This is a genomic window from Sphingomonas caseinilytica (assembly GCF_023516455.1).
GTDB lineage: Bacteria > Pseudomonadota > Alphaproteobacteria > Sphingomonadales > Sphingomonadaceae > Sphingomicrobium > Sphingomicrobium caseinilyticum.
The window spans coordinates 57,672-110,970 of record NZ_JAMGBA010000004.1 but is presented as its reverse complement, the minus strand read 5'-3'; the positions used below and the strand labels follow the sequence as shown (position 1 = coordinate 110,970).

General features: G+C 62.3%; 66 protein-coding genes, 1 tRNA gene and 1 pseudogene (1 of these 68 running past the window's edge). 34 read left to right on the top strand and 34 right to left on the bottom strand.

The window, feature by feature from the left end; genetic code table 11:
* Together rpoB and LZ496_RS13475 are read right to left on the bottom strand one after the other, a co-directional pair.
* Positions 1–322, bottom strand: partial view of a DNA-directed RNA polymerase subunit beta gene (gene rpoB, locus LZ496_RS13480; RefSeq protein ID WP_249905245.1) — the 5' portion only. It extends 3,842 nt beyond the left edge of the window; the window shows 322 of its 4,164 coding nt (coding positions 1–322); the start codon lies at positions 320–322; its stop codon lies off the left edge, out of view.
* A gap of 292 nt (positions 323–614) precedes the next feature.
* Complete coding sequence (locus LZ496_RS13475) at positions 615–1,160, bottom strand: L,D-transpeptidase family protein (protein WP_249905244.1); 546 nt, start codon at positions 1,158–1,160, stop codon at positions 615–617.
* 132 nt (positions 1,161–1,292) lie between these two features.
* On the opposite strand from LZ496_RS13475, the gene LZ496_RS13470 reads away from it, so the two are divergent.
* Positions 1,293–1,628: a DOPA 4,5-dioxygenase family protein gene (locus tag LZ496_RS13470; protein ID WP_249905243.1), complete on the top strand. Its 336-nt coding sequence runs from the start codon at positions 1,293–1,295 to the stop codon at positions 1,626–1,628.
* Here LZ496_RS13470 and LZ496_RS13465 read toward each other — a convergent pair.
* Entirely contained in the window at positions 1,625–2,218 is a 594-nt protein-coding gene (locus LZ496_RS13465) for a TetR family transcriptional regulator (protein ID WP_249905242.1), read from the bottom strand. The genes LZ496_RS13470 and LZ496_RS13465 overlap by 4 nt on opposite strands.
* 60 nt (positions 2,219–2,278) lie before the next feature.
* Here LZ496_RS13465 and LZ496_RS13460 point away from each other — a divergent pair, with 60 nt between their 5' ends.
* Positions 2,279–2,740 carry an ester cyclase gene (locus tag LZ496_RS13460; protein ID WP_249905241.1) on the top strand — a complete coding sequence of 154 codons (462 nt, stop codon included), beginning with the start codon at positions 2,279–2,281 and terminating at the stop codon, positions 2,738–2,740.
* Positions 2,741–2,878: 138 nt separating this feature from the next.
* On the opposite strand, the gene rplL is transcribed toward LZ496_RS13460, so the two are convergent.
* The 3 genes from rplL to LZ496_RS13445 form a co-directional block, all read right to left on the bottom strand.
* Positions 2,879–3,253 (bottom strand): 50S ribosomal protein L7/L12, encoded by a 375-nt coding sequence (gene rplL, locus LZ496_RS13455; RefSeq protein ID WP_249905240.1) that lies wholly within the window; start codon positions 3,251–3,253, stop codon positions 2,879–2,881.
* 56 nt (positions 3,254–3,309) lie between these two features.
* On the bottom strand, positions 3,310–3,816 hold the full coding sequence (gene rplJ, locus LZ496_RS13450; RefSeq protein WP_249905239.1) for a 50S ribosomal protein L10: 507 nt from the start codon (positions 3,814–3,816) through the stop codon (positions 3,310–3,312).
* Positions 3,817–4,097: 281 nt separating this feature from the next.
* Complete coding sequence (locus tag LZ496_RS13445; RefSeq protein WP_249905238.1) at positions 4,098–4,487, bottom strand: cupredoxin domain-containing protein; 390 nt, start codon at positions 4,485–4,487, stop codon at positions 4,098–4,100.
* A gap of 104 nt (positions 4,488–4,591) precedes the next feature.
* Here LZ496_RS13445 and LZ496_RS13440 point away from each other — a divergent pair, with 104 nt between their 5' ends.
* Positions 4,592–5,656, top strand: coding sequence for a metallophosphoesterase (locus LZ496_RS13440; RefSeq protein WP_249905237.1), 1,065 nt, complete (start codon positions 4,592–4,594; stop codon positions 5,654–5,656).
* 266 nt (positions 5,657–5,922) lie between these two features.
* Positions 5,923–6,684, top strand: coding sequence for a hypothetical protein (locus LZ496_RS13435; protein ID WP_249905236.1), 762 nt, complete (start codon positions 5,923–5,925; stop codon positions 6,682–6,684).
* Here the strand turns inward: LZ496_RS13435 and LZ496_RS13430 are convergent.
* The 6 genes from LZ496_RS13430 to LZ496_RS13405 form a co-directional block, all read right to left on the bottom strand.
* Positions 6,681–7,379, bottom strand: a complete 699-nt coding sequence (locus tag LZ496_RS13430) for a hypothetical protein (RefSeq protein WP_249905235.1) — start codon at positions 7,377–7,379, stop codon at positions 6,681–6,683. The genes LZ496_RS13435 and LZ496_RS13430 overlap by 4 nt on opposite strands.
* A gap of 35 nt (positions 7,380–7,414) precedes the next feature.
* Positions 7,415–8,206, bottom strand: coding sequence for a polyphosphate kinase 2 (gene ppk2, locus LZ496_RS13425; protein ID WP_249905234.1), 792 nt, complete (start codon positions 8,204–8,206; stop codon positions 7,415–7,417).
* Between the two features lie 110 nt (positions 8,207–8,316).
* Positions 8,317–9,015, bottom strand: a complete 699-nt coding sequence (gene rplA / locus LZ496_RS13420; protein ID WP_249905233.1) for a 50S ribosomal protein L1 — start codon at positions 9,013–9,015, stop codon at positions 8,317–8,319.
* 4 nt (positions 9,016–9,019) lie between these two features.
* The gene (rplK, locus tag LZ496_RS13415) at positions 9,020–9,451 is read right to left on the bottom strand and encodes a 50S ribosomal protein L11 (RefSeq protein WP_249905232.1); all 432 of its coding nucleotides are present in this window, start codon (positions 9,449–9,451) and stop codon (positions 9,020–9,022) included.
* 1,096 nt (positions 9,452–10,547) lie between these two features.
* Positions 10,548–12,314 carry a TIR domain-containing protein gene (locus LZ496_RS13410; protein WP_249905231.1) on the bottom strand — a complete coding sequence of 589 codons (1,767 nt, stop codon included), beginning with the start codon at positions 12,312–12,314 and terminating at the stop codon, positions 10,548–10,550.
* Between the two features lie 225 nt (positions 12,315–12,539).
* Positions 12,540–13,877 carry a L,D-transpeptidase family protein gene (locus LZ496_RS13405; protein ID WP_249905230.1) on the bottom strand — a complete coding sequence of 446 codons (1,338 nt, stop codon included), beginning with the start codon at positions 13,875–13,877 and terminating at the stop codon, positions 12,540–12,542.
* Positions 13,878–14,271: 394 nt separating this feature from the next.
* Between LZ496_RS13405 and LZ496_RS13400 the strand changes: the two genes are divergently transcribed.
* Positions 14,272–14,466 carry a hypothetical protein gene (locus LZ496_RS13400; RefSeq protein WP_249905229.1) on the top strand — a complete coding sequence of 65 codons (195 nt, stop codon included), beginning with the start codon at positions 14,272–14,274 and terminating at the stop codon, positions 14,464–14,466.
* 53 nt (positions 14,467–14,519) lie between these two features.
* Here the strand turns inward: LZ496_RS13400 and LZ496_RS13395 are convergent, their stop codons facing one another.
* From LZ496_RS13395 to LZ496_RS14110, 5 genes are read right to left on the bottom strand one after another with little or no spacing between them, the layout of a single operon-like run.
* Positions 14,520–15,653: an ABC transporter permease gene (locus LZ496_RS13395; RefSeq protein ID WP_249905228.1), complete on the bottom strand. Its 1,134-nt coding sequence runs from the start codon at positions 15,651–15,653 to the stop codon at positions 14,520–14,522.
* Positions 15,650–16,576, bottom strand: coding sequence for an ABC transporter ATP-binding protein (locus LZ496_RS13390; RefSeq protein WP_249905227.1), 927 nt, complete (start codon positions 16,574–16,576; stop codon positions 15,650–15,652). The genes LZ496_RS13395 and LZ496_RS13390 overlap by 4 nt, the downstream gene beginning before the upstream one ends.
* A complete protein-coding gene (locus LZ496_RS13385; RefSeq protein ID WP_249905226.1) occupies positions 16,573–17,520 on the bottom strand; it encodes an HlyD family secretion protein in 948 nt (315 codons plus the stop codon). Before LZ496_RS13385 ends, LZ496_RS13390 begins: the two co-directional genes overlap by 4 nt.
* Positions 17,517–18,953, bottom strand: coding sequence for an efflux transporter outer membrane subunit (locus LZ496_RS13380; protein WP_249905225.1), 1,437 nt, complete (start codon positions 18,951–18,953; stop codon positions 17,517–17,519). Before LZ496_RS13380 ends, LZ496_RS13385 begins: the two co-directional genes overlap by 4 nt.
* Positions 18,950–19,579 carry a TetR family transcriptional regulator gene (locus tag LZ496_RS14110; RefSeq protein ID WP_249905224.1) on the bottom strand — a complete coding sequence of 210 codons (630 nt, stop codon included), beginning with the start codon at positions 19,577–19,579 and terminating at the stop codon, positions 18,950–18,952. Before LZ496_RS14110 ends, LZ496_RS13380 begins: the two co-directional genes overlap by 4 nt.
* 125 nt (positions 19,580–19,704) lie before the next feature.
* Here LZ496_RS14110 and LZ496_RS13370 point away from each other — a divergent pair, with 125 nt between their 5' ends.
* Together LZ496_RS13370 and LZ496_RS13365 are read left to right on the top strand one after the other, a co-directional pair.
* Positions 19,705–20,289, top strand: coding sequence for a TetR/AcrR family transcriptional regulator (locus LZ496_RS13370; protein ID WP_249905223.1), 585 nt, complete (start codon positions 19,705–19,707; stop codon positions 20,287–20,289).
* A 4-nt stretch (positions 20,290–20,293) separates the two neighbouring features.
* Complete coding sequence (locus LZ496_RS13365) at positions 20,294–20,779, top strand: hypothetical protein (RefSeq protein ID WP_249905222.1); 486 nt, start codon at positions 20,294–20,296, stop codon at positions 20,777–20,779.
* A 15-nt stretch (positions 20,780–20,794) separates the two neighbouring features.
* Here the strand turns inward: LZ496_RS13365 and nusG are convergent, their stop codons facing one another.
* The 4 genes from nusG to LZ496_RS13345 all read right to left on the bottom strand — a co-directional run bounded on the left by nusG (position 20,795) and on the right by LZ496_RS13345 (position 23,721).
* Positions 20,795–21,331 (bottom strand): transcription termination/antitermination protein NusG, encoded by a 537-nt coding sequence (gene nusG, locus LZ496_RS13360; RefSeq protein WP_249905221.1) that lies wholly within the window; start codon positions 21,329–21,331, stop codon positions 20,795–20,797.
* 18 nt (positions 21,332–21,349) lie between these two features.
* On the bottom strand, positions 21,350–21,547 hold the full coding sequence (gene secE / locus LZ496_RS13355) for a preprotein translocase subunit SecE (protein ID WP_249905220.1): 198 nt from the start codon (positions 21,545–21,547) through the stop codon (positions 21,350–21,352).
* 209 nt (positions 21,548–21,756) lie between these two features.
* Positions 21,757–21,832 (bottom strand) — tRNA-Trp (locus LZ496_RS13350).
* Between the two features lie 122 nt (positions 21,833–21,954).
* Positions 21,955–23,721 (bottom strand): fatty acyl-AMP ligase, encoded by a 1,767-nt coding sequence (locus LZ496_RS13345; protein ID WP_249905219.1) that lies wholly within the window; start codon positions 23,719–23,721, stop codon positions 21,955–21,957.
* 121 nt (positions 23,722–23,842) lie between these two features.
* On the opposite strand from LZ496_RS13345, the gene LZ496_RS13340 reads away from it, so the two are divergent.
* The 5 genes and pseudogenes from LZ496_RS13340 to LZ496_RS13315 form a co-directional block, all read left to right on the top strand.
* Positions 23,843–24,379, top strand: coding sequence for a regulatory protein RecX (locus tag LZ496_RS13340; RefSeq protein WP_249905218.1), 537 nt, complete (start codon positions 23,843–23,845; stop codon positions 24,377–24,379).
* Between the two features lie 100 nt (positions 24,380–24,479).
* Positions 24,480–25,022: a cold-shock protein gene (locus LZ496_RS13995; RefSeq protein ID WP_283938113.1), complete on the top strand. Its 543-nt coding sequence runs from the start codon at positions 24,480–24,482 to the stop codon at positions 25,020–25,022.
* A 74-nt stretch (positions 25,023–25,096) separates the two neighbouring features.
* Complete coding sequence (locus LZ496_RS13325; RefSeq protein WP_366516739.1) at positions 25,097–25,483, top strand: DUF192 domain-containing protein; 387 nt, start codon at positions 25,097–25,099, stop codon at positions 25,481–25,483.
* A gap of 47 nt (positions 25,484–25,530) precedes the next feature.
* Positions 25,531–25,914 carry an NADH:ubiquinone oxidoreductase subunit NDUFA12 gene (locus LZ496_RS13320; RefSeq protein ID WP_249905216.1) on the top strand — a complete coding sequence of 128 codons (384 nt, stop codon included), beginning with the start codon at positions 25,531–25,533 and terminating at the stop codon, positions 25,912–25,914.
* 149 nt (positions 25,915–26,063) lie between these two features.
* A pseudogene (locus tag LZ496_RS13315) lies at positions 26,064–26,297 on the top strand (DUF2155 domain-containing protein); the annotation flags it as partial.
* Between the two features lie 35 nt (positions 26,298–26,332).
* Here LZ496_RS13315 and aat read toward each other — a convergent pair.
* Both aat and arsC read right to left on the bottom strand, forming a co-directional pair.
* The gene (gene aat, locus LZ496_RS13310) at positions 26,333–27,097 is read right to left on the bottom strand and encodes a leucyl/phenylalanyl-tRNA--protein transferase (protein WP_249905215.1); all 765 of its coding nucleotides are present in this window, start codon (positions 27,095–27,097) and stop codon (positions 26,333–26,335) included.
* Positions 27,094–27,441 carry an arsenate reductase (glutaredoxin) gene (gene arsC / locus LZ496_RS13305; RefSeq protein WP_249905214.1) on the bottom strand — a complete coding sequence of 116 codons (348 nt, stop codon included), beginning with the start codon at positions 27,439–27,441 and terminating at the stop codon, positions 27,094–27,096. Before arsC ends, aat begins: the two co-directional genes overlap by 4 nt.
* Before the next feature lie 206 nt (positions 27,442–27,647).
* On the opposite strand from arsC, the gene LZ496_RS13300 reads away from it, so the two are divergent.
* Positions 27,648–28,199, top strand: a complete 552-nt coding sequence (locus tag LZ496_RS13300; RefSeq protein WP_249905213.1) for a hypothetical protein — start codon at positions 27,648–27,650, stop codon at positions 28,197–28,199.
* Complete coding sequence (locus tag LZ496_RS13295; RefSeq protein WP_249905212.1) at positions 28,199–29,527, top strand: L,D-transpeptidase family protein; 1,329 nt, start codon at positions 28,199–28,201, stop codon at positions 29,525–29,527. The genes LZ496_RS13300 and LZ496_RS13295 overlap by 1 nt, the downstream gene beginning before the upstream one ends.
* 4 nt (positions 29,528–29,531) lie before the next feature.
* Here the strand turns inward: LZ496_RS13295 and LZ496_RS13290 are convergent, their stop codons facing one another.
* From LZ496_RS13290 to LZ496_RS13275, 4 genes are read right to left on the bottom strand one after another with little or no spacing between them, the layout of a single operon-like run.
* On the bottom strand, positions 29,532–30,245 hold the full coding sequence (locus tag LZ496_RS13290) for an energy transducer TonB (protein ID WP_249905211.1): 714 nt from the start codon (positions 30,243–30,245) through the stop codon (positions 29,532–29,534).
* Between the two features lie 35 nt (positions 30,246–30,280).
* Positions 30,281–31,645 carry an acetyl-CoA carboxylase biotin carboxylase subunit gene (gene accC / locus LZ496_RS13285; RefSeq protein ID WP_249905210.1) on the bottom strand — a complete coding sequence of 455 codons (1,365 nt, stop codon included), beginning with the start codon at positions 31,643–31,645 and terminating at the stop codon, positions 30,281–30,283.
* A 6-nt stretch (positions 31,646–31,651) separates the two neighbouring features.
* Positions 31,652–32,131: an acetyl-CoA carboxylase biotin carboxyl carrier protein gene (gene accB / locus LZ496_RS13280; RefSeq protein WP_249905209.1), complete on the bottom strand. Its 480-nt coding sequence runs from the start codon at positions 32,129–32,131 to the stop codon at positions 31,652–31,654.
* A 36-nt stretch (positions 32,132–32,167) separates the two neighbouring features.
* A complete protein-coding gene (locus LZ496_RS13275; protein WP_249905208.1) occupies positions 32,168–32,608 on the bottom strand; it encodes a type II 3-dehydroquinate dehydratase in 441 nt (146 codons plus the stop codon).
* Positions 32,609–32,663: 55 nt separating this feature from the next.
* On the opposite strand from LZ496_RS13275, the gene thiS reads away from it, so the two are divergent.
* From thiS to LZ496_RS13260, 3 genes are read left to right on the top strand one after another with little or no spacing between them, the layout of a single operon-like run.
* Positions 32,664–32,882, top strand: coding sequence for a sulfur carrier protein ThiS (gene thiS, locus LZ496_RS14105; protein WP_249905207.1), 219 nt, complete (start codon positions 32,664–32,666; stop codon positions 32,880–32,882).
* A gap of 3 nt (positions 32,883–32,885) precedes the next feature.
* Positions 32,886–33,656, top strand: a complete 771-nt coding sequence (locus tag LZ496_RS13265) for a bifunctional sulfur carrier protein/thiazole synthase protein (RefSeq protein ID WP_249905206.1) — start codon at positions 32,886–32,888, stop codon at positions 33,654–33,656.
* A 39-nt stretch (positions 33,657–33,695) separates the two neighbouring features.
* Positions 33,696–34,478 (top strand): DUF3658 domain-containing protein, encoded by a 783-nt coding sequence (locus tag LZ496_RS13260; protein ID WP_249905205.1) that lies wholly within the window; start codon positions 33,696–33,698, stop codon positions 34,476–34,478.
* A 5-nt stretch (positions 34,479–34,483) separates the two neighbouring features.
* Here LZ496_RS13260 and LZ496_RS13255 read toward each other — a convergent pair whose 3' ends face one another.
* The gene (locus LZ496_RS13255) at positions 34,484–35,290 is read right to left on the bottom strand and encodes a class I SAM-dependent methyltransferase (RefSeq protein WP_249905204.1); all 807 of its coding nucleotides are present in this window, start codon (positions 35,288–35,290) and stop codon (positions 34,484–34,486) included.
* A gap of 80 nt (positions 35,291–35,370) precedes the next feature.
* Here LZ496_RS13255 and LZ496_RS13250 point away from each other — a divergent pair, with 80 nt between their 5' ends.
* Complete coding sequence (locus LZ496_RS13250; RefSeq protein WP_249905203.1) at positions 35,371–36,021, top strand: protein-L-isoaspartate(D-aspartate) O-methyltransferase; 651 nt, start codon at positions 35,371–35,373, stop codon at positions 36,019–36,021.
* 2 nt (positions 36,022–36,023) lie between these two features.
* On the opposite strand, the gene LZ496_RS13245 is transcribed toward LZ496_RS13250, so the two are convergent.
* Positions 36,024–37,685 carry a thiamine pyrophosphate-binding protein gene (locus tag LZ496_RS13245; protein WP_249905202.1) on the bottom strand — a complete coding sequence of 554 codons (1,662 nt, stop codon included), beginning with the start codon at positions 37,683–37,685 and terminating at the stop codon, positions 36,024–36,026.
* Between the two features lie 122 nt (positions 37,686–37,807).
* On the opposite strand from LZ496_RS13245, the gene LZ496_RS13240 reads away from it, so the two are divergent.
* Positions 37,808–39,586 (top strand): multicopper oxidase family protein, encoded by a 1,779-nt coding sequence (locus LZ496_RS13240; RefSeq protein WP_249905201.1) that lies wholly within the window; start codon positions 37,808–37,810, stop codon positions 39,584–39,586.
* 3 nt (positions 39,587–39,589) lie between these two features.
* Here LZ496_RS13240 and LZ496_RS13235 read toward each other — a convergent pair whose 3' ends face one another.
* Positions 39,590–39,946 carry an ArsR/SmtB family transcription factor gene (locus tag LZ496_RS13235; protein WP_249905200.1) on the bottom strand — a complete coding sequence of 119 codons (357 nt, stop codon included), beginning with the start codon at positions 39,944–39,946 and terminating at the stop codon, positions 39,590–39,592.
* 47 nt (positions 39,947–39,993) lie between these two features.
* Between LZ496_RS13235 and LZ496_RS13230 the strand changes: the two genes are divergently transcribed.
* Entirely contained in the window at positions 39,994–40,476 is a 483-nt protein-coding gene (locus LZ496_RS13230) for an SRPBCC family protein (RefSeq protein WP_249905199.1), read from the top strand.
* A gap of 84 nt (positions 40,477–40,560) precedes the next feature.
* Here LZ496_RS13230 and LZ496_RS13225 read toward each other — a convergent pair whose 3' ends face one another.
* Positions 40,561–41,256 carry a winged helix-turn-helix transcriptional regulator gene (locus LZ496_RS13225; protein ID WP_249905198.1) on the bottom strand — a complete coding sequence of 232 codons (696 nt, stop codon included), beginning with the start codon at positions 41,254–41,256 and terminating at the stop codon, positions 40,561–40,563.
* A gap of 152 nt (positions 41,257–41,408) precedes the next feature.
* On the opposite strand from LZ496_RS13225, the gene LZ496_RS13220 reads away from it, so the two are divergent.
* Positions 41,409–42,545, top strand: coding sequence for an acyl-CoA dehydrogenase family protein (locus tag LZ496_RS13220; protein ID WP_249905197.1), 1,137 nt, complete (start codon positions 41,409–41,411; stop codon positions 42,543–42,545).
* 139 nt (positions 42,546–42,684) lie between these two features.
* Complete coding sequence (locus LZ496_RS13215; protein WP_249905196.1) at positions 42,685–43,095, top strand: endonuclease domain-containing protein; 411 nt, start codon at positions 42,685–42,687, stop codon at positions 43,093–43,095.
* Positions 43,096–43,147: 52 nt separating this feature from the next.
* Here LZ496_RS13215 and LZ496_RS13210 read toward each other — a convergent pair whose 3' ends face one another.
* Complete coding sequence (locus tag LZ496_RS13210; RefSeq protein ID WP_249905195.1) at positions 43,148–44,575, bottom strand: NAD-dependent succinate-semialdehyde dehydrogenase; 1,428 nt, start codon at positions 44,573–44,575, stop codon at positions 43,148–43,150.
* A 169-nt stretch (positions 44,576–44,744) separates the two neighbouring features.
* On the opposite strand from LZ496_RS13210, the gene LZ496_RS13205 reads away from it, so the two are divergent.
* The 8 genes from LZ496_RS13205 (at position 44,745) to LZ496_RS13170 (ending at position 49,205) form a co-directional block, all read left to right on the top strand.
* On the top strand, positions 44,745–45,071 hold the full coding sequence (locus LZ496_RS13205) for an endonuclease domain-containing protein (RefSeq protein ID WP_249905194.1): 327 nt from the start codon (positions 44,745–44,747) through the stop codon (positions 45,069–45,071).
* 104 nt (positions 45,072–45,175) lie between these two features.
* Complete coding sequence (locus LZ496_RS13200; RefSeq protein WP_249905193.1) at positions 45,176–45,478, top strand: SCP2 sterol-binding domain-containing protein; 303 nt, start codon at positions 45,176–45,178, stop codon at positions 45,476–45,478.
* A gap of 5 nt (positions 45,479–45,483) precedes the next feature.
* A complete protein-coding gene (locus LZ496_RS13195) occupies positions 45,484–45,834 on the top strand; it encodes an ACT domain-containing protein (protein WP_249905192.1) in 351 nt (116 codons plus the stop codon).
* Positions 45,835–45,886: 52 nt separating this feature from the next.
* The gene (locus tag LZ496_RS13190; RefSeq protein ID WP_249905191.1) at positions 45,887–46,594 is read left to right on the top strand and encodes a CoA transferase subunit A; all 708 of its coding nucleotides are present in this window, start codon (positions 45,887–45,889) and stop codon (positions 46,592–46,594) included.
* 35 nt (positions 46,595–46,629) lie between these two features.
* Positions 46,630–47,181: a hypothetical protein gene (locus LZ496_RS13185; protein WP_249905190.1), complete on the top strand. Its 552-nt coding sequence runs from the start codon at positions 46,630–46,632 to the stop codon at positions 47,179–47,181.
* A complete protein-coding gene (locus tag LZ496_RS13180; RefSeq protein WP_249905189.1) occupies positions 47,181–47,816 on the top strand; it encodes a 3-oxoacid CoA-transferase subunit B in 636 nt (211 codons plus the stop codon). The genes LZ496_RS13185 and LZ496_RS13180 overlap by 1 nt, the downstream gene beginning before the upstream one ends.
* Positions 47,817–47,928: 112 nt before the next feature.
* Positions 47,929–48,198, top strand: a complete 270-nt coding sequence (locus tag LZ496_RS13175; RefSeq protein WP_249905188.1) for a hypothetical protein — start codon at positions 47,929–47,931, stop codon at positions 48,196–48,198.
* A gap of 8 nt (positions 48,199–48,206) precedes the next feature.
* Positions 48,207–49,205: an NADPH:quinone oxidoreductase family protein gene (locus LZ496_RS13170; protein ID WP_249905187.1), complete on the top strand. Its 999-nt coding sequence runs from the start codon at positions 48,207–48,209 to the stop codon at positions 49,203–49,205.
* On the opposite strand, the gene LZ496_RS13165 is transcribed toward LZ496_RS13170, so the two are convergent.
* The gene (locus LZ496_RS13165) at positions 49,202–50,554 is read right to left on the bottom strand and encodes a DUF418 domain-containing protein (protein ID WP_249905186.1); all 1,353 of its coding nucleotides are present in this window, start codon (positions 50,552–50,554) and stop codon (positions 49,202–49,204) included. The genes LZ496_RS13170 and LZ496_RS13165 overlap by 4 nt on opposite strands.
* 77 nt (positions 50,555–50,631) lie before the next feature.
* A complete protein-coding gene (locus tag LZ496_RS13160) occupies positions 50,632–51,171 on the bottom strand; it encodes a TetR/AcrR family transcriptional regulator (RefSeq protein WP_249905185.1) in 540 nt (179 codons plus the stop codon).
* Positions 51,172–51,301: 130 nt separating this feature from the next.
* On the opposite strand from LZ496_RS13160, the gene LZ496_RS13155 reads away from it, so the two are divergent.
* From LZ496_RS13155 to grxD, 4 genes are all read left to right on the top strand, one after another.
* Positions 51,302–52,003, top strand: a complete 702-nt coding sequence (locus tag LZ496_RS13155; RefSeq protein ID WP_249905184.1) for an SDR family NAD(P)-dependent oxidoreductase — start codon at positions 51,302–51,304, stop codon at positions 52,001–52,003.
* 77 nt (positions 52,004–52,080) lie between these two features.
* A complete protein-coding gene (locus LZ496_RS13150) occupies positions 52,081–52,398 on the top strand; it encodes a DUF1476 domain-containing protein (RefSeq protein WP_249905183.1) in 318 nt (105 codons plus the stop codon).
* A 4-nt stretch (positions 52,399–52,402) separates the two neighbouring features.
* Positions 52,403–52,648, top strand: coding sequence for a BolA family protein (locus tag LZ496_RS13145; protein ID WP_249905182.1), 246 nt, complete (start codon positions 52,403–52,405; stop codon positions 52,646–52,648).
* Entirely contained in the window at positions 52,645–52,959 is a 315-nt protein-coding gene (gene grxD, locus LZ496_RS13140) for a Grx4 family monothiol glutaredoxin (RefSeq protein WP_249905181.1), read from the top strand. The genes LZ496_RS13145 and grxD overlap by 4 nt, the downstream gene beginning before the upstream one ends.
* Positions 52,960–53,299 lie beyond the last annotated feature (340 nt).

Genomic DNA, 53,299 nt, shown 5'->3' with positions numbered 1-53,299 from the left:
GCATCGGCGCGGCATAGGTCAGCCCGCGCTGGCGGCACTCGTCGGTGTCGAACTTCGGCTCTTCGAGCACATAATGATCGAAATCGAGGTGCGCGGTGCCGGCGAAGTCCTGGATCGGGAATACCGACCGAAGGGTCTTTTCAAGGCCGGACACATATCCGACCGCCGGATCGGAACGAAGGAATTGCTCGTAGGATTCCCGCTGAACCTCGATGAGGTTCGGCATCTCGCTGATTTCGTGGATGTTTCCGAAAATCTTGCGGATACGGCGCGAGTTGAGGTTGCGGGCCATGGTGGGCACGTCTTTCGCTTTGGTCGCCATCTTATTCCCTGCGCTCAGGGCACGCGTCGAGGCACGCGGGCCCATTTGAAGTCCGGCGCGGCACCTGTGAATTCCTCACCATACGTGCGGACCGCTGCGCGGATCGGTCCGTGTCCCGGTGAGGACAGGTAAAGCTCCGGGCGCACGAATATGTGCGGCGGAGCCGGTATTTGTTGGATTGAGCCGATATACGCCTTCCCGGCGCTATTGCAAGGGGTGGCCAGGACAGAAAAATGCCGGCGAGGTAGGGGAAGACCTCGCCGGCTGGGAGTGACCTTTTGCGTTGGCCTGCCTAGGCGCCGATCATTACCGTCGCGCCAAGGTCCGTGACTCCATAGAGCCGCTTGGCGAACTCGGCCGGCAGGCGGATGCAGCCATGGCTGGCGGGACGGCCGGGCAGGTGCCCGGCGTGGAGCGCCACGCCATATTCGTCGATACGCTGCATGAACGGCATTGGCGCGTTGTCATATTTGATGCTGCGGTGCATCGGCTTCTTGGCGAGCACCGAGAAGATGCCCTTAGGTGTAGGGTTCGTCTCCTTTCCGGTCGACACGGTCGAAACCGCTACCAGCTGGTCGCCACGGTAGAGATAGGCAAGCTGGTCGGTGAGGCTGACTACCACCATCGGTTCTCCGGTGAAGCTGCCCTTGCGCCAGACATATTGCCCGGGCTTCAGCTCCTTGGGTCCGAACACTTCGTCCATATGCAGGCGCGCCATCATGGCAGCGTCCGCGGCTTCAGCCTTGGCCTCGGGGGTCTCCATCGAGGCCAATGCCGGGGCGGCCGGCGCTAGGGCAAACGCCCCCGCGGCCACCAGCGCAAGCGCTAGCTTCATCATTTTACATCTCACTAACTAATCTAGGTTTGTTGCGATAATGCTCTAGGCCGCCTCGCGGTTCCTCGACTTGGCGCAGGACCGGCATTGAATCCGGGCTTCGGGATGACGAGCTTAGTCGGCGAGGAGCTTCGAATGACCCAGACCGAAATCACTGATTTTCACGCACATATCTACTTCGACCCGGCGGAGCTGCCGCAGGCGCAGGCCCTTGCTGCCGCGGTCCAGCAGCGGTTCGGCGTTCCCGTCGGTCATTTCCATGTCCGCCCCGTCGGCCCGCACCCGCGCGGCTCGGTCCAGATGACGGTGCCAGTCGATCGGTTCGGCGAGGTCGCTACCTGGTTGTCGGTCAATCGCGCCAACCTCACCATTTTCGCGCACGCATCGACCGGCGATCATCTCGCCGACCATAGTCGCAACGTCGTCTGGTTCGGGCCGAGCGAGCCGCTCGACCTGTCGATCTTCGATTAGGCCTTGGCCAACGAGGCGAGGAGCAGGTCCAGCCCCTGCAGCAGATCGTCCCTGACTTGCGCGCCGTCGCTAAGCCTCGGATTGTCGGGATCCGTCGCCCACGCGGCTAGTGCCAGCCCGGCACCATTCAAATAGGCACCCAGCGCCCGGGCGCGCGCCACGGCTTCTTGCGTGCCAAATCCCAAGGCCCCGAAGTATCCGATCGACCGCATTGCCGTCGCCACCGCACGATCTCCCTTCCACCGCCGCGTCGCGATCAGCACGAAGATCCGCGCATGTGCCTCCGCAAGGTTGAGATAGGCGCGCGACTCCCGGGCTAGTGCTTCGGCAGGGTCGTTTCCTTCCGCTCGCGCAATCGATCCGAGCAGCCGATCGACAATCAGGTCCTTCAGCGCCTCCATGCTGCCCACATGGTGATAAAGCGACATTGCCTCGCACCTGAGGTCCTGGCCCAACTTGCGTGCGCTAAGCTCGTCCAGCCCTTCCGCCTCGGCCCGAGCGATCGCGGCGTCGACGATGGTCTCGCGATCCAGCTTCGCCCGCTGCTTCGCTGCTTTGGCCGTTCGCGAGGATGTCGATCTGGATTTCATATTGACAAGCTTACACTGTAAGGATTATCCGTCAACCTTACATCGTAAGGGAGAAGTCAAATGTTGCGCCATATGGTGCTTGCACTGTCGTCGCTTGTGGCATTTTCGGCGCCTTTATCGGCCGTTACGACCAATCAGCAGGTCGCCGCCCATGTTTTCCTGGTGAAAATGGGGAAGGGCGATTTCAGCGGCCTGGACCGCATTTATGCGCCAGGCTTCGCGGTCCATTCCGGCGGAAAGAGCTTCACGCTCGATGAGGATAATGAGTCAGGAAAGGCGCTCCGCGCCGCGGCGCCCGATGTCAAAGTCAGTGTCGAGCGGATGGCGGGCGATGGCGACCTGGTCGCGGTTCACTGGCGGGCCGTCGGCTCCAACACCGCAGCTTCCGCCGGTATGCCGGGCAACGGCAAGCCCTTCGATGTCGAAGGCATGACCTTCTTCCGGTTCGAATCTGGCCGGATCATCGAGGAATGGAGCGTCACCGACTGGATGACCTTGATGAAGCAGCTCGGCGGCAAGTAGCGGAAATGAAAAGGGGCGGCCCCTTGCGAGGCCGCCCCTTCCGTCCGCAGGCGCTTCAAGACACCCACGAAATTGCTAGCAGAGCTGGATCCCCGCCTGCGCGGGGATAACTCTACGCAGCCCTTGCGGGCTGCTCGGTTACTTGAGCTCGACGGTGCCGCCGGCTTCCTCGATCTGCTTCTTGATCTTCTCGGCTTCGTCCTTGTTGACGCCTTCCTTGATCGACTTCGGAGCCGATTCAACGAGAGCCTTGGCTTCGCCGAGGCCCAGGCCGGTGATGGCGCGGACTTCCTTGATGACGTTGATCTTCTTGCCACCGTCGCCGGTGAGGATCACGTCGAACTCGGTCTGCTCTTCAGCAGCCGGGCCAGCAGCAGCAGCGGCCGGGCCAGCAACGGCAACAGCAGCGGCGGCCGAAACGCCCCACTTCTCTTCAAGAAGCTTGGCCAGCTCGGCAGCTTCGAGGACGGTCAGAGCCGACAGGTCGTCGACGATCTTGTTCAGGTCAGCCATTTTAATCTCCTAATGGGCCATTGGCCCCAAATGTCGTGCGTGGTTGAATGAAAAACTTAAGCTGCGGCCTTGGCGGCGAGAACGCGCGCCAGCTGGCCACCCGGCTCCTTGGCGATGCGGGCAATCTTGGTCGCGGGCGCCTGGATGAGGCCCACGATAGTGCCGCGCAGCTGATCGAGCGACGGAAGCGCGGCGAGTGCCTTGATCCCGTTCAAATCGAGCAGCGTGTCGCCCATCGCGCCACCGACGATCTCGAGACGATCGTTGGTCTTGGCGAACTCCACCGCGATCTTTGCAGCCGCGACGGGATCGATCGAGGTAGCCAAAGCGGTCGGGCCGGTCAGCATGTCGCCGATCGGTCCGTACTTCGTGCCCTCGAGCGCGATCTTGGCAAGCCGGTTCTTCGCAACTTTGAACTGGGCACCGGCATCGCGCATCTTCAAGCGCAGGTCGGTCGACTGCGCGACCGACAGGCCGAGATTGCGGGTGATCACCACCACGCTGGTCTCGTTGAAGACGTTCTTCAGCTCGGCAACCAGATCGGCTTTTTGCGAACGATCCATGCCATACTCCTAAACGTTCCCCTTGCCGGACCATCCGGCAAAGAGTTGGAGGCGCGGGTAAACCCACGTCTCCGAGATGTCCGGGGGATGGATCGAGAGGCGCTGCAGACCAGCGCACGACCGGGACGACTTGGCGACCCGTTCTAGAATTCCTTATCCCCGTCTAGGCTGGAAATTAAGGGGCGAGCCCCACCAACTGTCTCGGACGAGCGTCTTGACCCGAAGGTCGCGACCGCGCGGCCTCTACAGACGGAGCGGGGAAAGTCAAGACTTTGAAGGCGCTACCGGACGACGATCGATCCCGACATGCCAAACATCTTGTGGAAGCTGTGGGAGCATTTCAGGTGATATGTCCCCGCGGCTGCCGGCGCCGTCAGATGAATCTCCCTTACCTGACCGGGAGGCACTTCCACTTCGCCCTCGCTCACGAAGCGCCGGTCGTCCGCAACGATTGCCGAGGCCGCGAAGAACTCAGGTGCCGTGAAATCATGGCCACCATCGGCGACGTTCGCCAGGTGGAGTACATATTCGTGCCCATGATCCAGGACGATGGTCTTCGGCGTAAAGCTGAAGTTCGCGAGTTGGACGCTGATCACCGATGGCGCTTGGGTCGCCGCGGGCTGAGCCGCAAGAATGGCAATCGGGATCGCAGACAAGGCAGCAAAACGCATGGCGGCTGCTCCTTTTGACCCCACAACGCATAGCAGGAAGCGGCGTTGCTTGACAAAATCGCCGCAGTAGCGCCCCTTGCGGCCACCGCTGCCGGGGAGCGCCGATGCTGAGGCTATTGGTTTGGCACCTGATGGTTATCGCCGCCGCTCTCATCCCGAGTGCGGCGGTTCCTCAACCAGCGCCGCAGCGCATTGTGGCAATTGGCGATCTCCACGGGGACTTTGAAGCCTGGCGGGCCATCGCCGCCGCTGCCGGGATAGCCGATGCGAAGGGGCAATGGACCGGAGGCAATGCGACACTCGTCCAGGTGGGCGATGTGGTCGATCGCGGGCCGGATAGCCTCAAGATCATCCAGGACTTGATGAGGTTACAGAAGGAAGCGCCAAGGCGGGGAGGCCGCGTCGTCGCGTTGTTGGGCAATCATGAAGCGATGATGATGACCGACGACATGCGCTACGTGCACCCGGGGGAGTATGCGGCCTTCGCCGATCGCGATTCAAAGGGGCGCCGGGATCGAAATTACGAGATCAACAAGACCGCGATCGAGGCGGCGTACCGGGCGAGGACGCCCGACATGTCAGCCGCAGCGATTAAGGAAGAGTGGATGAAGATCACGCCGCTCGGGAAGATCGAATATACGCTTGCATGGAGGCCCGATGGCGAATTGGGCAGGTGGGCACTGGATAACCCGGCGGTGGTGAAGTTGGGCGACAGCCTGTTCGTTCACGGTGGGATCAGTTCCGCCTATGCGAGCCAATCCGTCGAGGACATCAACCGAAAGGTGTCTACCGCCTTGAAGACGAGAAATGCCGCGCCGACAGCGATCATCAACGATCCGCAAGGGCCGCTTTGGTATCGCGGCCTGGTGGTCCGCAACGACAGCGACGCCGCCACTGTTGCACCTGTTCCTCCTGGCTCGACCGTTGCTCCTACGATCCTCGAAGAAATCGACATGGTTCTCAGGAATTACGGAGTGAAACGCATCGTGGTTGGCCACACGCCAACGCGTGAAGGGATTATCGAGGGCGCAGGCGGAAAGCTGTGGCGTACCGATAGCGCAATTAGCCGAGCCTATGGAGGGAAGCTTACCTACCTTGAAATCATCGGCGACCGGGTAACGGCACATGAGGTGCCTCGGCCCGCGTCAAAACCATGGAGCACGCAATGAGGGATTTGCTTGCACTTTCGCTTTTGGCTGTATCGTCCGTTGCTTCCGCGCAGTCTTCGCCAACGCCGTTGTTCGCCAGTGATGCGCCACTTCGCATCACGATTCAGGGCCCGATCGGATCAATCGCGCGCAACGCCGAACGATCCGTAGAGCCCCAGCCGGCTACGCTTACATTGGTGGCGCCTGCAGAAACCCACCCTATCCAACTGTCGGCGCGAGGTTTGTCACGACGGACGGGCGGCATTTGCGATTTCCCCCCGCTGCGGGTGGAATTCACCCAGAAGCCGGCGGCCAGCTCGCTGTTCGATGGGCAGAAACGGCTGAAGCTTGTTACCCATTGCAAGTCGGCCGGCACGTTCGAGCAGCAGCTCCTGGTTGAATATGCGGCATATCCGATGCTGAACGTGCTGACCCCGCTCAGCTTCAGGGCGCGGCTCTTGTCGGTCGAATATACTGAACCCAGCGGCAAATTTTCGCAGACGAAATGGGGATTTTTCATTGAGGATTTGGACGATGTCGCCAAACGCAACGGGCTAACCGAGGCGAAGGTTGGCGCCCGCATCACCGTTCCGCAGCTGGAGCCGCGCCAGGCAGGACTTGCCGCGATGTTTGAATATATGATCGGCAATCTCGACTGGTCGTTGCGCGCCGGACCGGAAGGCGAGGTTTGCTGCCACAATGCCAAGCTGCTCACTGGGAATGGCCCCAGCCTCACCCCGGTGATCTACGATTTCGATTATTCCGGGATGGTCGATCGCCCATACGCAATCCCGCCGGAAGGTATTAAGGTTCGGAGCGTTCGGCAGCGAATGTACCGTGGACATTGCCGGCACAATCAGCAGGCGCTAGCCGCCGCGGCGGAGTTCAGGAACAAGCGCGGCGAGATCGAGGCGGTTTTCAACCAGATTCAGCCGATGTCGGAACGGACCAAGGCCAAGGCACTAGCCTACCTGGCCACCTTTTATGAAGACATCGCCACGGACGAGGCGGTCCGCACCAATCTCCTCAAGACCTGCCTTGGGGGCTAGGACTGGGGAGGTGCTGGCGGCGGCGGCGGAACGTCCGGCGCCGGGTTGACGGCTGCGGCACTTGCAGGGCCGCTGTGCGGGTTGAAGTCGCTCATGTAGCGCTTCATCCCTTCGCGCTCGCCATATTCGCTGATCCATAGCGCCACGAAGCAGTAGTTGAAGGCAAGGCTCATCACCAGCGCCAGCTCGACCGCGCCGATCCCCGATGCGAGGCCGATGCCGACTGACAGCAGGATGTAGAGGGCATCGCCGCTACTCTTCAGGCTGTTCTTGAAGCGAACCGCGCCCGCGATGCCGCCGAGCGCGAAGGCGAGCGCCAGGCTGTGCTGAACGACGACGACGATCGACGTCACCACCGACGGCAGGATCAAGATGGTGCTGATGATCGACTGATCATACTCATCGGAAGTCCGGGTCGCCATATAGACCCAGGTCACCGGGAATGAGGTGATCAGCGCGCCGAGGATCGCGACGGCCATCCATCCCAGGCTCTGGCCAAGCGTCTTGACCTCCTGCGATTGGGCTACGGCCTCAAGGGTACTGGATTTGCCGCCTCCCGAATTGATCAGCGCTTCGGCGCCGCCGATCGGCAGGTAGGACTGCATTTCCGGATTATTGTGGATGAGGAGCCATGCTCCTCCGAACAAGATCAGATAATAGATGCTGAGCTGCACCAGTAATTTCACGGCACGCATGATCGACCCCCCAACCAATGCAAATTGAGCTTAAGCTAATCGTTCTTGTCGCGCCAGCGGTACGGTTTGATCGGTTTGAGGACGCCATAGCGCTCTTCGATCGGCTCATGATCCAGCGGCGGCCATGGAATATTCTCCAGCGGCAGCTTGGTGTCGGGCAACCGGTCGAGAAGGTCGCGAAGCAAGGTCAACCGACCCTTCCGCTGGTCGTTGAAGTCGATCAGCGTCCAGGGTGCAGTTGGCGTATGCGTCTCTTTCAGCATCCGCTCGCGGGCGTCGGTATAGGCCTGGTACAAATAGCGGGCCTGGCGATCGACCGGTGACAGCTTCCACCGGCGGAGCGGATTGTTGAGGCGATCGGCGAAGCGCTCTTCCTGCTTCTCCTGATCGCAGCACAGCCAATATTTATAAAGATAGACGCCGTCGTCGACCAGCTGACGCTCGAAGTCCGGGACCGCCTTCAGGAATGCGGTAACCTCTTCGGCGGTCGCAAATCCCATGACCGTCTCGACGCCGGCGCGGTTGTACCAGCTGCGGTCGAACAGGCTGATTTCGCCACGTGCCGGCATGTGTTGAACATATCGCTGGAAATACCATTGGCCCTTTTCCCGTTCGGACGGGGCGGGCAGGGCGACGACATGGCACTGGCGCGGATTGAGGGTGCTGGCGAACATATGGATCGAGCCGCCCTTGCCGGCGGTGTCGCGCCCCTCGAAGACCACCACTACGCGCTGCTTGGTTTCCTGGATCCAGCGGGCCGCATCGCTCAGTTCATGAAGCAGCGGCTCCAGCGCCTCCTCATATTCCTTTTGGCTCATTCCCCCCATCGGATGCCCCCTTTGCTGTCCCAAGGCTGGCAGACGATATCCAACATGACAAGAAAAAGGGCCAGAGCGTCGCCGCTCCAGCCCTTGATCTGGTTCGCTAATGCGGACGCTTAAGCGCCGGCAATCTCGGCCAGGTCGAGCTTGACGCCCGGACCCATGGACGACGAGAGGGCGACCTTCTTGACATATTTGCCCTTGGCGCCGGTCGGCTTCGCCTTGACGATCGCCTCGACGAAAGCGTCGAAGTTCGCCTTGAGGTCGGCTTCAGGGAAGCTCGCCTTGCCGATGCCGGCGTGGATGATGCCGGCCTTTTCGACGCGGAACTCAACCTGGCCCGACTTGGCGTCCTTGACGGCCTGTCCGACGTTGGGGGTGACGGTGCCGAGCTTCGGGTTCGGCATCAGGCCCTTCGGACCAAGTACCTTACCGAGGCGGCCGACGACGCCCATCATGTCCGGCGTCGCGATGACGCGGTCATAGTTGGTGTCGCCATTCTGCATGGCTTCCATCAAGTCTTCGGCGCCAACGGTCTCGGCGCCCGCCTTCTTGGCTTCCTCGGCCTTGTCGCCCTTGGCGAACACGGCGACGCGGACGTCCTTGCCGGTGCCCTTGGGCAGGTTGACGACGCCGCGGACCATCTGGTCGGCGTGGCGCGGATCGACGCCGAGGTTGATCGCGACTTCGACGGTCTCGTCGAACTTCGACGTTGCGAGGCTCTTCACCAGGCCGATGGCTTCATCGACGCCGTAGTGCTTCATCGCTTCGATCTTGCCCTCGAGGGCCTTCTGCTTCTTCGTGAGCTTCGCCATGTCCTTAGCCCTCCACAACCTGGAGGCCCATCGCGCGGGCGGAGCCTTCGATAATACGGGTAGCGGCCTCAATGTCGTTGGCATTGAGGTCCTTCATCTTGGTCGTCGCGATCTCGGCGAGCTTCGAACGCTTGATGGTGCCCGCGGAAACCTTGCCCGGCTCCTTGGAGCCCGACTTCAGGTTGGCGGCCTTCTTGATGAGGAAGCTTGCCGGCGGGGTCTTGGTCACGAAGGAGAAGCTGCGGTCCGCATAGACAGTGATGACCGTCGGGATCGGAGCGCCCTTCTCAAGGTCCTGCGTCGAGGCGTTGAACGCCTTGCAGAATTCCATGATGTTGACACCGCGCTGACCCAGCGCAGGGCCGATCGGCGGGGAAGGATTGGCGATGCCAGCCGGCACCTGGAGCTTGATGTAGCCCGTGATTTTCTTAGCCATTTTTCTCACTCTGTAGTGGAGTTGCGCAGGGAAACCTGCACGCGTCCGTTCAAGTTTAGCGGTACAAGCGGATGCCCGAAGGAACCCTCCCGCAATTTCCAATGCTGTGCCTTGGAAGCGGGCGCCTTTAGCAGAAAGCCGGGCAGAAGCAAGGTTGAGCGGGGTAGGCCAGGCTTACTCGTCCCTCGGACGATCCGCGCGTGATCTAATTACACTATTTTCCTGGAGGATGAGAGTTTTTGGTGAGGTTAGGGCAGGTTTGGCGGCCTGCCGTGATGGAGATTCCCGATCGAATCTTCACCAATCTTCACAGTCACCACGGCCGGTGCGGGCCATGGGTCCGCCGCCATGGATCAATCGTGGATTCAATTGCCAAAGAGCCAAGGGTTCGTTGGCACAAGAGACAAGCTGTAGGACAGAAGTTTCTTATGGCCGGAATGGGTGGAAAGCGGTCATTACGAAACAGGCAGGACGCCGAAGAAGTCGGCACCAATGCCCGCTGACATGCATGGGCCAAGGTCGCGAGCGTCATTCGAGCCTTGGCCCTCATAAACGGAACGGCAGTATCGGTGGACGCGCTCAAATGCGGCGGGGTCCTGCTTATGAGCTATCGCAAAAGGAAACGTCGGCTCGCTCTCAGAACGGAAGATGCGGACGAGCCGGAATGAGTTCGCATACGCAAACAATGAATGGTCTTGTTCGCCAAGACAGCTCTGGTCTGATGCCCGCTCGTTCAAGCAATAGCGATAGGCCCGGTCGCGCATGCCCTGGACCTCGGTCTGTAGTAGCGCGGGGTCGAGCTTCCATCCGGCAGTAGGCCCGAGCGCAGACTTTGTTTGGAGGTTCGCAATCTGCTCGGCGTCAGACTGGCTGTTTCCGCATGCGCCTAGAACCAAGGCTAAGGCGATTAAGCAGGTCACTTTCATCACCAGACAATCTCATCGGAACCTAATGACCGGAATGGGTCGGAACCCGCCATAAGCGGACGGTCCGCTGTCGGCCATGAGCCGTCACCCCGGTTTCGATACAGCGCATCCTGTTATTGCCGAGGAGGGTGGAAAGCGGAAACTCAGTAGTGAGCCCGACCGAATTATTTTTACTTTGCCGCCGCGAGCATCCCGAGCCGTTCTTTCGCCGCCGCGAACATTTTCTTGAAACGCGGATGGTCGCGGATCGAATTGAAGTCCGGATCGGCCTCAAGGTGGCGAATATGGGTCTTACTCTGCACCCGCTCGAAATAGGGTTGAAGCGCATCCAGCGCGCCATCCGGATCGTCCAGCTCCAGCGCCAGCGAGCAGGCAAGATTGTAACGCATCGAGAGATTGTCAGGATCTAACAGCAAAGCCCGGTTTACCCATTCGCGCGCTCGATCCTTTTCGCCGAACAAAGACAAGGCATTGGCTCCCATGGCGAGGGCCGGGCCGTTTGTAGGCTCTTTCGCGATCGCCCGTTCCGCGCGTTCAAGGCAGATTTTAGCCGCTCGCTTTACCCCTTCGCGGTCGTGGATCGAATAGTAGCAGCTCATCAGCAAACCAGGATTGGAATAGTCAGTATCCATCAGTGAGGCAGCCTTCTCGAAGAAGGGAATTGCCTCCATTATCTGGCCGTGGCGGAAGAACATTCGCCCAGCTTCACGGTTCACCTCCCATGAATCCGGTCCGATCTGGAGCGCGGTTCGGATTTGCTTTTCCGCTTCTTCGCGCCTTCCTTCCTCTTCCAGATAGCGGGCCTTGATGCACAAGGCCTCCGGCATGTCTGGATTGATTTTCAGGGCGCGTTCGGCGGCCGGAAGCGCATTTTCCTCTTCCTTGCCGTGCCAGAAGCGGAGCTCTGCCTGGGCCAGTGCGATAAGCGCCCAAGCTTCAGCATAATCCGGGTCGAGGAGCGTCGCCTGCCGGCATAGCCGGACAATTGCCTCGTCGCGACGTGGGTCGCCATAGGTGCCGCTGATCCATTGCTGCCGGGCCATCAGGTACAAATTGTAGGCATCGACGTTGGACGTGCCGCGGCTTTCGATGGCGCTTTTTTCCCGTGGCAAGAGCTTGACTTGCAAGGCATCGACGATCGCCTTCGAAATCTCATCCTGGATTTCGAAGATGTCGGTGAGATCGCGATCGTAGCGAGCGGCCCAGACATGATCGCCTTTGGCACCGTCGATCAGCTGCGCATTGATGCGGACGCGATTGCCCGCTTTTCGGACACTGCCTTCCAGCACATGGGTAACGCCAAGTTTTTGGGCGACTTCCTTCACATCGAGCGACTGGCCCTTGAAGGTGAATGACGTATTTCGGGCGACAACGGACAGTGCCGACACGTTCGACAAGTCGGTGATGATATCTTCGCTGATTCCGTCGCTGAAATATTCCTGTTCGGGTTCGCCGCTCATGTTGACGAACGGCAGCACGCAAACGGACGCTTTTTTCTGCGCAGGCTCGGCCAGTTCGATCTTGCTGATTTGTTCACTGCGCCCGTGCGATCCACCGATGCGGCCGATCGCATCGATGACATCGCCGAGCGCTTCGGGGCAGCCCTGTCCGTTCCAGGCAGCCAGATCGATCGTATGGAACTGGCGAAAGCCGAGGGGCGGCTTGATGGAACCGAGAGCGATCGGGACTAACCGGCCTGAATCGCGGCCTTCCGCGGCTTCGTCCTGGACCCAGGCGGATTGGACCGAGGTTTTCGACCACAGCACCACGACAGCCTCGGCATCCTTCAGGGCCCGGTCAATTTCGTCGGAGAAGCGCGATCCGCCATGGAGGTGCCGGTCCCACCAGACATCATGGCCGGCCTGACCAATGCCCTCGGCCAGTTCCTTGGCCGCGTCGACGTCGTCCCGTGCATAGCTGAGAAAAACCCGAGCCACGGTTCCTCCACCATCGGAGAAGCTAGTCTGCGCCGTTCGACCGACCGGTGCAAGCGCGACAGTTAACGGGAAGCTAATCGCCAGCTCGGCGACCTCACATGGTTTTCCGATAGCGCGCGGATCTATCGAAACGCTTATGGCCGCAATGGGTGGAAAGCGGACGTTAGCGGCCGTCCGTCTCCGAGGATGAGCGGCTGGCGCCGATAGGCTGAACCGGGCCGCGAGTTACTGCGCGCCGAGCGCCGCCGCCTTGGTCGGCGGCGTCGTGTCCCAGCCGTATACGTCCTTGTTATAGGCGATCTTGCCGGTATCGGGCAGCGCCGTCAGATAAGTGACGTAGATCGGCACTCCCTGCGGGAATGGAACGGTCAGCTCCGCCGAAGTATCTTCCGGCCTCGCCGGTCGGCCCATCATCCAGGTTCCGAAATCGGCTGCCCGTTCCAGGCGGATACAGCCATTGCTGAGCGTCCGCTTCGCTTCCTTGAAATATTCCTTGTGCGGCGTGTCGTGGAGATAGATGCCGAGGCCGTTTTCGAACGGAAACTTCATTTTGCCCATGGAGTTCGCGCCGGTCGGCTTTTGCCGAAGCAGGGCGTGAGCAGTGCCGGCGGCAACTGCCTTCCAGTCGACGGTGGCCGGGTCGAGGATAGTCGGATTGGCCGACCATGCATCGACCACCTCATATTTGTTGCCCTTGAGCGCGCCCGGTCCGAGCTTCGCCGCTGCGGGCGCGATGTTGAGTCGCACGAGATGATCCGGCACGTGCCAATAGGGGTTGTAAATGGCGTAATACATGACGCCGGCAAGCATCGGTGTCCGTAGGCTGTCGCCGCTCTTTGGATCGATCTCATTCTTGCCGACGACGACCTTCATCGAATCCACCGGAGCGCCGTTTTCATACATCCACATCCGAGCAGACGCGATGTCGATCAGCACGAACTTGCTCGACGGCGACTTGAACCGCGCGCGCGTCATGTTGAGTGCCAAACGTGCCGATTGGCCACCGTCCGGAAGCTTGGCCTCTTCCAAGGCAGCCCGACGAAGCTGCGCATACACCGGGTTGAGGTTCCACACCTCATTCATGTGCGCAGCGAGCGACGGGGCACGGGCAGCGGTGGCGAGGATCGATTCACCGGTTGGGACCTTCACGCGCACCCAATTGTCACCATAAGTCATGCCCGGGATTGGCGTGTAGAGCGACTGGACATAATCGATCAGCGACTGCGACATCAGGCGGTCGGCGCTAGTCGCAGCTGCCGCGTCGCCGGCCTGGGCAGTGGCGATCGCAGCTTCGATCTGGGTCGCGAGCGCCGGTCCGCGGGCGAAGCCGTCGATCGGCGCATCTCGCAGCAATTGGAGCAGCGCGGCCTGGGCCTCGCGGTTCGATATCCACAGCGGCGCGTCCTTCCGCGCCGAATAGAAGCGATCGATCGGCGTGAAAGCGCGCAGGATCGTAGGGACGGCGACCACAGGCACAGGCTCCGCCTTCTTCTTCTTGGCGTAACCCGGCGTTGAAGCAATCAAGGCGGCGATAACGGCAAGCCCGCAGGTCTTTGAAATCACGAGAATTCCCCGATGTTGGCCAGTGGCGACTATACCGCATTGGCTGAACCTGTGCTGCATCGTAGTCAACGACACGTCCACCAAAATTCCGAGTGTGGCCCCGATGTCACTCTTGGTCTGGTCTGCCTGCTTCTTCCTGGGGAAGCGAGGGCATGCAGACTGCTACTCGTCGAAGTTCCCGATGGGTAACGTGCTGGCTTGCGGTTCGCAGCCGGGGAAAGTCCGACGGCGGCCATCCCTCGGATTGGGGCTCCGGAATGGGACGGTCTCAGGAAATGCCTGAATTGACTCACTTAGCATATTAATTTGTATTAGGTTTTATGAAGACGAGGAAGCGGTTGGCAGTCGCCGGCCGCTTCTTTGTCCTCCGCCGAACCAAGCGGAAGAAGAAATCATGACGATCGAATGTCATTCATCGGACTATTTTCGCGAACGCGAAGCGAAGGAGCGCGCACTTGCCGATCTTGCTTCCGCGGAAGACATTCGGAAAATCTATCTTTCACTGGCGGACTGGTATCGCCTGCTCGCGGAAAATGCCGAGCTGGAGGAGCGCAAATCCGAGAATCCTACTCGACCATCCCAACCCTGACCAAATGGCCGCGATGTGAGGAATGCGGTCATTAGATCGTGGAGCCTGGCGAGCTAGTCCAGGGTCGTCCGGTACTTCTTCACCGCAATCCCCGCCACGATGACAACGAACAGGGCCAGCGCGCCGAGGCTGGGGGCGGCTTCGGCGATGCCGACGCCCTTCAGCATGGCGCCGCGGACGACGCGGAGCATGTGGGTGACCGGCAGGATCGAGCCCAGCCATTGGGCCCATTCGGGCATCCCGCGGAAGGGGAACAGGAAGCCCGACAGCAGGATCGACGGCAGGAAGTAGAAGAAGCTCATCTGCATCGCCTGGAGCTGGTTGCGGGCCAGCGTGGAGACGAGGAAGCCGAGCGAAAGGCTGCCGACGATGAACAGGAACAGGCCGAGGATCAGCGCGGCCCAGCCGCCCGCCATCGGCACGCCGAACAGCAGGCGCGCGAGGGTGATGACCAGCGTCGCCTGGATGATTCCGACGACCACGAAAGGCGTGAGCTTGCCGACCATGACTTCGAGCGGTCGGAGCGGCGTGGAGAGCAAGGTTTCCATCGTCCCGCGCTCCGTTTCCCGCGTCATGGCGAGCGAGGTCATCATGACGAGGGTCATGGTGAGGACCATCGCCACCAATCCGGGGACGATGTTGTAGCTGGTGATGCTCTCCGGATTGTAGCGCCGCTGGACAACGACCTCGAACGGGTCGGCGGCCGGATTGATCGTCGCCAGCGAGCCCTTCAAAACATGTTTCAATCCTTCCGCCGGAAGCGATGCAAGCGCGGCAACGGCGGCGCCGGTGGCGGCCGGGTCCGAAGCGTCCGCCTCGACCAGGATCTGGGCCTTGTCCCGGCGGACGACGCGGCGCGTGAAATCGCCGGGAATGGTGATCGCGAACTGGACCTCGCCGCGTTCGATAAGCTTGTTCATCTCCTCAGGCGTGCGGGCGACATGATCGATGCTGAAATAGTCGCTGCGCTGGAGCGAGCCGAGGATGGAGCGTGAGAACTGGCCCTGGTCCTGGACAAGGACGGCGGTCGGCAGATGCTTTGGATCGGTGTTGATCGCATAGCCGAACAGCAGCAGCTGGACGACGGGGATGCCGATGATCATGGCATAGGTCAGCCGGTCGCGGACCAGCTGGGTAAACTCCTTGGCCAGCACCGCGACCATGCGCGAAAGGGAAAGGCCCATCATGCTGCCCGAACCTCGGCAGGGGCATGGATGCGCATCAGGTTGATGAACACATCTTCGAGGGTCGGCTGGACTTCGGTCCAGACATAGGGATCGCGCCGGAATGGCTGGATCGCGGCTTCGAGCTTGGCACGGTCGGTGCCGCTGACATGAAGGGCCGTCCCGAACGGGGCGACCATTTCAACGCCCGGCTTGCCGGTAAATTCGCGGCCCAGCCGGTCGGCCCGAGGGCCTTCGGCTTCATAGGTGATGAGGCCGGATTCGGCGATGACCGAGTCCCCCGTGCCTCGCGCGATGAGCTTGCCGTTGAAGATGTATGCGATCTCGTGGCAGCGCTCGGCTTCATCCATATAGTGGGTCGAAACGAGGACGGTCATGCCTTCGTCGGCGAGCCGGTGAATATTGTCCCAGAAACCGCGGCGGGCCTGTGGATCGACGCCTGCGGTCGGCTCATCGAGCAGCAATAGTTTGGGTTCGTGCATCACCGCGGCCGCAAGTGCGAGGCGCTGCTTCCAGCCGCCTGAAAGCTGTCCGGCAAGCTGTTTGCGGCGATGGGTGAGGCCGATGGTTTCGAGGGTTTCGTCAACCCGGGCCGACATTCGGTCCAGCTCGTAGACCCGGGCGATGAACGCGAGATTCTCCTCGATCGTGAGGTCTTCGTAGAGGGAGAATTTCTGGGTCATGTAGCCGGTCTGGCGCTTGATCGCTTCGGCTTCGCGCGGGAAGTCCAGGCCCAGCACCTGGCCGGTTCCGCTGTCAGGGGTCAGTAGGCCGCAGAGCATGCGCAAGCTGGTCGTCTTGCCGGAGCCGTTGGGACCGAGGAAGCCGGTGATATGGCCCTGCTTGATCTGCAGCGAGACATTGTCGACCGCCTGATGGTCGCCGAAGCGCTTGCTCAGGCCCTGGACATCGATCGCGAACGTCACGGCAGCGGCACCACGTCGACCGGCAGGCCCGGCATCAGGTTGGCGGGCTTGGCAGGAAGCGCCTCGACCATAAACACCAGCCGGTCGCGGCTGTCGCGGCTGAAGATGACCGGCGGCGTGAATTCCGGCCGGGGGCTAACGTAGCTGATCTTCGCCGACAGACCGGAAGCGCAGCCGTCGCAGGAGAAGCGGACGCTGGTGCCGGGGCGATATCGGGCGACTTCCTTTTCGGGGACGAAGAAGCGGACCTTGATGCGGTCGTCGGGGAGAAGGCTGACGACCGGCTGATTGGCAGCGGCCCATTCGCCGGGGCGGAAATAGACTTCCTCGACGCGGCCGGCGGAAGGTGCGGGGGGCGACAATTGGCCGACGCGGATATCCACCTCGCGCGAACCGCCGCGCGCCTGGCTTTCCTGGGCGCGGGCGGCAGCGATCTGGGAACGGCGGGCGGACGCGGTTTCCCGGGCGGCGCGGAGGCGTGCGGAAGCTTCACGAAGGGCAGCCTGGGCGGCGTCGATGTCGGTTCCGGCCACGGCGGCGGCATCGTCGCGGCGGACCGACAGCAGGCGATTAAGGTCGCGCTGCGCCTTGTCGACGTCGGTTGCGGCAGCGGTGGCTTCGGCTTCGGCCTGCTGTGCGTTGGCCTGTGCCGAAGCGATCTGGGTGCGCGCTTCGGCGATCTGGGCCTGGGCCTGATCGCCTTGCGCGGAGAGGGTCGCGGGGTCGATCGCGAACAGCTGCGCACCGGCGGCGACGCGCTGCCCTTCCTCGGCGCGGATCGCGCTGATGGTGCCGGCTACCGGCGCGGCAAGGAACAGACTTTCGCCCTCGATGTAGCCGGACAGATAGCGCTCGCGCGGACCGGGGCCGAACAGCCGCCAGGCGAGGAACGCCGCGCCGGCGATCACCACGAGCAGGATGAGGATCTTTGGCCCCCGGGTCATTGAACATTCTCCGTATTTTCGTCCGACCAGCCGCCGCCGAGCGCCTTCACTAGCGCCACCGTGTCGCGTGCCATCGCGGATTTCGTGTTGATCACTTGCTCTTCGAGCGAGAGCCGGCGCGATTGCGCCACGAGAACATCCGAGAAGGTGACGAGGCCGCCGCGATAGCGGGTGCGGGCGATGTCCTCGGCGCGGGTAGCGTTTACGACGGCCTGTTCCAGCTCGGCCAGTTGGCTCCGGTTCCCCGCGATGCGGCTCAAGCTATCCTCGACGTCCTGAAGGCCGGTGAGGACCGTCCGCCGATAGGCAATCATCGCCTGTTCCTGGCGGGCGTTCTGGACCTCGATATTGGCCTTGCGACGGCCGCCGTCGAAGATCGGCCAATCGAGCGCCGCGCCCGCACTGAAGCTGCGGCTGCCCCACTCGAGCAAGGCGCCCAGCGCTGTGCTGACCATCGCCGGAGCGGCGGTTAGCGAGAAGCGGGGGTAGAAGTCGGCGACGGCGACGCCGATGTCGGCGGTCGAGGCGGCAAGGTCGCGTTCGGCCGCGCGAATATCGGGGCGGCGGCGGAGCAGGTCGGATGGAACGCCGGCCGGAATGACTGGTGGGGTAGGGAGCGCTGCGGTCGGTGCGAGCTCGGCGGCCAAGGCGTCCGGGGACTGTCCGGTCAGGACGCCGAGCGCGTGGATCTCCGCCTTCGCTTGAGCCTCAAGGACCGGGATCGCGGCGGCCGCGGCTGCGCGTTCCGACTTCTGCTGCTCGAGGTCCTGGCCGGTGACCAGCCCTCCGCGTGTGCGGGCATCGACCAACTGTTCGAAACGTTGGAGGCGGGCGAGTTCGGCTTCGGCATTGGCCTTCAGCGCCTGGTAGGCGCGCAGGCGGACGTAGGCGTCGGCGACCTCGGCGGCGACCGTCACTTCCGCGTCGCGGCGGCTCCAGACGGCGCTGCCGGTGCGGGCCGCGGCCGCCTCGCGTTCGCGGCGGTTGCGTCCGAACAGGTCGAGCTCCCAACTCGCGTCGAAGCCGGCGCGCCAGGTTGTGAATTCCTCGCCGAGAACAAGGCCGCCGCCGGCTCCGCTGCCGCCGGGTACAGGCGGGACGGGGAAGGCATTTTCGCTGATCCGCTGACGCGTAACCGACCCCTGGGCCGCGACCTGTGGGGACGAGCTGGCGCCGGCAACACGTTCCATTGCGCGCGCCTCGCGGATGCGGGCGGTCGCCAGTTCGATGTCGAGGTTGCCGGAAAGAGCGCGATCGATGAGCGCGGTCAGCTCGCCATCGCCAAAGCCCTGCCACCAGCGGTCGAGGGTTGCTGCTTCGCTGGCCGGCGCTTCGAGGTAGTTGGCGGGCACGGCGACCTGCGGCTCCGCATAGTCGGGACCGACGGTGCATGCGCCGAGCAGCAAGCTGGCGAGAATAATGGAGCGCTTCATCGCGCTTCCTCCGTCAGTAGCCCAGCCAGGACGGCGTCCGCATGCTGGCTGGCGAGCGCGGCCAGATCGAGCGGTTCGCCGCCGATCGGCTCCAACGTCTCGCGATAGATTACCCCCATCAGCATCGGCCCCATCAAGGTGAAGGTGTACAGGCGGGCATCGCCTTGGCGCACCTCTCCCTTGGCCTGGGCCATCTCGATGAGAGCCCGGATCGTGCCGAGGCCCTTGGACACCACCTCGTCATGCCAGACCTTGGCGAGCTTCGGGAAGTTGCGGGATTCGCTGATGACCATCTTGGCGACTGCGCCGACCGGGACCTGGCCGGTCATTGCGACGAACTGCGACAGGAACAGGCGGATGAGGTCGGCGAAGGGCAGGCCGGTCTGGATGAGGGCCGCCTGGAGGTTCTCCACATTCGGCACGACAGTATTGCGCACCACGGCGCGGAACAGCTGCTCCTTATCCTCGAAATAGAGGTAGAGCGTGCCCTTCGACACGCCGGCGCGCTTGGCGATTTCCTCCAGCTTGGCGGCGGCAAATCCCTTTTCGGCAAAGACTTCCAGCGCCGCCGCGCAAATTTCGCGCGGCCGATCTTCTGCTCGTCTCTGCCAACGTGGTGATTTCACGAGTCGCTCCTAACTGACCGGTCAGTTATTAACTCATGAGGCGTCGCTGGAAAAGCAGAAAATGATTCGGCCACGGAACGGCCGGGCGGATTGACTTGATTGAACGTTCAACTAACAATGACGAAATGGACTCGCCGCCGACAACTCGCGATCGGATCGTCCAGGCGGCGATGGAGCTGTTCTGGCGCAAGGGTTACGGCTCGACCTCAATTTCGGACATCCTCGAAACCGCCAAGGTCAACAGCGGCAGCCTCTACTATTTCTTCAAGGGTAAGCAGGAGCTGCTGGTCGCGGTGCTCGAAGCCTATCGCGACGGGATAGGCCCGGCCTTGCTCAATCCCGCCTGGAACGGCGTCGACGATCCAATCGAGAAGATATTCGCCTTGCTGGCAGGCTATCGCCGTGCATTGGTCGACACGGATTGTTTCTACGGCTGTCCGATCGGCAGCCTGGCGCTGGAACTTCACGAGCCCGATCCCGAGGTCCGGGAGCTGATGGCCGCCAACTTCACCGCCTGGACCGATGCCGTTCGCGAATGCCTGGAGCAGGCGGATTTGCGGCCGGAAACCGATGTACGGGCGCTGGCCGAATTGACGCTGACCGTGATGGAAGGCGCGGTGATGCAGACCCGCACATTTCGCGACGTCGCCTATTTCGACCGTGCCGTCGCGCAGCTTCGCCAGCACATTGATCAACTGAGGAAGGAGTAGGCCGATGCTAATCCTGTTCGCAGCCGCGATTGCGGCAAATGCTCCAGCGCTCCAGCCGGCATTCGAGCCGATGGCGTTCCTGATCGGACATTGCTGGGAAGGAAGGTTCCAGGGCGGGGAAACCGACCGGCACTGTTTCGAGACCGTCTACGACGGGCAGCACATCCGCGACCGCCATGAGGTTACGGGCACGAAGGGCGTTTATCGGGGCGAAACCATCTACAGCCGCGAAGGCCAGGCGGTCAGCTATACCTATTGGAATTCGCTGGGCGGAGTCAGCCGCGGATCGATGAAGCCCGTGGGCGACAAGCTCGACTTCGGCGAGGAAAAGTACCGGAGTCCCGACGGCAGCGAAGCCAGCATAGCCACCCATTGGCAGCGAAAGGGCACGGATGCCTATGAGGCCATTACCTCATCGATCCAGATGCCTTCGATGAACCGGACGGTGGTCTATCGCAGGACGGACAGACCGGGAGCCGGAGCACAATAGCTCCGGCGGCCAAGCTTACTTGACGCGTTCGACCTGCTCGAATTCGAGCTCGACCGGCGTTGCGCGGCCGAAGATCGAGACGCTGACCTTCACACGGGCGCGGTCGAAATCGAGCTCTTCCACCACGCCGTTGAAGCTTGCGAACGGGCCGTCGAGTACCTTGACCGCATCGCCGATCTCATAGTCGACCTTGATCTTGGTCTTGGGCGCCGCAGCAGCCTCTTCCTTGGTGTCGAGCATGCGGTGCGCCTGCGCGTCGGGGATCGCCTGCGGTTTGCCGTTGGGGCCGAGGAAACCCGTCACCTTCGGCGTGTTCTTCACCAGGTGATAGACGTCGTCGTTCATCGCCAGCTTGGCGAGGACGTAGCCGGGCATGAACTTGCGTTCCGCCTGCACCTTCTTGCCGCGCTTGATCTCGGTCACCGTTTCGGTCGGGACCTCGACGGCCTCGACCAGGCTTTCCAGGCCGAGGCGCTTGGCTTCGGACATGATCGCGTCGCGAACCTTGTTCTCGAAACCGGAGTAGGCGTGAATGATGTACCAGCGGGACATTGGAATTCCTGTAAGTCTTTAGCCGAGCAGGCCGAGGAGGAACTGGACGATCGCGCTGAACGCCGAATCGACGCCCAGGAAGAAGATGGCGAGCAGCGAGGTCATGATGAGAACCATGATCGCCGTCGTCCGCGTCTCCTTCATCGACGGCCAGACAACCTTGGCGCCTTCAGCGCGCACCTGCCGGATGAATTCGCCGGGAGTTACCTTTGCCAATGCTCGAGCCTTCAAAAACAGATAGAAAAACGAGGTCCGCGGACACCCCGCCGGACCTCGATCGTGGGAGCGCATTAAACCAGCCCGTCATGGGAGTAAATCCCATGACGTCAGTCCTCGCACCGCGAGGCTGGCCGGGTAGCTCCGCATCCACTTCGTGGACCGGCGACGCTGCTTCGCTTCGCTCAGCTACGCGCCTTGCTTTGACCTGGCAGGGGCAGAGGGACTCGAACCCACGACCCTCGGTTTTGGAGACCGATGCTCTACCAACTGAGCTATACCCCTAGGCCGTGGCCGCGACCTAATGTGCCTTGTCGAACGGCGCAAGGGCCGCATTTCGTCATTGCGAGCGAAGCGAAACAATCCAGTCTGGATTGCCGCGTCGCTACGCTCCTCGCAATGACGGCTTAAGCGGCGATATCGTACGGAACGATTTCACCGGTCAGATACAGGTTACGCGCCTTGGTCCGCGACAGCTTGCCCGACGAAGTGCGGGGCAGGGTGCGCGGCGGCACCAGCTCGACCACCGGGGTGATGCCGGTGATGGCGCGGACGCGTTCCTTGATGTCGTCGCGAAGGCGGCCGCGCTCCTCGGGATCGCTGACGCGGCAGTGGACCAGCACCGCCGGCGTTTCCTCGCCGGACGGGCCGGTGATCGCGAAGGCGGCGATATCGCCCGACTTGAATCCGGGAAGCTGCTCGACGGCCCACTCAATATCCTGCGGCCAGTGGTTCTTGCCGTTGATGATGATCATGTCCTTGGCGCGGCCGACGATGAAAATGTAACCGCCGGACATGTAGCCCATGTCGCCGGTGTCCAGCCAACCGTCCTTCATGCACGCCTCGGTCGCTTCCGGATCCCGGTAATAGCCGACCATGACAGCGCTGCCGCGCACCCACACCTTGCCGATGCCGCGATCCGGCAGCAATTCGCCGTCGTTTCCGCGGATCTCGATTTCCATGCCCTTCACCGGCTTTCCGCAATTGACGATCGCGCGGTAGCGGCGTGGACGTTCCTGTGCCGGCGTTCCGGCGCCCGACAGCTCGCTTTCCTCCACCAGTTCGAGGCGGATGCCTTCGCCCGGCGGCATGATCGACACGGCGAGGGTCGCTTCCGCGAGGCCGTAGCTGGGGCAGAAGGCGCCGGCCTTGAAGCCTGCATCGGCAAAGCTGTCGACGAACGCCTGCATCACGTCCGGGCGGATCATGTCGGCGCCGTTTCCAGCCAGCCGCCAGCGCGACAGGTCGAACCGGTCGGCAGCGCGGGTCTGCGAGCTCATCCGGCGCGAGCAGATGTCGTAGCCGAAGGTCGGCGAATAGGAGAGCGAAGTACCGGGGTTGCGGCTGATGAGGTCAAGCCACGCCAACGGACGGCGAGCGAAATCCTCGGTCTTCAGATAATCGGACGAAACCTGCAGCGCGAGTGGCGACAACATGCAGCCGACGAGGCCCATGTCATGGTACCAGGGCAGCCAGCTGATGCAGCGGTCCGTGTCCTGGATCTCGGTCGCGACGCCATGCGAATGAAGGTTGTCGAGCAAGGCCCGGTGCGTGACGGCGACGCCATGCGGGAAGCGGGTCGAGCCGCTCGAATATTGGAGATAGGCGATCTCGTCCTGACCGGATTCCGGAAGAGCCAAGGCTCCTGCCGGTTCGATTTCGGAAAGGCTTTCCCAGTTGCGAGCCGCAACGCCTTGCTTCTCGGCTGCGGCGGTAGCGAATTCGGCGAGCTCTTCCGGGAAGAGGAATAGCTGCGGGTCGCTGCTCGACAGCATGACGACCAACTGATCGACATAGGCGTCGCGACCGCCGAAGCTTGTCGGCAGGGGCAGCGGGACCGGCCACAGCCCGGCATATATGGCGCCGAAGAAACAGGCAGCGAACTCGGGTCCGGTTTCGGCGATCAGGGCCAGCCGATCACCCTTCTTCAGGCCAAGCGAGATGAACCGGCGTGCATGGCCGAGCGCATCCTGGCGAAGCTCGGAATAGGGATAGGCGCGGAGCAGGTTCCCGCGAGCGTCATGGAAATTCATGCCGCGGCTGCCTTCCGCCGCATAGTCGAGCGCCTCGCCAAGCGTCGCGAAATCCGCAATGCGGCGAGGATGGCGATCCAGCGTGGGCGTATAGCCTTCAAGTGCAAGGCTGGTGTCGATCCTCACGTTCCGGTCGAGCACGCGGCAAATCCTGTAGTTTAAGTTCATGAACCCGGCGCACACGCCGGCGGACCCGTCTTACCGCGGGCCTTTTTGCCTGATGGTGCGGGACTGTGGCACAAACATGGCCATGCCCGCCCAAATGCCTCGCAAAACCCGTCCTCCGCTGACGCCGGGAAAGCTAGAGGAAATGGCGCTAAACTACGTCGGCAGGTTCGCCACCAGCCGGTCGAAACTCCTCGTCTACCTGCACCGAAAGCTGCGCGAGCGGGGGTGGGACGGTGCCCATGAACCCGGTGTCGAAGAGTTGGCGGACCGGATGGTGAGCCTGGGTTACATCGATGACCGGGCGTATGCTCTGTCCAAGGCCCGCTCACTGACCGGACGAGGCTATGGCGAACGGCGGGTTCGCCAGGCGCTGACGATCGCCGGGATAGACGAGGAGAAGGGCGCGGACGCGCGCCAGCTTGCCGAGGAGGGGGCGGTCGCAGCCGCGCTCAAGTTCGCAAGCCGGCGATCGATCGGACCTTTTCGCGCAATCAAGCCGACGCCCCAGGAACGAGAAAAGGCAATTGCCGCAATGGTTCGCGCCGGTCATCGCTTTGCGCTGGCCAAAGCTATTACTGACTTGAATCCCGGGGAAAATCCGGATTTCACCAGCTTGTTTAACATGCGTTAATCAAGTTATGTCGGTTCCACGACACAGCGGATAGTGTTAAGGGGCGAATGTGCAGCGTTTGAGTTACGAAACGACTCAGGAAGGAATGCCGGAGGAGATTATGTCCACGGCTACTGATCCGCTTCCTGAAGGTCAGCAATGTACGGGTCGCGTCAAATGGTTCGACGCGACGCGTGGATTCGGATTCCTGGTTTCCGACGATTGCGAGGGCGACATCCTCGTCCATTTCAGCGTCCTGAAAGAGCATGGCCGCCGGTCGCTTCCGGAAGGCGCCACGGTCGAATGCATCGCCGCGCATCAGGATCGCGGCTTCCAGGCGCGCAAGATTCTTTCCATCGACCTTTCGACGGCCTTGCCGTTACCGCCCCGCCCGGTCCATTCATCGGCCGAGCGCGCGGACCGCAAGGCATTGTCGGACGCCGCGGGCGAGTATGAGTCGGTGGAGGTCAAATGGTTCAATCGCGTGAAAGGCTACGGCTTCCTGAACCGGGTGGTCGACGGAGCGGATGGAGAGGACATCTTCGTCCACATGGAGACGGTTCGGCAGTCGCAGATCATCGACCTTCAGCCGGGCCAGCAATTGCAGGCACGGATCGCGGAGGGCCGCAAGGGCCTGACCGCAGTCGAACTCCGCGAATCCTGATCGCCCGGGCGGTTGCCCTCGGCATGGTCGCCAGCCTCGCCGCTTGCCAGCCGTCCGCATCAAACGCCGTTGAAGTGAGCCAGTCGCCTGCCGGCCTGGAACAGGTTCCGCTGACAGTCACATCGTCCACAGGCAAGCACCGCTTTACCGTCGAAGTTGCCAAGACCTCCGAGGAACAGGCGATGGGTCTCATGTATCGCAACAAGCTTGCCCCGGACCGGGGCATGATCTTCCCGTTCGATCCGCCGCGGGACGCCAGCTTCTGGATGAGGAACACGCTGATCCCGCTCGACATGATCTTCGTCCGGGCGGACGGGAGCATCGCGAACATCGCGGCCAACACCGTGCCCTATTCGGAAGAGCCTGTACCATCCGACGGACCGGTCGCTGCCGTGCTGGAAATCGCCGGTGGTCGATCGGCCGAACTGGGCATCAAGCCCGGCGACAAGGTCGAGTGGTGACAATATGCTCCTTGCCTAGGTCGAAGTAACGCGGCAAAGGCGCGGCCATGGGTATGTTCAAGAACCTCTTCACCTGGTGGGAAGGTGCCTCGCTCGGCACGACAATCACATCACGCCGCAATGGCGAAGAGGTCGGCCGCGATGAGGCTGGAAACATCTATTTCCGCCATCGCAAGGACCCGGCACGGCGCTGGGTGATCTACGACGGTTCGAATGACAGCAGCCGCGTTCCGCCGGGGTGGAATGCATGGCTTCGCGGCACGATCGACGACCTGCCTGAAAAATCGCTTCCCTCGCGCCGCAATTTCGAACTGACGCCAGAGCCGAACCTTACCGGCACGATGGCGGCTTATCGGCCGGGCGGATCGCTGGCAGCCAAGGGTGTTCGGCCTGCTTCGACAGGCGACTATGAGGCGTGGAAGCCCGAATAGGCGTGACTTGGCACCGTGCCCTCCTGCCAGTTGTAATGGCGTTCGCTGCGGCAGGGTGCGATCGCGCCCAGCAAGCCGAACCGGAAGGCAATCAGCCGGTCACCATCGACGTTCCGCGGGCATCGGGCGAGCAGCCCGGCGTAACGCCGATGGCCCAGCGGGTCGCGGTCATCGGCCTCTTGAACAAGCGAAACGGCATCGTCCGCGACCTTACCTTGCGGCCCGGCCAGGCGATGCGTGTGAAGGACGTTGTTGTCCGCCTGCGCGCTTGCGAGGCAACGGCACCGTGGGAAGTCGAAAAGCTGACCGGTGCCTATGTCCAGGTCGACCGGCTACGGTCGGACGGCCAGTGGGTCAGGAAATTCTCGGGCTGGCTCTACAAGGAGAGCCCGTCGCTCAACGTGGTTGAAGACGCGGTTTACGACGTATGGCCCAAAAGCTGTGCGATGAGCTGGCCCGGCGGGCCGGCGGCGCCATCAGCGCCGGCGCGCTCGAGCAGCCGGTCCAGCGCTTCGAATTCCGGCGGCGGCAACTCGGTGGAGGCCACCGATCCGACGTCGGAAGCTGCGCCGGCGCCAAACGAGGATAGCGCACCTCCTCCGCCTGCCACGCCCGCCGAGGATAATGCGGCGCCCAGCAATCCGACATAATGCCCGCGATCGACCGTCGTCGCACCTAGCGACGCGAGGTGGGGTGTGATGAACTGGCAATCGAGCAGTGTGAAATTGCCGACCCGAAGTCGGGCGACGAGCCAGGCCAGCGCGACCTTTGAGGCATCGGTCATTAGGCTGAACATGGATTCGCCGAAGAAGGCCCGGCCAAGCTTCACGCCATAGAGGCCGCCCACCAGTTCGCCATCGTGCCAGCATTCGATCGAATGGGCGTGACCGACGGCGTGAAGGCCGAGAGTGGCCCGCTCGATGATCGAGTTGATCCAGGTTTCCGAACGGTCGGCGCAAGCCAGGAGAACCTGGTGGAAGGCGCGATCGCGGGTGACGGTATAGCGGTCCGACCTGACCCGCTTCGCAAGCGAGTGCGACAAATGGAAGTCGTCGAGCGGGATGATCGCGCGATTGCGCGGTTCGACCCAGAAGATGTCGCCTGCATCGCGGCTGTCGGCCATCGGGAATATGCCCGCGGCATAGCCCCTCAACAGCATCCGCGGATCCAGGCCCTCGCTCATAGCAGTTTACGCACTTCCTCTTGCGGGCGGCACAGCCCCGCACCTTTTTCCGTCTCCACCAAAGGACGCTGGATGAGGATCGGATGTTCCATCATCGCGTCGAGAATTTCATCGTCGGTTGCTTCTTCGCCGGTAAGGCCAAGTTCTTCGGCGAGCGGTTCCTTGGCGCGAAGGCCTTCGCGAGGGCTGATTCCGGCACGCTCGTACAGCCGTTCCAATTCCTGGCGGCTGGGCGGTGCTTTCAGATACTCAACGACGGTCACATCTGCGCCCTCATTGCGCAGGATTTCCAAGGTCTTGCGGGACGTTCCGCACATCGGATTATGGTAGATTGTCGCTTTCATCGCTTACTCGTTCATTCGAGGTTTCCAATGCTGCCACAGAGAGGCCGCGCATAACAGCGGTAACGCCCAAGCGAAGGCCTAGATCGTTAGATTAGCGGAACCTCCTTATCATTGTCTCGTTTGGCGAGCGTGGCTTGTGCACCGCTGCCGGGGGCGTCGGGTCCTGGAGCACGGTCCAAGGTAACAAAGCAAAAGGGAGTCAGAATATGCGTAAATCTATGATCGCGATCCTGCTCGCCGGTACCGTTTCGCTCAGTGCATGTGCAACGAGCAGCGAACAAGCCGGTGACATTGCGCAGGGCGCAGCGATCGGCGCGACCGGTGGCGTTGTTGCCGGTGCGGTGATTCCGGGCGTCAGCGTAATTGAAGGCGCCGCTATCGGTGCGGCTGTCGGCGGTCTCGCCGGCGCTGTTTGGGCCGACAACAACAATGACGGCTATGCCGATGGCTATGTTCAGAATGGCCAATATTACAGCGGCACTCCCCAGGGCTATGATCCGACGCTTCGCCGTGTCGCGACCGGCGCCATTGGCGGCGCTGTCATCGGTGGCGTGGCTGGTGCCGTCATTCCTGGGCTGAGCCCGATCACCGGCGCGGTGATTGGTGCGGCCGTTGGTGGTCTTGCCGGCGCCGTTTGGGCCGATAACGACCGTGACGGACAGGCCGATGGCTATGTCTACAATGGCCAATATTACCAGGGCCAGCCGGCCGGTTACGCCGAACCAGCACCCGCAATGTCTTCGGGTGAGCGTGGCTAATGAGCGCAAGGATCCGTTTGCGATCTTTGCCGGAGCCCGTCGGACGCCACAGGCGCCCGGCGGGTTTCGCCGTTATTGTCGCGAGCACGCTGCTATTCGCGCTTCCCGCGCAACCGGTTGCGGCTGCGGTAACGGCGATACAGATCTCCGAAGCTTCAGGCGGACCTCAATGGATCAGCAGTGAAGGCGAGCGTCCTGCCCAACTTCTGATCGGGCTGCTTCAAAGTTCCAACCTCGATGGCCTCGATCCTCAGCGGTTCAATACCGACAAGCTCAAGCGGGCAGTGGCGGCGGCCGAGAACGGCGGCTTTGCTGCGGCCGACAAAGCCAATGCATTGTTGGACGCAGCACTAGTTTCCTATGTCACTGCCCTTCGGAATGCGCCGACCGGCGACTGGATCATCAACGATCGGGGCGCGGTGCCCGCTCCGCCCACGGCGGAAGAGTTGCTCGCCGACGCTGCAAGGGCTCCATCGCTTGAGACGTGGCTACGGGCGATGCCGTTCATGCATCCCGAATATGCCGAGTTGCGGCGCGCGCTTGCGCAAGCGGATACGGTAGGAAATCGCCAGTCCGCCGACCTCATCAGGATCAACCTTCAGCGGGTCCGCTTGCTTCCGGCCGGCGGCCGCTACGTGATGGTGAACACTGCCGCCCAGAAACTTTACATGTACGAAGACGGCAAGGTCGTCGACGAAATGAAGGTCGTGGTTGGGAAGGCACACCAGCCGACCCCAATGATGGCCGCGACGATCAAGTTCACGGCGCTCAATCCATATTGGCAGATTCCGTCGGACCTAGCTGCGGAAAGGGTCGCGCCTCATGTGGTCAAGCAGGGCCTGAGCTACCTCGCCGACAATGGATATGTGGTGCTGTCGGACTGGGGCGAGCGTGCCCAGCCTGTCGACCCGTCGATGATCGACTGGCAAGCGGTGGCGGACGGCAAGATACTCGTCCGCCTGCGCCAGGATCCCGGGCCGCATAATGCGATGGGCCGGATGAAGTTCATGTTCCCCAATCCGCAGGGCATTTATTTGCACGACACGCCGAACAAGGAGCTGCTCAACGAGGATGCGCGGCTGTTCAGTGGCGGCTGCGTCAGGTTGGAAGACGCGCCGCGCCTTGCCCAGTGGATTTATGGAAGACCCCTGGAGTGGAGGGGAGCTGCGGTCGAACAGCCGGTCGAGTTGCCCAAGCCGCTTCCGGTCTATTTGATCTATCAAACAGCCGTGGCGAGCGGCGACCAGGTCACTTTCTATCAGGACATCTACGGCAAGGATCGATCCTTGTTGGCTGGATCGAACGCAAGTCAGGTCGCGGTCCGATAGAAGGCTAGTTCTTCGACCAGGTGGCGGTGTAGCGGACCTTTACGCTGATCGCATTTCCTTGCCGGTCACGGGCCGGTTGCCAGCGGCTTTGCCGGATCATCAGGTTGCATAGTGCCTGGTCGACGGCGTCATTGCCGGTGGACTGGAGGACGCCGCAGTCCGTCACCCGGCCGCTCTCCCCGACGGTCAGCATGAGGTAGCCGTAGCCACGGTCTGCGGAGAATGCGCGCAACAGCCGTGCCGGCAGTTTCGAAGAATTGCCGCCTAGCAGGCGTGCCTCGCTGCCGATCCCGCCGCCCCCACCAGAGCCGCCACCGCCACGGCCCGTGCCCGATCCGCCTGCACCGGGGCCGGCGCCGGTTTGCGCCGCGCCCGCAGTCGCCGCGTTGCCGGTTCCCGCAACAGGCGCTGCGACGACCGGAGGCTTGGCGGGTAATTCGATCGCAGGCTTGGGCGCGACGACCGGTGTCGGTTCTGCCTTCTTTCCGGCTGCTCCTTCCTCCAGCTCGGCCTTGCCGGGCTCTTCTGGGGGTGGTGGTTGGGGTTCGGGGATTTCCTTCACGTCGATAAGGACGGTCGGGTCGCTTTCGCGGACGCCAAGCGGCGAATCCGATGGCATCAGCAGCGCAGCACCGATGATCATCGCATACACCAGCGCAACGGCGGCGATCGCCTTCGCCTTGTCTGGCCGGGTCGGATCAGCGCTGTATCCGGGCATGCCGGTAGAACGCTTCTGAAACGACGTGGATGCAGCTATTCCGCTGCTGGCAGGTCCTTATTCTCGTCGAGCCAGCGTTCCAGCCATTTGATGGTGTAATCGCCCGACAGAAAGGCATCGGTGGCGATGATCCGCTGGTGCAACGGAACGGTCGTCTTCATGCCGTCTACGACGAATTCCTCCAGCGCGCGTTTCAAACGGCGAATGCAGCTTTCGCGGTCGGTTCCGTAGACGATCAGCTTGCCGATCATGCTGTCGTAATAGGGCGGTACCTTATAGCCGGCGTACAGCCCGCTATCGACGCGGACGTGCATGCCGCCGGGGGCGACATAATTCTTCACCAGGCCGGGCGAGGGCGCGAAGGTTTGCGGGTCCTCGGCATTGATGCGGCATTCGATCGCATGGCCGTGAAGATTGACCTGGTCCTGCGTGACCGAAAGTCCGTCACCCTGCGCCACCCGGATTTGCTCGGCCACCAGGTCGATGTCGCTGATCAGTTCCGTCACCGGATGCTCGACCTGAAGCCGGGTATTCATCTCGATGAAGTAGAACTTCCCGTCTTCGTACAGGAACTCGATCGTGCCGGCGCCGCGATAGCCCATTTCGGCCATCGCCTTGGCAACCAGCCCACCCATATGCGCGCGTTGCTCGGCGGAGATGACGGGAGAGGGCGCTTCCTCGATCACCTTCTGGTGTCGGCGCTGGATCGAGCAGTCGCGCTCGCCCAGGTGGATTGCGTTGCCATTACCGTCGCCGAATACCTGGAATTCGATGTGACGCGGGTCGCCGAGGTATTTTTCCATGTAGACCGTTGGGTCGCCAAAGGCCGCATTGGCCTCCGACGAGGCCTGGCCCATCAGGCTTTCGAGCTGGTCTTCGTCGGGGACGACCTTCATGCCGCGTCCGCCGCCACCCGAAGCCGCCTTGATCAGCACGGGATAGCCGATTTCGGCCGCGATCTGCTTGGCTTCCTCGACGCTGTTGAGCGGTCCCGGAGATCCGGGGACGAGGGGCAAGCCAAGCTTCTCAGCCGAATTCTTGGCCTCGATCTTGTCGCCCATGACCCGGATATGCTCGGGCTTCGGCCCGACCCAGATCAAATTATGGCTTTCGACGATCTCGGCGAACTGGGCGTTCTCGCTGAGGAAGCCATAGCCCGGGTGCACCGCATCGGCGTGGGTGATTTCCGCCGCCGAGATGATGTTCGCGATGTTGAGATAGCTGTCCTTGGCCGGGGCCGGACCGATGCAGACCGCCTCGTCCGCGAGGCGGACGTGCATGGCATCGGCGTCGGCGGTCGAGTGAACCGCCACCGTCTTGATGCCAAGCTCGTGGCAGGCGCGATGAATGCGCAAGGCAATCTCGCCGCGGTTGGCGATCAGAAGCTTTTGAATTGCCACGTCGGACTACTCGATGACGACTAGGGGCTGGTCGAATTCGACCGGCTGGGAGTCGCCGACGAGGATCTGGGTCACCTTGCCGCCTTTGGGCGCCTGGATCGGGTTCATCACCTTCATCGCTTCGATGATGAGCAGGGTGTCGCCCTGCTTAACCGATGCACCGACCGCGATGAACGGTTTGGCGCCCGGTTCGGAAGACAGATAGGCGGTTCCGACCATCGGCGACTTGACCGCGTCTACGGGAGCGGCGGCTGGCGCGGCATCGGCCACCGGGGCGGCGGCAGGTGCGGCCAAAGCGGGGGCAGCGGCCATTGCCGGCGCCGGGGCATAGGCCATGACCGGAGCGGCATCGCGCTTCACCCGAATCTTGCGGTCACCATCCTCGACCTCGATCTCGGTAAGTTCATTGGCGGACAGCAACTCGGCGAGTTCCTTAATCAGCGCCGTATCGACGCGCATCGCCTGCTGTTCCTTGGAATCGGCCATTTTGTATCCCTTTATATGCCGTAGCGGCGCTCCCTGTCAGAGCCGGGCCGCCGCGTCCAGTGCCAGAGAATATCCGCGAGCGCCTTCCCCCTTGATCAACTGCGTCGCGGCCAGCGCAACCAGGTCGACATGACGGAAGGATTCACGTGCTTCGGGGTCGCTTAGATGTACTTCGATTACCGGAGTCGCGATCGCCTTCACCGCGTCGTGAAGCGCTACCGACGTGTGGCTGTAGCCGCCTGGATTGAGGATTACCGCCTTGGCGCCCTCCGCCTGTGCCTCGTGAAGCCAGTCGATCAAATGTCCTTCGTGGTTGGACTGGCGAATATCGAGCCGCACACCGAGACCCTCGGCCTGCTCGTTCAGCCGCCCGGCAATGTCGTCGAGCGTGTCGGAGCCGTAGATTTCGGGTTCCCTCGAGCCGAGCAAATTGAGGTTCGGGCCGTTGAGCACGAAGATCAGCGGTGGCGTCGGCATGGAGAGCCCCTATATGGGCACCAAGTTCATCCGTGAAGCGAAAGCGTGAGTTGTCATGTCCCTCGATGGAACCGCCGGAGTCACCATCAATGGCGAGCACCGCCGGTTGCCGGGCGGGACCAGCATCGCGCAGATGATCGCCGAGGTGGGGCTGGACCCGCTTCGCGTCGCGGTGGAACGGAACCTGGAGATCGTGCCGCGCTCTACCTTTGGCGAGGTGATCGTCGAGGACGGCGACTCTTATGAAATCGTCCACTTCGTTGGCGGGGGTTGAGAATTGACTGACACATGGACCGTTGCCGGCCGCACCTTCACCTCGCGGCTTATCGTCGGCACGGGAAAGTATAAGGATTTCGAGCAGAACGCGGCCGCGGTCGAGGCGTCGGGCGCCGAGATCGTCACGGTCGCGGTTCGCCGGGTCAATGTCAGCGATCCCAATCAGCCGATGCTGGTCGACTATATCGACCCGAAGAAGATCACCTACCTTCCCAATACCGCCGGCTGTTTCACCGCCGAGGAAGCGATCCGGACGCTGCGCCTTGCGCGCGAGGCGGGCGGTTGGGACCTCGTGAAGCTTGAAGTGCTGGGCGAAGCGAAGACGCTTTACCCGGACATGCGGGAGACGCTTCGGGCGACCGAGACCTTGGCCAATGAAGGCTTCAAGCCGATGGTCTACTGCGTCGACGATCCGATCGCGGCGAAGCAGCTCGAGGAAGCCGGGGCGGTGGCGATCATGCCGCTTGGCGCGCCGATCGGTTCGGGTCTCGGTATCCAGAACCTCGTCACGATCCGACTGATCGTCGAGGGCGCCAATGTCCCGGTGCTGGTTGATGCCGGTGTCGGGACCGCGAGTGACGCTGCGGTGGCGATGGAACTGGGCTGCGACGGCGTGCTGATGAACACCGCCATCGCAGAAGCCAAGGATCCGGTGATGATGGCGCGGGCGATGAAGCTGGCGGTCGAAAGCGGTCGACTGGCCTATCTTTCGGGCCGGATGGCGAAGCGCCGCTATGCCGATCCGTCGAGTCCCCTGGCGGGTTTAATTTAGAAAAGCGCCTAGCCGCTGTCCGATTTAATCGGATAGCCGATGCTCCACGTTCTATTCAGTTCCTCAGCTGCTGGGATTCTGCGCCAAGTTTTTCGCACTCGCAAAATCCGTGACAAGGTCGTCGATTTAACGGAATCGCTAGAATGGGGCCCGATGGGAACCGAAAACTTTCGGGACCGCGCGGAGTGGCTTGATCACAATGTACCCAATGATTTTGGGGGATGGACCTGGATCGTTGAGCATGTCTCGGATTTTCGAGCGCACATTGCCTCAGATCCCGATCGACTAGTTTGGCTAGCGCCATATTCTGCCCAAGAGAGAGCGGGGTTTTATTGGTACCTGGACCAGTTCGGCGGCGCCAACTTGAAAATGATCATCGCTGACTATCCGCTGCGCGATTTTTGCCGCGGCGATCTGCCAAAAAGCCTCGGCTTGCTTGGGAATGATCAAATGTCTCAGTTGCTTGATGAATGTCCCCGAACAAGCTGGAACAAGGCAAGATTTCCTGCCGAAAATTGGCGTTCATTAAAGGCGGACAGCGCAATGTTGAGAGTTATCGAGAATGGCGAACTTCGAAGTGCACCGAGCAACCACTTCGACGAACGCCTACTTCGGCGCATTGGGTCTGAATGGAAAGAATGCCTGCGAGTGATCGGTTATTCCCTGGGTGATATTTGGAAAACAGGCCAGGATGCCGACGACGTTTTTTTGTTGTGGCGCCTACGCGAGCTTATTCGGGCCGGAGTGATCGCTTGCGATAGGGATTCGCTGACTTGGCCGCTTCGATCTGAGCGGATGCCGATGGTACGCCGCATCGAATAACACCATCATTTTATAGCCGTCACGAGCCGCGCGGACATCGGCGCGTCGAACCCGCCGGGACCTTCGTACTGACGAAGTGCCGCCTCAGCCGCGTCCGTAGCGGGGCCCAGCATTGTTGGGTCGATCTGCTCGATGTCGCTGCGGACCGGCGTTCCTTGAACCAGTCCAAGGGCCGCATCGCGCGCCGAGGCGGCGCGGCTGTGGAGCTCGACCGTTTCATATTCAATGTCGGTAAAACCGGCAGCGAGCAGGTCGCGCTCGATCAGTCCGATGTCGTGATATGCGAAGGGTACGCGCTCATAAAATCGCATGGAATCACCCGGGAACATGTCACCCACCGCGCGACCGGCCGCCATTGTCGCGAGATTATGTTCGATGCGATCCCAGATGACGAGCTTGTAGCGGCCTCCACCGCTGAGGACGCGGCGCGCTTCGGCATTGGCGCGGACCTTGTCGGGATAGAACATGACTCCGAACTGGCAGACGACGAGGTCGAAGCTGTTATCGTTGAAGGGCAGGGCCTGTGCATCGGCGGGCTGGAAGCGGACGTTCGAAGCGCCGATCCGCCGCGCGGCCTGCTCCAGCATGGGCGCATTGAGGTCGGTTGCGATGATCTCCGCGTCGGGGAGGGCGCGGTGCAACTCCTCGGTCAGGATGCCGGTACCGGCAGCCGTTTCGAGAATGCGCTTCGGCCGATGTTCGGCCGCGCGCTCCGCGACCAGCTTCGCATAGGGCGCGAACATCAGCGGCACCATATACTGGTCGTAGATCGCCGGGATCGAGCCGGCGAAGACGGTATCTGTCGCGGTCATCGGGCGACTCCCTTCGTCATGCGGAGGACTAGCAGGAACGAGCCGACAAGCCCATGAGTTCGGTCGGCTGGAGGTAGGCGATGAGCGATTTCGCCACGCTTCGCGAACGAATGGTCGAACGGCAGATCGCGGCGCGCGGTCTGGACGATCCGGCGCTGCTCGCCGCTTTTCGCGCCGTTCCGCGAGAGGATTTCCTCAGCGGCGACTATGCCGACTATGCCTATCAGGATTCGCCGCTGCCGATCGAAAGCGGGCAGACGATCAGCCAGCCCTATATCGTAGCACTGACAATCTATGCAGCTGGCATAGCGGCGGGTTGCAGGGTGCTCGAGGTCGGAGCCGGTTCCGGTTATGCCGCAGCGGTCATTGGGCAGATTGCCGGTGATGTGATTGCCGTTGAGCGGCACCGCGAGTTGGTCGACCTGGCCCAACTTCGGATGCGGCGGCTTGGCTATGGCAACGTCCGGATCGTCGAGGGCGACGGCACGTTAGGCTGGCCTGAAGGAGCGCCGTTCGACGCGATCGTGGCAGCCGCCAGCGGAAGCCATGTTCCGCAAAGCTGGATCGCTCAACTGAAGCCTGGCGGTCGGATCGTCATGCCGATCGGCGAAGCGCATGCGGTCCAGACCTTACTGAAAGTTACTAAGCACGGTGACGGCTCGCTGAGCCACGAAGACCTCGGTGGCGTGCGGTTCGTCCCGCTGATCGGCGCCGAGGGATTTGCCGGTTAGCCTCAGCGGGCGTGGAGTGCAGCGATCGTCGTCTGGTTGGTGATCACCTCGACATCGGTCACGCAATGCAGAAGGCGGATGCCCTTGCGCTCCATGGCGCGCCCGAAGGCCGAACCAAAGGCTTCCGTGCTTTCCACCCGCTCCGACCAGCCGCCATAGGCTTCGGCCAATTTGGCGAAATCAGGATTGGCGAGTTCCGTCGCGCTGATGCGCTTCGGATAGTCGCGTTCCTGGTGCATGCGGATGGTGCCGTAGGCGCCATTGTCGACCAGGATGACGAGCAGGTCGGCACCATATTGGGCTGCGGTCGCAAGCTCTTGCCCGTTCATCAGGAAATCGCCGTCGCCGGCGACGCAAACAACCGGACGATCCTTGAAGCGCAGCGCCGCGGCGACGGCGGCAGGAAGGCCGTAGCCCATCGTTCCCGATGTCGGCGCCAGCTGGGTCGGCAGCGGGCCATAGTGCCAGTAGCGGTGCCACCAGCCGGAGAAGTTGCCTGCGCCGTTGCAAATGATGGTGTTGCCCGGAAGCGCGTCGCGCATCGCCTTGACGCAAGGGCCAAGGTCCAGCTTCACGCCTTCGCGTGCTACCGGTTCGGACCATGCGAGCCATTCCCGGTGCGCTTCCTCGCCGGAGGAGAAGCGGACCAGGTCGGGATCGGCCCAGTCGGCCGCCATCTCCGCGAACTCGCCCATGTCGGCGCAAATCGGCAGTTCGGCTCCAAAGACCCGGCCCAGCTCATTGGGATCGGGATGGACATGAACCAAAATCTGGTCGGGATGATCGGGATTGATCAACTTGTAGCCGTCAGTCGTGGCTTCGCCGAGGCGGGCGCCGACCACGAGCAGCAGGTCCGCTTCGCGGATACGCTGCTGAAGCTTCGGATTGGGGCCATAACCCAACTGCCCCGCATAGACGCCGCAATCATTGTCGATCGCATCCTGGCGCCGGAAGGCGGCGGCGGTCGGAATGCCGTACCGCCAGGCGAAGGTCGCGAAATGGTGCGCTGCATCGCGGTCCCAGCCCGCGCCGCCGATGATCGCGACCGGATTGGTAGCGTCTTTCAGAAGGCCGAACATTGCATCCATCGCGCCGGCGCAGGGGGGCTGGGCGATTGGCGCGATCTTGGGCCGGTCGATGGCCTCGACTTCATCGCGAAGCATGTCTTCAGGCAATGAAAGTACCACCGGTCCCGGACGGCCCGCGGTCGCAACGCGGAAGGCGCGCGCGACATATTCCGGAATGCGGCGCGCATCGTCGATCCGCGCCGCCCATTTGCAGATCGGCCCGAAGAAGGCGGCCATGTCGATTTCCTGGAATCCTTCGCGGTCGCGGTCGCCGCGATCGAGATCGCCGACGAACAGGATCATCGGCGTCGAATCCTGGAAAGCGACGTGGACACCAGCGGAAGCGTTGGTCGCGCCGGGGCCGCGGGTCACGAAGGCGACGCCGGGCTTGCCGGTCATCTTGCCGTCGGCATCCGCCATATAGCTGACCCCGCCTTCCTGGCGGCAGACGATCGTTTCGATCTCCGGCGCGTCGTGAAGCGCGTCGAGGACTGCGAGGAAGCTTTCGCCGGGAACGGTGAAAATGCGGTCGCAGCCCTGGATCCTGAGCTGCTCGACAAGGATCTGGCCGCCGGTGCGGAGCGCGGTTTGGGACATGGTGCGGCGCTGTAGCGGGTTGGCAGCCGCTTGGGGAGGGGTGGCTTGCAAGAGGGCCGAAATCGGCGCAAATCTGCGGCGGGGCAGTAACGCGTTCCACCCGGGCAGGGGGGGGCGGAACAATGCAGATCATATTTGCCGCGATGCTGGCGGGTGCGCCCGTCCCGGCGCCGCTCGAATATCGGTACGAAATACGCCGTGCCGAGGGCACAATCTACAATCCCTGGACGCTCAGCGATGATAGGGTCGAGCTCCGCTCTTACATAGGTTCAGGGGCGAACCCTGGTGACTTCGTCGCGCCGACCATCCGGGTTGTGCCGGGGCAGAAACTTACCGTCGACCTCGACAATCGTTTGGAAACCTGCACTGCGGCGCAGAAGCGCGACCATCTCTGCTTTAACGACACCAATCTGCACACCCATGGCCTATGGATCTCGCCGTCGGGAAACAGCGACAATGTCATGGTGTCGATCGCGCCGGGCGAGAAATTCCGCTACGAATATGACATTCCAACCGACCATCCAGCCGGGACCTTCTGGTATCACCCGCACCGCCACGGTAACGGCCTGGTCCAGGTCGGCAGTGGCATGGCCGGCGCGCTGATCGTGACAGGCAATCGGCAGCCAACTGCCGATCGACCTGGGGACATCGACATCCTCCTCAAGGATCAGCGGGGCCGGCCGATGGCCGAGCGGACGATGGTCTTCCAGCAGATCGAATATGGCTGCCTCGATGAACGCGGAATTCCGGCAGGCAAGCGCGATGCCCAGAATGAGCCGATCCGCCCTTTCACCTGCGAAAAGGGTCAGGTCGGAAGGATCGAGAATTTCGAGACCGACTGGGGATGGAGCAAGACCGGTCGATTCATGGGCATCAACGGGAAGGTCCAGCCGGTCATTGGAAAAGTGGCGGCGGGGCAGTTCGAACGGTGGCGGCTGATCAATGCCGGCACCGGCGGAACGATGCGGCTGCGACTATTCCACCTCGACCCTGCGGCGCCGGAGTTGCGGACGGTACGCGCCGAAGATCAGGTTGCCTGGCGACAGCGCTATTGCACCGGAGCACCGCTCCCCATGTGGCAGATCGCGCTCGACGGGCTGACGCGGTCGGACATTCGCAAGACCGATGAGTCCAGCGTCTTTCCCGGGGAACGGATGGACATATTGGTCAACCTTCCCGAGGCCGGCCGCTACTGCATGTTCCACGACACGAGGCGCAAGGATCCGGAAAAGGATAATCCCAAGCGTATGCTGGCCGTCGTCGAAGCGGTTGGTAAAGCTTCTCCTTCGGCAAACGCCGACGAGCAGTTGAAGGCCACCCTGGTTCGCTCTGCGGCCAAGGCCGTGGACGACCCGGCCATTCGGGACAAGGTTGTTACCGATCTTCAGAATGGCCTGAAGCTGTCATCCTTCGTCTGGCATAAGCCGATCGCCAAGGAAGAAATCAGCGGCTACCGCGAAGCGATCCTCAACGTGCTCGACGGCCCTGAAGCTACGGCGTTCCGGATGAACGGCCTGACGCACGACGAGCACCGCATCGACGCAATTCTACCCCTGGGGAAGGCCGAAGAATGGCGCGCAGCGGCCCTGGCCGAGGGCCATCCGCTGCATATCCACGTCAATCCCTTTGAGATCATTTCGATCAAGGATGCCCAAGGTCGAGACCTCGCCGATCCCGCCAGCCCCGCCTATGATCCCGACTATGGCGGCCTGATCGGACAGTGGAAGGACACGGTCCTGGTGAAAGAGGATGTCCGCGTCGCCTTTCGAACGCGCTACGAGCGGTTCACCGGGGATTTCGTCATCCACTGCCACATCATGTTCCATGGCGATCATGGGATGATGCAGAACCTCCGGATCGCCGCCGATGGCGACAAGCCGGCGGAGCATGGCGCGCACTGACCGTCAGGCCGTCTCGAGATCCTGTTTCAGCTTGGCCAGCATCGCCACCGCGCGCTTGGCGTGGGGGCCGATCCAGCGTTCGTGAATGGCGTGGATGGGGAGGGGGTTGAGGTGGTTCCAACGCTCCCTCCCGCGTCGCTCGACAATGATGAGGTCGGCGCTTTCCAGGACCTTCAGGTGCTGCATCACGGTGCAGCGGTCGAGGTCGGAAAATTGGGCGCAAAGCGTTCCGGTGGTCAGCGGCTGATCGCGAAGCGCATCGAGAATGGCGCGGCGATGCTGTGAGGCCAGGGCGCGGAACACCTTGTCCTGCTGCTGATTGACGACAGTGCGAGCGACATAGGGCGGCGAATTTGACATGTTATAGATTTATAACATATCGAGTCCGCATTCAAGGAGCCGAGTCGATGGACCTGAAATTCAAGGTGATGATCCATGTCGGGCGCCCGGTCGAAGAGGTGTTCGAGGCGGTCGCGGACCCGAAGCAGCTGTCGAACTATTTCACCACCGGCGGTGCCAGCGGCCGGCTGGAGCCGGGCAAGACAGTGACCTGGGACTTCCACGACTTCCCCGGCGCCTTCCCGGTCGAGGTCGATGAGGTGGTGCCGAATGAGAAGATCGTGCTGCGCTGGGACGCGGCCGAGGGCGACCAGCTGTGCGAGGGGGCGCACGACGTCACGCCGGCCGGCTACAAGACCACCGTCACCATGTCATTCAAGCCGACCGACGACGGCCGCACCCTGGTCGAGATCGAAGAAAAGGGCTGGCGCGAAACCGAGGGCGGCCTCCAGGCCAGCTACGGCAATTGCATGGGCTGGTCACACATGCTGGCGGCACTGAAAATGTGGGTCGAACACCGCATCAATCTGCGCGAAGGCGCTTATAAATAGCCCTCGTTCGTCATCCCCGCGAAGGCGGGGACCCAGTATTTGTTTCGCTAGGTTCCCGCCTTCGCGGGAATGACGAATTCGGCTTTACGCCACCTGGCGCTCAACGGGCGCGAACGGGCTTAGGCCCAGCCAGCGTTCCATCGTTTCGATGAGGTCGCGGTCGCCGGTGAGCATCAGGCGGTCGCTGGCGCGGGCCTCGCGGACGCTTTCGATGCCCATCCAGATGGCCGTCATCGTCCGGAGCGGGCTCGTGACGTAGAGGTCGACGTCATGGCCCGGATCGACCGAGCAGAGGTCGACTGGCTGGCCCGGCTCCACGATCAGCCACCAGCCGCGATCGCGCTTCGGCGCGTCGGGAAACTGGAACTGGATGACGAGGCGGCGCGGCGGAGGCGGGTCGAACTTGAGGCCGCGGCGCATGTCCCACATCAGCAATTGCGCATCGAGCTGATCGAGCGACAGCTTGCTGGGGATCCAGCGCTGGCCCCATTTGCCGAAGGATTCGACCAGGGGCTGAAGCTCGCGGCCGGCCTCGGTCAGCCCATATTCGTGGATCGTCGGCTCGCCCCGGACAGGAGTGCGGGCGACGACGCCGGCTTCTTCCAGTTCCTTCAGGCGCTGGGACAGAAGGGCGGGCGACATTCGCGGCAGGCCTCGACGGAGGTCGTTGAAGCGGGTCGAGCCGGCGAGAAGTTCGCGGAGCAGGACGACGGTCCAGCGCGAACAGAGGACTTCCGCCGCCATCGCCACCGGGCAGAACTGGTTGTAGCTGCGTTCCATTGCGGGCTCCCGATACCCTCTTACAGCCGCGCAATATAGCTCACCACTTCAGTTTCTGTACCGGGTCGGTTCAGTTGCTGAACTAGCTGGCTGCCGACCGGTCACGGTATTTCGCTTCCATCACCTGAAGATTGCTGAGAATGGAGAAGCGAATGTTGGCGCTGGTTGAGAAGCCGATGACGACCGATTGGACGAATAAGGCCGAGGAAATTGCAGCAGCGATCGCCGGGCATGCCGCGAAGCATGACTCGGACGACAGCTTTGTCGCCGAAGGCTTTGCAGCCCTTGAGGAAGCCGGATTCTTTTCCGCGCTGGTGCCGGAAGAGCTGGGCGGCGGCGGCGCGAGCGTCGGCGAGATTTGCGATGTCATCCGCATTGTCGGCCGGTCCTGCGGGTCGACCGCGCTGGCAGCGGCGATGCACAGCCATATCGTCGCGGTCGCGGCGTGGCGCTGGAAGAACCAGGGCGCACCGACCGACGGCCTGCTGAAGCGCATCGCGGCCGAGAAGCTGAAGCTGGTTTCGAGCGGCGGTTCCGACTGGCTCAAGAGCGCCGGCACGATGGAGAAGGTCGAGGGCGGCTACAAGCTGACCGCGCGCAAGGCCTTCGCCAGCGGATCGCCGACCGGAAGCCTGCTGATGACCAGCGCTGTTTATGACGATCCGACGGACGGGCCGACCGTGCTTCACTTCGCCGCGCCGTTGAAGGGCGAGGGCGTTTCCATCCAGCCGACCTGGCAGACGATGGGCATGCGCGGGACGGGTTCGGACGATGTCGTGTTCGACGGCATGTTCATCCCCGACGCCGCGATTTCGGGCAAGCGGCCGCAGGGCCAGTGGCACATGCTGTTCCACATCATCAGCATGATCGCCTTCGCGCTCATCTACTCCGCCTATCGCGGGATTGCCGAGGGCGCGCGGACCCGGGCGCTGGAGATCGCGAAGAAGCGGCCGCAGGACCCGATGCTGGCCCAGCTGGTCGGCGAGATGGAGAATGCCCTGCTGTCCGCGACCCTGGCGCACAAGCGGATGATCGAGATCGCCGAAACCGGCACGCCGGGTCCGGAGACGACCAGCGAGGCGATGCAGTGCCGTACGCTGACCGGCCAGGCGGCGATCGATACCGTCGCCAAGGCGATGGAAGTCGCCGGCGGTGCGGCCTTCTATCGCAAGACTGGGCTGGAGCGATCCTTCCGCGATGTGCAGGCTGGGCGCTTTCATCCGCTACAGGAAAAGCCGCAGCTCGACTTGGCGGGACGGGTAGCGCTGGGTTGGGATATTGATGGTTAATTGAGCGCTTCGCGCTTACCCACCCCCGGCCCCTCCCTTGCAGGGAGGGGAGGCATGGAAGCTGACATTCTCCCCTCCCTGCAAGGGAGGGGATTAAGGGGTGGGTAGCGAGCTTCGCGAGCCCTGCTACGCCAGAGCCATGAAACGCGTTCCCGAACAATTGACCACCTTTGCGCGAGACTTGCGCACCAACTCGACCAAGGCAGAGCGATTGCTTTGGCTGCGCCTACGTCAGTATCGGCCGCGATTTACGAGACAGCTGGTCGTTGGCCCATACATTGTCGACTTGGCATGCCGGCAAGTGAAGCTGGCAGTTGAACTGGATGGTGGCCAGCACGCGAATGTCACTGATTATGACGATCGGCGGACGACATTTCTCGAAGGCCAAGGCTGGCTGGTGATGCGGCTATGGAACAATCAGGTCGAAGAAAATCCTGACGGCGCTGCGGAATTCGTTCTGGCTCAGTGCGAGGAGCGCCTTGGCGGCGCAACCCACCCCCGGCCCCTCCCTTCCAGGGAGGGGAGGCAGAGGAGGCCTCGTTTTCGCTAACTCTCCCCTCCCTAGCAGGGAGGGGTAGGGGTGGGTTGAACGGTGGAGCAGCTTAAGCCTGGTGAATAGCCTTCACGACCTGATAGCTCTCCAGCCCTTCCTTGCCTCCTTCAGAACCAAACCCGCTGTCCTTGACCCCGCCGAACGGTGCATCCGCGACGGAGATGGCGAAGGTGTTGATGCCGACCATTCCACTTTCGATCAGGTCGCCGATCATGTTGGCGCGGCGGCCGTTTTCGGTGAAGGCGAAGGCGGCGAGGCCGAAGGGGAGGCGGTTGGCCTGTTCCATCACTTCTTCGAAGGTTGAGAAGGCGCGGGTCACCGCGACCGGTCCGAACGGCTCCTCGTTCATGATGTCCGCTTCGTTTGGAACGTCGGCGAGCAGGGTCGGCTGGAAGAAGAAGCCGCCGTCTCCCTTCGATCCGCCGGCGAGGACGCGGGCGCCTTTGGATACGGCGTCTTCGATCAATGCACCGACCGCTTCTGGACGACGCTCGTTGGCGAGCGGGCCCATCCGGGTGTCGGCATCAAGGCCGTTGCCGATCTTCACCTTCTGCGTGCGCTCGGCAAAGCCCTTGAGGAAGGCGTCGTAGATCGATTCCTGGACGTAGAAGCGGGTCGGCGAGACACAGACCTGGCCGGCGTTCCGGAACTTCTGCGGGACGACCATGTCCAAGGTCTTTTCAAGGTCGCAGTCGTCGAAGATCAGGACCGGCGCGTGGCCGCCAAGCTCCATCGTGATGCGCGTCATGCTGTCGGCGGCAAGGCGCATCAGATGCTTTCCGACCGGGGTCGAGCCGGTGAAGCTGACCTTGCGGATTTCCTTCGATGCGATGAGCGTCGAGCTGATCATCCGGGCATCGCCGTGGACCAGCTGGGCCACGCCCTTGGGAATGCCGGCGTCGACGATGCAGCGGAACATCTCGGTCGCGCAGCCCGGCGTTTCGTGCGGCGGGCGCGAGATGACGGTGCAGCCGGCGGCGAGCGCCGCGGCGACCTTCTTGGCCAGCAGATAGATGGGGAAATTCCACGGACTGAACGTCGCGACCGGGCCGACCGGCTGGCGGATAACGCGCGACAACTGGCCGGCGGGGCGGACCAAAGTGCGGCCATAGTCGCGCTTGATCTCTTCGGCGTACCAATCGAACAGCTGCGCCGAGCCCATGACCTCTGCCTTGGCCTCGGCGAGGATCTTGCCCTGCTCCTGAGTCAGGATCGCGGCGATATGGTCTGCGCGCTCCCGAAGCAGGGAAGCTACCTTGTGCAGGATGGCGCCACGCTTCTCGACATCGGTCGATCGCCACTCCGGCCAAGCGCGATCGGCGGCGGCCAGGGCCTCCTCCAGATCATGCGCGGTCGCGTAGGGCACTTCGGCCATTGCGCTGGCGGTGACGGGATTGACGACCGGATGCGCGTCGCGGCCTTCGCCGCTCCGCCATGCGCCGTCGATGAACATTTGCAGGTCGGTATCGTAGCTCATGGCGAGCGAGATAGGCTTCCAACGGCTTGTCGCCAACCCGTTCTTCTACCATCCTCCTTGTCCCGGACTTGTCCGGGATGGGGAGGGGGACCGCAGAAGGCGGTGGAGGGGCCAATCGATGCGGGCAACTCGAAATGCAATGCAGAGTGCTCGCCGTCTGCGGCGAGCCATGACTCCACCCGAGGCCAAGCTTTGGCTGCGCTTGCGGGGGTCACCGCAGGGAATTCGATTCAGAAGGCAGCATCCTATCGGACCATTTGTAGCCGACTTTTACTGCCCTGTTGCCAAGCTAGTCATTGAGATCGACGGTCAGGTACATGACTTTGAAGAACGAGCCCTTCTGGACGAAGAGCGGAGCGAACATCTGGAACGGCTTGGCCTTCGAGTGACTCGTATTGCGGCAGCCGATGTGTTTGCCGATGCGACGTCAGTAGCCGACAGCCTGATCCGAATGTGCGCTGATTTGATTGGCCCCTCCACCACTCAGCTTCGCTGAGCGGTCCCCCTCCCCACCGCTTCGCGGCAGGGAGGATGAATGCCAAGCTTGTCGCCAACCCGTCACATGGCTAGGCGAGACGGAAAGGGACAAGGAGACATGCCATGACGAAGTCGGAGTTGCTCGCGAAGATGCAGGATGCGGGGGCGTGGCTCCCGGGCAAGACCGTGAAGATCGACTTCGGCGGCGACGATGGCGTGATCCACATGGACGGCGCCAACAATCTGGTCACCGACAATGACGCGGCTGCGGACACGACGATCAAGGTCAGCTGGGACGATTTCCAGTCGCTGGCATCCGGGGCGCTGGACGGCATGACCGCCTTCATGACCGGTAAGCTCAAGGTCGAAGGCGACATGGGCAACGCCATGCAGCTGCAGGGCATTTTCTCCAAGCTTCGGGGATAATCCCATTGGAGGGAGAGCGTGATCTGGCGCGGCTGCTCGCCGCGCTCGATCCGCGACTTCATTCCGAGCGGTACAGCTTTTCGACTTCCGCCGACGCGAGGCTTGGAGACGGCGACTTTGCAATTGTCCGCGAAGCGGAGGGACTGACGGCAATCCGTCCCGATCCGTCGGGCGAATGGGCTCGCATCAGCCTAAGCGTCCATTCGAGTCTGGAAGCTGTTGGCCTCACCGCCGCACTTGCGACGCGCCTCGCTGATCGGGGTATAAGCGCGAACGTCGTAGCGGCCTTGCATCACGATCACATCTTCGTGCCTTGGGACCGCCGCGAAGAGGCGATGGAAGCGCTTCGCTCTTAGCCGCTTGACCCTTGCATGCGCGGACGGCAGAGCCGCGGCCAAGGAGATTCGGATGCAGAAAATCTATTCCGACGCCGCCCTAGCGCTCGACGGCCTGCTGTTCGACGGAATGACGATTGCCGCCGGCGGGTTCGGACTTTGCGGCATCCCGGAGCGGCTGATCGACGCGATCCAGGCGTCCGGGGTGAAGGACCTCACGATCGCATCCAACAATGCCGGGATCGACAATGAGGGGCTCGGCAAGCTGCTTCGGACGCGGCAGGTCAAGAAGATGATCTCTTCCTATGTCGGCGAGAACAAGGAGTTCGAGCGGCAGTATCTGGCCGGCGAGCTGGAGGTGGAATTCTGTCCGCAGGGAACGCTGGCCGAGCGGATGCGCGCGGGCGGCGCCGGCATCCCCGGATTCTACACCAAGACCGGTGTCGGAACGCAGGTCGCCGAGGGCAAGGAAGTCAAGAATTTCGACGGCGAGGATTATATTCTCGAACGCGGCATTCGCGCCGACCTCAGCATCATCAAGGGCTGGAAGGCGGACGAGAGCGGCAACCTCATCTTCCGCAAGACCGCACGCAACTTCAACCAGCCGGCGGCGACGTCGGGCAAGATCTGCGTCGCGGAAGTTGAAGAGATCGTTCCGGTCGGGAGCTTAGATCCCGATAGCATCCATGTACCCAGCATCTATGTGAAACGGCTGGTTCTAGGTGCGCCGTATGACAAAAAGATCGAATTCATGACGGTGCGGGAGCGGGAGCACGCATAGTGAATAGATCGGTCGTTCTTAAAGTAGCAGGACTGTTGGCTATCGGCCTTCCAGTGCCTTCCTGCGCGGGGCCGCCAGCCGTAGCAAACGGCGAGGCCACCGACGATGGAGTGGCCGCAATCTCATTACCCGAAGAGCAGCTGCGGTACATGCTGGGTAGGACAGTGATGGGAACCCAGTCGGGCCCAATAGCGATCTTTGCGCTGGGTCTAGACCGCGGTTGCGACATTTTTGATGAGGCCGCCGATCGAGCTGTTGCGCGCAACCTCCCAAAGTGGCGGGCAAATCTTATTCGGGCTTACCGCCAGAATGTGCCAGCCGCAGAATTGGCGGAGGCGGTTGAAAAATCACCGCGAGCCGCTCGCGACGACCTCAGCCCCTATTTGTCCGCGATTGGCTCGGAGATGAAGCAGGCTAGCGATCCGATCCTGATGAGGGCGACTGCAGAGGTTCTCGCAGAAATGGCGGGCGAGGCGGGAAGTGTGGATAGAACCAGCATCGACGAGGCCGAACGCCGCAAGGATCTTCAGCGCATGAAGGCAGAAGGAGAAGTCTGCGGCGTGGGACGTAAGGGAGGAACAGCTTAATGCCTTGGGACCGCAACCAGATGGCGGCGCGGGCCGCGAAGGAGCTGAAGGATGGCTATTACGTCAACCTCGGCATCGGCATTCCGACCCTGGTCGCGAATAACATCCCGGAAGGCATGACCGTCACCTTGCAGAGCGAGAACGGGATGCTTGGTATCGGGCCGTTTCCCTATCCGGACGAGGTCGATGCCGACCTGATCAATGCCGGCAAGCAGACGATCAGCGAGCTTCCGAGCTCAAGCTATTTCAGCTCGTCGGACAGCTTCGCGATGATCCGCGGCGGGCATATCGACCTCACCGTCCTCGGCGCGATGGAGATCAGCGAGGGTGGCGACATCGCCAACTGGATGATCCCGGGCAAGATGATCAAGGGCATGGGCGGGGCGATGGACCTTGTCGCCGGGGTCAAGCGTATCATCGTCGTGATGGAACATACCTCCAAGAACGGCGACCCGAAGTTCATCCCGGCCTGCACCTTGCCGCTGACCGGCAAGAATGTGGTCGACATGATCATCACCGACCTCGCCGTATTCCAGCGGCCGGACCATGGTTCGCCGTTCCGGCTGATCGAGACAGCGCCGGGCGTCACCGCCGAAGAGGTGCGGGCAAAGACCACGGCGAATTACGTCGAATGATTAACCCCTCTCCCCATGGGGGAGAGGCTGGGTAAGGGGGAACGAGGTTGGAGATTTGATGAGACGGTCGAGCCCCCTCATCCCAACCTTCTCCCCCACGGGGAGAAGGAGCTTGGCTGCTGCCCTTCTCCTGTTTCTATCCGCTTGTTCCAACACGCCTACCATCATTGACGGCACCAACGCCGAAACCTTCGCCAAGACGACGGAGAAGGCGCGGCGCGACCTGCCGATCAAGGAGCGGCTGACGTTCGACGCCGCCATCCACAATCCGGGCGGCCGGCGGTACGGCAATAATGACATCGATGGATTGGCCCGCGAAGCCTACCACGGCATGACCGCTCATGATGTGGTCGCCGACGCCAAGGCGCGCGGGATCGAATAGGAGAAGTCATGAAGGCGCTGCTTTCCCGCGAACCTGGACCGCCCGAGACGCTCACGCTTGAGGAAATCGCCGATCCGGTCGCCGGGCCGGGCGAACTGCTGATCAGGGTTCACGCATGCGCGATCAACTATCCCGACGTGCTGATCATCGAGGATAAATATCAGTTCCGGCCGGCGAGGCCGTTCGCTCCGGGCGGCGAGGTGTCGGGAGTCGTCGAGGCGGTCGGCGATGGCGTCAGCGGGTGGAGCGTCGGCGACCGGCTGATCGCCTATCATGGGCATGGCGGGCTGGCCGAGAAGGTCGCGGTACCGGCGGCGCATGCCTTTCCGCTGCCGGATGCGCATAGTTTCGCGGAAGGCTCCACGCTGCTGATAACCTACGCGACCGTGATCCACGCATTGTGGGATCGCGGACGATTGAAGTCCGGCGAGACATTGCTGGTGTTGGGCGCTGCCGGCGGGATCGGGCTTGCCGCGATCGAGCTTGGGAAGGCGAGAGGAGCGCGAGTCATTGCAGCTGTCTCCAGCGAGGATAAGGCGGAGGCCGCCAGGGCGGCGGGTGCCGACCTGGCCATCGTCTATCCGCTGGGGCCGTTCGACAAGGACGGCCAGAAGGCGCTGGCCGAGCAGTTCAAGGCAGCCGTCGGGCCGGGCGGGGCGGACGTCATCCTCGATCCGGTCGGCGGCGATTATGCCGAGCCGGCGCTGAGGAGCATTTCCTGGGAAGGGCGGTACCTGGTCGTGGGGTTCCCGGCAGGAATACCGAAGCTTCCGCTTAACCTGACGCTACTGAAGAGCTGCGATGTTTGCGGCGTGTTCTGGGGCGCGTTCGCGGCGCGGGATCCCAAGGGCAATGCCGCCCATGTCGCGGAGTTGTTCCGGCTGTGGAGCGAGGGCAAGATCAGCCCGAGGATCAGCGAGACCTATCCGCTCGAACGGGCCGGCGAAGCGATCGCGGCGATGGCCGCGCGGAAGGCGATCGGCAAGCTGGTGGTGACGCTCGACTAGGCGGGCGATGGGGCCGGGTCGCCTGGTTCCCCGCGAAGTTTTCGGAAGGGCTCGCGCCGCTCATAGGCGAGGCTCTTCCACAGCCACTCCATCGGGCCGTTCTCATAATATTTGAGCCACAGGTTGGCGGCGACGAGTTCGGCGGCGATGACGATCAGCGCGACCGCCAGCAATTCAGCCTGACCCCAGGCGCCGAACAGGTCGAAGCCCCATGGCGCGAAGACGATCCACATCATCAGGAACGACGTGAAGAGATAGACGGTCAGCGGCATCCGCCCCGCCGCCTCAAAGGGCCTGAGCATCCGATAGCCAAGCGCCGAACGGACGATCAGGTGGATGAGCGCCAGGTGGCCGAGGGTCGTCGCCAAGCGGGCCAGGTCGAACACAATTCCTTGCCAGTGCTGGCCCGGCTGGAACCTCAACGTGTCTACCCAGAAGCTGCCTCGGACGGCGAGGCCGATGCCGTAGCCGGCGATCAGCAGTGCCCAATAGATGCTTTGCCGCGCCCGTCCCTGGATGATGCCCCATTGGAACAGGGCCATGCCGATCAACATGGAGGCGACAATTTCCGCTTCGATGACCCAGAAGAAGCCCATGAGGAAGGTCCAGCCCTCCAACTGAGCATTCCAATAGGCTGCCAAGGTGGAATGATGCGCCTTGTCGGCCTTGGCGATTTTCTCCTTCGCCTTGGCATTGTCGGCCGGCAGCTGCGTCTTGCGCTCGATCTTCTCGCGATGCTCCTTGAGGGTCGTCTTGTCTTCTTCGCTGATCTTCTTTCCGGCTGCTTCGGCGGCCACGATCTGCTCGACCTTTTGCAGCCGGTTGGTTTCCTCGCGGTAGCCGCTGGCGTTGTACAAGGTCAGGGTAGCGAGGAAGATCGCGGCCAGGCCGATCTGCGCCTTGGGGCCCAGCTTGCGGAACGGGAACAGGAAGACGGCGGCCAAGCCGTAAACGAGCAGGATATCGCCGTACCACAGCAGGACGAAGGCGTTGGCCAGGCCGAACAGGCACAACCAAATGTTGCGGCGAAAGTGGAGGTCGGCGACCTCTACGGGGCCATCGGATGTCATCGCGCGCCGCGCCATGATCATGATGCCGGCGCCGAACAGCAGTTCGAGCAAGCCGCGCTGGGTGCCTTCGAGGAAGGTATGGATGAAGAGCGTCGCCCAGTAATCTGCCGGGGTCCAGGTCGGATAGCGCGGATCGAACAGGATAAAGCCGTAGCCGCCCATCCAAGGAATGTTCATGATCAGAATAAACAGGATGGCGATGCCGCGAACGATATCGAGCGATGCGATGCGGTCGGCGCCGCGCACTCGATCCACGAGCAAGTCGGACTTTGCGTTCATCGGAGCCCCCTCACAATGAAGGGGTCAAATTGCGCTCATTCCGGCCCAGCAACAAGTAACCTTTCGATAATGGTAATCTAGTTTTCGAGGCAGTAGCGGCCGCAGATTTCGTCGACGACAAGCCTTACCCAATCGTCTCCGACAGGCTTCGCGGCGATCAGGCGCCGAAAGTAGATCGGACCGGCGGCCATCGAGAAAATGGCTTCGCGATCGACATTGTCGCGCAGTTCTCCGCGCGCGATTGCGCCATCGAACATTGGACCAAGCCGCTCCATCCGGCTCGCCCAGAAGCGCTCCCCCTGGCCCGGCGCAACCCCGGTCTGCAATGCAGCGGCGACCGTGATGAGGGCAGGGCCGAGCGGGCCGTTCAGCGCCCTGGCGAGGTTTCGCAAGGTTGCCGTCAGATCGCCGCGAAAGGTGCCGGTGTCGTGGGGCGCGGTTTCGCGCTCGGCAAAATCGATGATCGCGTCGATGATCGTCGGCCAGCGATCGGGATTGCGCCGATAGAGCGTCGATCGCTCAACGCCCGCGCGGCTTGCGATATTCTGGAAGGTGCAGGCGTCAATGCCGCCTTCGACCAGTAGCTCCAGAATGGCTTCATGGATCCTTCGCGTCACTTCGGCGGTTCTGCCACCGGGACGTTTTTGAGGGGTGGGTCGCTCCATGACATCGGTGTCCGACATATGTTGACTCCACGACATAACGCCACTAATGCAACAAATAGTTGCTTTAACTATCAAGCCCAAAATGACTGAATTTGCAAGCCGTTCCGACGATGGAGCGACTGGAGACCCTTCCGCGCGCGGCCGTCCGCGTGTCCTGATCACCGGCGCTTGCCGGGGGATCGGTCACGCCTGCGCCAAGGCCTTCGCCGCACAAGGCGCGGAATTGATCCTGGCGGACCATGATACGGAGTTGCTGGGCATGCTGGCCAAGGAATTGGACGCGGTCGGCCGCTATTGCGACGTCGCGTCAGAAGGCAGCGTCACCATTTTCGCGGCCGAGATATTGGCGAGCTATCCCGAGCTCGACATGGTGATCAATGCGGCCGGCGGGGGATATGAGCGGACCCTGGGCATGTACCGTGTTTCGCGAGCGCTGATGCCGGGCCTTCGCAACGGCAGGTACGGGAAAATCCTGCTCAGCATTCCGCCGGCATCCGCTGACTCCGGAGACGCGATTTTCCCCTACGCCAGCTCGAACCAGGCGTTTCAGCGGCTATGCTCCGCCCTTGCCGCCGAAGCGCGCGGCTCGTCGATCCGGGTGATGATCGGCTGCTCGCAAGGCAAGCGGCTGGTCGAGGTCGTGCCCGACAGCAACGCCCGCTACTGGTCGGATGCGGGATTTTCTTCGCACCGGGAGGATGACGGCAATCGCGCGCTCGCAGCCGATATCGCCAAGCTGACCGGCTGGACTCGCGGCGATGAAGGCGCGCGGCGAGCAGGCTAGGCCCGTACGATTGTCCGGCACGCGGCTGGACGCAGGTCCCACCAATAACTATCTGGCGGGCCAATGAGGATCCGCCAATGAGCCAGTTCGAAGAGAATGACCGCAGCCTTGAGGCCCAATTGGCCAATGACGAGGAAACGCTATTCCGCATTCTCGCCCGCCGAAACCGGCTGCTCGGCGAGTGGGCGGCCGGCCTGATGGGCCTGTCCGACGTCGAGGGGGAAGCCTATTCCAAGGACCTGGTGCGGGCCGATTTCGAAGGCGGCGGCGGCAAGGACGTCACCTTGAAGCTGCTCGGCGACCTGACGGCTGCCGGGGTCGAGATCGACGAGGACCGAATTCGCGAAGCGACCAGGGAAAAGCTGGTCGAAGCCCGGCGCCAGTTGATCGGATAAGACAATGCCAATGGCCGCCCAGGATATCGAGGACATGATCCGAACCGCCATTCCCGACGCCGAGGTCGAGATCCGCGACCTCGCCGGCGACGGCGATCATTATGCGGCGAAAGTCGTTTCGCCGAGCTTTGCCGGGATGAGCCGGGTTCGCCAGCACCAGCTGGTCTACAAGGCGCTTGGCGGGCGAATGGGGGGCGAACTTCACGCGCTGCAACTTGAAACCGCGGTGCCCAACGGAGAATCCAAATGAGTGAAGCTAAGGAGCGCATCGACGCGCTGGTTCAAGGAAATGACGTTGTCCTGTTCATGAAGGGCAGCGCGCTTTTCCCGCAATGCGGATTTTCCAGCCGTGCCATCGCAATCCTCGACCATCTGGAAGTGCCGTATGAAACGGTCGACGTCCTTCAGGACCAGGAGATCCGCCAGGGCATCAAGGAATATAGCGACTGGCCGACCATCCCGCAGCTCTATGTGAAGGGCGAGTTTGTCGGCGGTTCGGACATCATGATGGAAATGTTCGAGAGCGGAGAGCTTCAGCAGCTTCTGAAAGCCGAGGCCTGAGGAATTTGCGGCTCCCCTGTTGGGCAGGGGCCCAACGAGGAGAGCCGCCCCCGAAACGCGAAAACAGGCCTTAAAACTAAAAGGGGACGGCGAACGCGGGACCAGAAAACCGCTGTTGCCGTCCCCTTTGTGTTGGCGTGGAACCAAGTGGACGCCATACATAGTGCAACCGCCGTGCCAATTAGGAAAAACGGCAGAAAACAGCTGATAATCTGTCTCGTCTCGCTGGCGACTCAAGCCATTCCGTAAAGAATCCCGACGTTTTTTAAGAAAATGACAGGGCGGGCGAAATTCTGTGTTTACAGCTGTAGTCAGTTCGCTTACAGTTGTAATCGAAAGG

Bases quoted from the DNA above. Each gene is read 5' to 3' on its own strand.
- LZ496_RS13385 (WP_249905226.1), bottom strand. From the start codon at position 17,520: ATGACCCGGGGGCCAAAGATCCTCATCCTGCTCGTGGTGATCGCCGGC.
- LZ496_RS13190 (WP_249905191.1), top strand. From the start codon at position 45,887: ATGCAGAAAATCTATTCCGACGCCGCCCTAGCGCTCGACGGCCTGCTG.
- LZ496_RS13180 (WP_249905189.1), top strand. From the start codon at position 47,181: ATGCCTTGGGACCGCAACCAGATGGCGGCGCGGGCCGCGAAGGAGCTG.
- aat (WP_249905215.1), bottom strand. From the start codon at position 27,097: ATGAGCGAGGGCCTGGATCCGCGGATGCTGTTGAGGGGCTATGCCGCG.
- LZ496_RS13460 (WP_249905241.1), top strand. From the start codon at position 2,279: ATGTTGCGCCATATGGTGCTTGCACTGTCGTCGCTTGTGGCATTTTCG.
- LZ496_RS13300 (WP_249905213.1), top strand. From the start codon at position 27,648: ATGCGTAAATCTATGATCGCGATCCTGCTCGCCGGTACCGTTTCGCTC.
- LZ496_RS13235 (WP_249905200.1), bottom strand. From the start codon at position 39,946: ATGTCAAATTCGCCGCCCTATGTCGCTCGCACTGTCGTCAATCAGCAG.
- rplA (WP_249905233.1), bottom strand. From the start codon at position 9,015: ATGGCGAAGCTCACGAAGAAGCAGAAGGCCCTCGAGGGCAAGATCGAA.
- LZ496_RS13370 (WP_249905223.1), top strand. From the start codon at position 19,705: ATGGACTCGCCGCCGACAACTCGCGATCGGATCGTCCAGGCGGCGATG.
- LZ496_RS13200 (WP_249905193.1), top strand. From the start codon at position 45,176: ATGACGAAGTCGGAGTTGCTCGCGAAGATGCAGGATGCGGGGGCGTGG.
- LZ496_RS13205 (WP_249905194.1), top strand. From the start codon at position 44,745: ATGACTCCACCCGAGGCCAAGCTTTGGCTGCGCTTGCGGGGGTCACCG.
- LZ496_RS13215 (WP_249905196.1), top strand. From the start codon at position 42,685: ATGAAACGCGTTCCCGAACAATTGACCACCTTTGCGCGAGACTTGCGC.
- rplL (WP_249905240.1), bottom strand. From the start codon at position 3,253: ATGGCTGACCTGAACAAGATCGTCGACGACCTGTCGGCTCTGACCGTC.
- LZ496_RS13365 (WP_249905222.1), top strand. From the start codon at position 20,294: ATGCTAATCCTGTTCGCAGCCGCGATTGCGGCAAATGCTCCAGCGCTC.
- rplK (WP_249905232.1), bottom strand. From the start codon at position 9,451: ATGGCTAAGAAAATCACGGGCTACATCAAGCTCCAGGTGCCGGCTGGC.
- LZ496_RS13380 (WP_249905225.1), bottom strand. From the start codon at position 18,953: ATGAAGCGCTCCATTATTCTCGCCAGCTTGCTGCTCGGCGCATGCACC.
- LZ496_RS13155 (WP_249905184.1), top strand. From the start codon at position 51,302: ATGACTGAATTTGCAAGCCGTTCCGACGATGGAGCGACTGGAGACCCT.
- LZ496_RS13170 (WP_249905187.1), top strand. From the start codon at position 48,207: ATGAAGGCGCTGCTTTCCCGCGAACCTGGACCGCCCGAGACGCTCACG.
- LZ496_RS13995 (WP_283938113.1), top strand. From the start codon at position 24,480: ATGTCCACGGCTACTGATCCGCTTCCTGAAGGTCAGCAATGTACGGGT.
- LZ496_RS13150 (WP_249905183.1), top strand. From the start codon at position 52,081: ATGAGCCAGTTCGAAGAGAATGACCGCAGCCTTGAGGCCCAATTGGCC.
- LZ496_RS13275 (WP_249905208.1), bottom strand. From the start codon at position 32,608: ATGCCGACGCCACCGCTGATCTTCGTGCTCAACGGCCCGAACCTCAAT.
- rplJ (WP_249905239.1), bottom strand. From the start codon at position 3,816: ATGGATCGTTCGCAAAAAGCCGATCTGGTTGCCGAGCTGAAGAACGTC.
- LZ496_RS13260 (WP_249905205.1), top strand. From the start codon at position 33,696: ATGCTCCACGTTCTATTCAGTTCCTCAGCTGCTGGGATTCTGCGCCAA.
- LZ496_RS13430 (WP_249905235.1), bottom strand. From the start codon at position 7,379: ATGCGTGCCGTGAAATTACTGGTGCAGCTCAGCATCTATTATCTGATC.
- LZ496_RS13225 (WP_249905198.1), bottom strand. From the start codon at position 41,256: ATGGAACGCAGCTACAACCAGTTCTGCCCGGTGGCGATGGCGGCGGAA.
- LZ496_RS13145 (WP_249905182.1), top strand. From the start codon at position 52,403: ATGCCAATGGCCGCCCAGGATATCGAGGACATGATCCGAACCGCCATT.
- LZ496_RS13210 (WP_249905195.1), bottom strand. From the start codon at position 44,575: ATGAGCTACGATACCGACCTGCAAATGTTCATCGACGGCGCATGGCGG.
- arsC (WP_249905214.1), bottom strand. From the start codon at position 27,441: ATGAAAGCGACAATCTACCATAATCCGATGTGCGGAACGTCCCGCAAG.
- grxD (WP_249905181.1), top strand. From the start codon at position 52,645: ATGAGTGAAGCTAAGGAGCGCATCGACGCGCTGGTTCAAGGAAATGAC.
- accB (WP_249905209.1), bottom strand. From the start codon at position 32,131: ATGGCCGATTCCAAGGAACAGCAGGCGATGCGCGTCGATACGGCGCTG.
- LZ496_RS13230 (WP_249905199.1), top strand. From the start codon at position 39,994: ATGGACCTGAAATTCAAGGTGATGATCCATGTCGGGCGCCCGGTCGAA.
- LZ496_RS13220 (WP_249905197.1), top strand. From the start codon at position 41,409: ATGTTGGCGCTGGTTGAGAAGCCGATGACGACCGATTGGACGAATAAG.
- LZ496_RS13465 (WP_249905242.1), bottom strand. From the start codon at position 2,218: ATGAAATCCAGATCGACATCCTCGCGAACGGCCAAAGCAGCGAAGCAG.
- LZ496_RS13395 (WP_249905228.1), bottom strand. From the start codon at position 15,653: ATGATGGGCCTTTCCCTTTCGCGCATGGTCGCGGTGCTGGCCAAGGAG.
- ppk2 (WP_249905234.1), bottom strand. From the start codon at position 8,206: ATGGGGGGAATGAGCCAAAAGGAATATGAGGAGGCGCTGGAGCCGCTG.
- nusG (WP_249905221.1), bottom strand. From the start codon at position 21,331: ATGTCCCGCTGGTACATCATTCACGCCTACTCCGGTTTCGAGAACAAG.
- LZ496_RS13290 (WP_249905211.1), bottom strand. From the start codon at position 30,245: ATGCCCGGATACAGCGCTGATCCGACCCGGCCAGACAAGGCGAAGGCG.
- LZ496_RS13475 (WP_249905244.1), bottom strand. From the start codon at position 1,160: ATGATGAAGCTAGCGCTTGCGCTGGTGGCCGCGGGGGCGTTTGCCCTA.
- LZ496_RS13165 (WP_249905186.1), bottom strand. From the start codon at position 50,554: ATGAACGCAAAGTCCGACTTGCTCGTGGATCGAGTGCGCGGCGCCGAC.
- LZ496_RS13445 (WP_249905238.1), bottom strand. From the start codon at position 4,487: ATGCGTTTTGCTGCCTTGTCTGCGATCCCGATTGCCATTCTTGCGGCT.
- LZ496_RS13250 (WP_249905203.1), top strand. From the start codon at position 35,371: ATGAGCGATTTCGCCACGCTTCGCGAACGAATGGTCGAACGGCAGATC.
- LZ496_RS13320 (WP_249905216.1), top strand. From the start codon at position 25,531: ATGGGTATGTTCAAGAACCTCTTCACCTGGTGGGAAGGTGCCTCGCTC.
- LZ496_RS13245 (WP_249905202.1), bottom strand. From the start codon at position 37,685: ATGTCCCAAACCGCGCTCCGCACCGGCGGCCAGATCCTTGTCGAGCAG.
- LZ496_RS13255 (WP_249905204.1), bottom strand. From the start codon at position 35,290: ATGACCGCGACAGATACCGTCTTCGCCGGCTCGATCCCGGCGATCTAC.
- thiS (WP_249905207.1), top strand. From the start codon at position 32,664: ATGTCCCTCGATGGAACCGCCGGAGTCACCATCAATGGCGAGCACCGC.
- LZ496_RS13295 (WP_249905212.1), top strand. From the start codon at position 28,199: ATGAGCGCAAGGATCCGTTTGCGATCTTTGCCGGAGCCCGTCGGACGC.
- LZ496_RS13440 (WP_249905237.1), top strand. From the start codon at position 4,592: ATGCTGAGGCTATTGGTTTGGCACCTGATGGTTATCGCCGCCGCTCTC.
- LZ496_RS13400 (WP_249905229.1), top strand. From the start codon at position 14,272: ATGACGATCGAATGTCATTCATCGGACTATTTTCGCGAACGCGAAGCG.
- LZ496_RS13470 (WP_249905243.1), top strand. From the start codon at position 1,293: ATGACCCAGACCGAAATCACTGATTTTCACGCACATATCTACTTCGAC.
- LZ496_RS13240 (WP_249905201.1), top strand. From the start codon at position 37,808: ATGCAGATCATATTTGCCGCGATGCTGGCGGGTGCGCCCGTCCCGGCG.
- LZ496_RS13340 (WP_249905218.1), top strand. From the start codon at position 23,843: ATGCCTCGCAAAACCCGTCCTCCGCTGACGCCGGGAAAGCTAGAGGAA.